45 protein-coding genes (2 of these 45 only partly in view) are annotated in these 57,671 nt (G+C 59.7%); 20 read left to right on the top strand and 25 right to left on the bottom strand.

Annotation, left to right across the window (positions count from 1 at the left end):
• From R6X40_RS14535 to R6X40_RS14525, 3 genes are all read right to left on the bottom strand, one after another.
• Positions 1-556: the 5' portion of a hypothetical protein gene (locus R6X40_RS14535; protein ID WP_318414505.1), read on the bottom strand. It extends 527 nt beyond the left edge of the window; the window shows 556 of its 1,083 coding nt (coding positions 1-556); the start codon lies at positions 554-556; its stop codon lies beyond the left edge, outside the window.
• Positions 557-1,162: 606 nt separating this feature from the next.
• Positions 1,163-3,097: a glycosyltransferase family 2 protein gene (locus R6X40_RS14530; RefSeq protein WP_318414504.1), complete on the bottom strand. Its 1,935-nt coding sequence runs from the start codon at positions 3,095-3,097 to the stop codon at positions 1,163-1,165.
• Positions 3,098-3,610: 513 nt separating this feature from the next.
• Positions 3,611-4,777, bottom strand: coding sequence for a polysaccharide biosynthesis/export family protein (locus R6X40_RS14525; RefSeq protein WP_318414503.1), 1,167 nt, complete (start codon positions 4,775-4,777; stop codon positions 3,611-3,613).
• 775 nt (positions 4,778-5,552) lie between these two features.
• On the opposite strand from R6X40_RS14525, the gene R6X40_RS14520 reads away from it, so the two are divergent.
• The 5 genes from R6X40_RS14520 (at position 5,553) to R6X40_RS14500 (ending at position 18,442) form a co-directional block, all read left to right on the top strand.
• Positions 5,553-13,139 carry a type I polyketide synthase gene (locus tag R6X40_RS14520; RefSeq protein ID WP_318414502.1) on the top strand — a complete coding sequence of 2,529 codons (7,587 nt, stop codon included), beginning with the start codon at positions 5,553-5,555 and terminating at the stop codon, positions 13,137-13,139.
• Complete coding sequence (locus R6X40_RS14515; protein WP_318414501.1) at positions 13,136-14,551, top strand: aminotransferase class I/II-fold pyridoxal phosphate-dependent enzyme; 1,416 nt, start codon at positions 13,136-13,138, stop codon at positions 14,549-14,551. Before R6X40_RS14520 ends, R6X40_RS14515 begins: the two co-directional genes overlap by 4 nt.
• Positions 14,552-14,606: 55 nt before the next feature.
• Positions 14,607-15,407, top strand: coding sequence for an SDR family oxidoreductase (locus R6X40_RS14510; protein ID WP_318414500.1), 801 nt, complete (start codon positions 14,607-14,609; stop codon positions 15,405-15,407).
• A 124-nt stretch (positions 15,408-15,531) separates the two neighbouring features.
• Positions 15,532-17,112 (top strand): LTA synthase family protein, encoded by a 1,581-nt coding sequence (locus tag R6X40_RS14505; protein ID WP_318414499.1) that lies wholly within the window; start codon positions 15,532-15,534, stop codon positions 17,110-17,112.
• A gap of 31 nt (positions 17,113-17,143) precedes the next feature.
• Entirely contained in the window at positions 17,144-18,442 is a 1,299-nt protein-coding gene (locus R6X40_RS14500; protein ID WP_412178388.1) for a capsule biosynthesis protein, read from the top strand.
• A gap of 75 nt (positions 18,443-18,517) precedes the next feature.
• On the opposite strand, the gene R6X40_RS14495 is transcribed toward R6X40_RS14500, so the two are convergent.
• The 9 genes from R6X40_RS14495 to R6X40_RS14455 all read right to left on the bottom strand — a co-directional run bounded on the left by R6X40_RS14495 (position 18,518) and on the right by R6X40_RS14455 (position 28,608).
• Positions 18,518-19,528: a KpsF/GutQ family sugar-phosphate isomerase gene (locus R6X40_RS14495; protein ID WP_318414498.1), complete on the bottom strand. Its 1,011-nt coding sequence runs from the start codon at positions 19,526-19,528 to the stop codon at positions 18,518-18,520.
• A gap of 144 nt (positions 19,529-19,672) precedes the next feature.
• The gene (locus R6X40_RS14490; protein ID WP_318414497.1) at positions 19,673-20,137 is read right to left on the bottom strand and encodes an Rrf2 family transcriptional regulator; all 465 of its coding nucleotides are present in this window, start codon (positions 20,135-20,137) and stop codon (positions 19,673-19,675) included.
• 152 nt (positions 20,138-20,289) lie between these two features.
• Positions 20,290-20,520, bottom strand: a complete 231-nt coding sequence (locus R6X40_RS14485; RefSeq protein WP_318414496.1) for a hypothetical protein — start codon at positions 20,518-20,520, stop codon at positions 20,290-20,292.
• A gap of 500 nt (positions 20,521-21,020) precedes the next feature.
• Entirely contained in the window at positions 21,021-23,552 is a 2,532-nt protein-coding gene (gene secD, locus R6X40_RS14480) for a protein translocase subunit SecD (RefSeq protein ID WP_318414495.1), read from the bottom strand.
• Positions 23,553-23,666: 114 nt separating this feature from the next.
• Positions 23,667-24,095, bottom strand: coding sequence for a hypothetical protein (locus tag R6X40_RS14475; protein WP_318414494.1), 429 nt, complete (start codon positions 24,093-24,095; stop codon positions 23,667-23,669).
• A gap of 149 nt (positions 24,096-24,244) precedes the next feature.
• Entirely contained in the window at positions 24,245-25,855 is a 1,611-nt protein-coding gene (locus R6X40_RS14470; RefSeq protein WP_318414493.1) for a 5-guanidino-2-oxopentanoate decarboxylase, read from the bottom strand.
• Positions 25,852-27,042, bottom strand: a complete 1,191-nt coding sequence (locus R6X40_RS14465) for a pyridoxal phosphate-dependent aminotransferase (protein WP_318414492.1) — start codon at positions 27,040-27,042, stop codon at positions 25,852-25,854. The genes R6X40_RS14470 and R6X40_RS14465 overlap by 4 nt, the downstream gene beginning before the upstream one ends.
• 55 nt (positions 27,043-27,097) lie before the next feature.
• The gene (locus R6X40_RS14460; RefSeq protein ID WP_318414491.1) at positions 27,098-27,733 is read right to left on the bottom strand and encodes a TetR family transcriptional regulator C-terminal domain-containing protein; all 636 of its coding nucleotides are present in this window, start codon (positions 27,731-27,733) and stop codon (positions 27,098-27,100) included.
• On the bottom strand, positions 27,730-28,608 hold the full coding sequence (locus tag R6X40_RS14455; protein ID WP_318414490.1) for a dimethylarginine dimethylaminohydrolase family protein: 879 nt from the start codon (positions 28,606-28,608) through the stop codon (positions 27,730-27,732). Before R6X40_RS14455 ends, R6X40_RS14460 begins: the two co-directional genes overlap by 4 nt.
• A gap of 210 nt (positions 28,609-28,818) precedes the next feature.
• Between R6X40_RS14455 and R6X40_RS14450 the strand changes: the two genes are divergently transcribed.
• From R6X40_RS14450 to R6X40_RS14400, 11 genes are all read left to right on the top strand, one after another.
• A complete protein-coding gene (locus R6X40_RS14450) occupies positions 28,819-29,592 on the top strand; it encodes an ABC transporter ATP-binding protein (protein WP_318414489.1) in 774 nt (257 codons plus the stop codon).
• A 35-nt stretch (positions 29,593-29,627) separates the two neighbouring features.
• Complete coding sequence (locus R6X40_RS14445; protein WP_318414488.1) at positions 29,628-30,410, top strand: transporter substrate-binding domain-containing protein; 783 nt, start codon at positions 29,628-29,630, stop codon at positions 30,408-30,410.
• Between the two features lie 204 nt (positions 30,411-30,614).
• On the top strand, positions 30,615-31,343 hold the full coding sequence (locus R6X40_RS14440; protein ID WP_318414487.1) for an ABC transporter permease subunit: 729 nt from the start codon (positions 30,615-30,617) through the stop codon (positions 31,341-31,343).
• A 35-nt stretch (positions 31,344-31,378) separates the two neighbouring features.
• A complete protein-coding gene (locus R6X40_RS14435; RefSeq protein ID WP_318414651.1) occupies positions 31,379-32,179 on the top strand; it encodes an ABC transporter permease in 801 nt (266 codons plus the stop codon).
• Position 32,180: 1 nt separating this feature from the next.
• The gene (locus R6X40_RS14430) at positions 32,181-33,350 is read left to right on the top strand and encodes a M20 aminoacylase family protein (protein ID WP_318414486.1); all 1,170 of its coding nucleotides are present in this window, start codon (positions 32,181-32,183) and stop codon (positions 33,348-33,350) included.
• A 539-nt stretch (positions 33,351-33,889) separates the two neighbouring features.
• Positions 33,890-35,308 (top strand): cytochrome ubiquinol oxidase subunit I, encoded by a 1,419-nt coding sequence (locus tag R6X40_RS14425; protein WP_318414485.1) that lies wholly within the window; start codon positions 33,890-33,892, stop codon positions 35,306-35,308.
• Entirely contained in the window at positions 35,298-36,302 is a 1,005-nt protein-coding gene (gene cydB / locus R6X40_RS14420) for a cytochrome d ubiquinol oxidase subunit II (protein WP_318414484.1), read from the top strand. Before R6X40_RS14425 ends, cydB begins: the two co-directional genes overlap by 11 nt.
• A gap of 327 nt (positions 36,303-36,629) precedes the next feature.
• Entirely contained in the window at positions 36,630-37,727 is a 1,098-nt protein-coding gene (locus tag R6X40_RS14415; protein ID WP_318414483.1) for a hypothetical protein, read from the top strand.
• Between the two features lie 57 nt (positions 37,728-37,784).
• Positions 37,785-38,630: an NAD(P)-dependent oxidoreductase gene (locus R6X40_RS14410; protein WP_318414482.1), complete on the top strand. Its 846-nt coding sequence runs from the start codon at positions 37,785-37,787 to the stop codon at positions 38,628-38,630.
• A complete protein-coding gene (locus R6X40_RS14405) occupies positions 38,627-39,694 on the top strand; it encodes a class I SAM-dependent methyltransferase (RefSeq protein WP_318414481.1) in 1,068 nt (355 codons plus the stop codon). The genes R6X40_RS14410 and R6X40_RS14405 overlap by 4 nt, the downstream gene beginning before the upstream one ends.
• Before the next feature lie 28 nt (positions 39,695-39,722).
• The gene (locus R6X40_RS14400) at positions 39,723-40,409 is read left to right on the top strand and encodes a cephalosporin hydroxylase family protein (RefSeq protein WP_318414480.1); all 687 of its coding nucleotides are present in this window, start codon (positions 39,723-39,725) and stop codon (positions 40,407-40,409) included.
• A gap of 82 nt (positions 40,410-40,491) precedes the next feature.
• On the opposite strand, the gene R6X40_RS14395 is transcribed toward R6X40_RS14400, so the two are convergent.
• A complete protein-coding gene (locus R6X40_RS14395) occupies positions 40,492-41,706 on the bottom strand; it encodes a glycosyltransferase (RefSeq protein ID WP_318414479.1) in 1,215 nt (404 codons plus the stop codon).
• A gap of 174 nt (positions 41,707-41,880) precedes the next feature.
• Between R6X40_RS14395 and R6X40_RS14390 the strand changes: the two genes are divergently transcribed.
• The gene (locus tag R6X40_RS14390) at positions 41,881-42,186 is read left to right on the top strand and encodes a chorismate mutase family protein (RefSeq protein ID WP_318414478.1); all 306 of its coding nucleotides are present in this window, start codon (positions 41,881-41,883) and stop codon (positions 42,184-42,186) included.
• 100 nt (positions 42,187-42,286) lie between these two features.
• Here R6X40_RS14390 and R6X40_RS14385 read toward each other — a convergent pair whose 3' ends face one another.
• The 7 genes from R6X40_RS14385 to mscL all read right to left on the bottom strand — a co-directional run bounded on the left by R6X40_RS14385 (position 42,287) and on the right by mscL (position 49,047).
• Entirely contained in the window at positions 42,287-43,516 is a 1,230-nt protein-coding gene (locus tag R6X40_RS14385; protein ID WP_318414477.1) for a class I SAM-dependent methyltransferase, read from the bottom strand.
• Positions 43,513-44,076, bottom strand: coding sequence for a dTDP-4-dehydrorhamnose 3,5-epimerase family protein (locus tag R6X40_RS14380; RefSeq protein ID WP_318414476.1), 564 nt, complete (start codon positions 44,074-44,076; stop codon positions 43,513-43,515). Before R6X40_RS14380 ends, R6X40_RS14385 begins: the two co-directional genes overlap by 4 nt.
• Positions 44,073-45,161, bottom strand: a complete 1,089-nt coding sequence (rfbG, locus tag R6X40_RS14375; RefSeq protein WP_318414475.1) for a CDP-glucose 4,6-dehydratase — start codon at positions 45,159-45,161, stop codon at positions 44,073-44,075. The genes R6X40_RS14380 and rfbG overlap by 4 nt, the downstream gene beginning before the upstream one ends.
• Positions 45,161-45,931 carry a glucose-1-phosphate cytidylyltransferase gene (gene rfbF / locus R6X40_RS14370; RefSeq protein ID WP_318414474.1) on the bottom strand — a complete coding sequence of 257 codons (771 nt, stop codon included), beginning with the start codon at positions 45,929-45,931 and terminating at the stop codon, positions 45,161-45,163. Before rfbF ends, rfbG begins: the two co-directional genes overlap by 1 nt.
• Before the next feature lie 308 nt (positions 45,932-46,239).
• Positions 46,240-47,232: a UDP-glucose 4-epimerase GalE gene (gene galE / locus R6X40_RS14365; protein WP_318414473.1), complete on the bottom strand. Its 993-nt coding sequence runs from the start codon at positions 47,230-47,232 to the stop codon at positions 46,240-46,242.
• Between the two features lie 95 nt (positions 47,233-47,327).
• Complete coding sequence (locus R6X40_RS14360) at positions 47,328-48,494, bottom strand: pyridoxal phosphate-dependent aminotransferase (protein WP_318414472.1); 1,167 nt, start codon at positions 48,492-48,494, stop codon at positions 47,328-47,330.
• Positions 48,495-48,618: 124 nt separating this feature from the next.
• A complete protein-coding gene (mscL, locus tag R6X40_RS14355; protein ID WP_318414471.1) occupies positions 48,619-49,047 on the bottom strand; it encodes a large conductance mechanosensitive channel protein MscL in 429 nt (142 codons plus the stop codon).
• Positions 49,048-49,287: 240 nt separating this feature from the next.
• Between mscL and R6X40_RS14350 the strand changes: the two genes are divergently transcribed.
• A complete protein-coding gene (locus R6X40_RS14350) occupies positions 49,288-52,788 on the top strand; it encodes a PAS-domain containing protein (RefSeq protein ID WP_318414470.1) in 3,501 nt (1,166 codons plus the stop codon).
• 213 nt (positions 52,789-53,001) lie between these two features.
• On the opposite strand, the gene R6X40_RS14345 is transcribed toward R6X40_RS14350, so the two are convergent.
• A complete protein-coding gene (locus tag R6X40_RS14345; protein ID WP_318414469.1) occupies positions 53,002-53,649 on the bottom strand; it encodes a response regulator transcription factor in 648 nt (215 codons plus the stop codon).
• 98 nt (positions 53,650-53,747) lie between these two features.
• Positions 53,748-54,185: a hypothetical protein gene (locus R6X40_RS14340; protein WP_412178382.1), complete on the bottom strand. Its 438-nt coding sequence runs from the start codon at positions 54,183-54,185 to the stop codon at positions 53,748-53,750.
• A gap of 133 nt (positions 54,186-54,318) precedes the next feature.
• Here R6X40_RS14340 and R6X40_RS14335 point away from each other — a divergent pair, with 133 nt between their 5' ends.
• Positions 54,319-54,666 carry a DUF952 domain-containing protein gene (locus R6X40_RS14335; RefSeq protein ID WP_318414468.1) on the top strand — a complete coding sequence of 116 codons (348 nt, stop codon included), beginning with the start codon at positions 54,319-54,321 and terminating at the stop codon, positions 54,664-54,666.
• The gene (locus tag R6X40_RS14330; RefSeq protein WP_318414467.1) at positions 54,663-55,751 is read left to right on the top strand and encodes a quinone-dependent dihydroorotate dehydrogenase; all 1,089 of its coding nucleotides are present in this window, start codon (positions 54,663-54,665) and stop codon (positions 55,749-55,751) included. Before R6X40_RS14335 ends, R6X40_RS14330 begins: the two co-directional genes overlap by 4 nt.
• Here R6X40_RS14330 and R6X40_RS14325 read toward each other — a convergent pair.
• The 3 genes in view from R6X40_RS14325 to R6X40_RS14315 are tightly spaced (at most 41 nt apart) and all read right to left on the bottom strand, a layout consistent with a single transcriptional unit that may run on beyond the window.
• Entirely contained in the window at positions 55,727-57,085 is a 1,359-nt protein-coding gene (locus tag R6X40_RS14325; protein ID WP_318414466.1) for an MATE family efflux transporter, read from the bottom strand. The two genes, R6X40_RS14330 and R6X40_RS14325, sit on opposite strands and share 25 nt — an antisense overlap.
• 41 nt (positions 57,086-57,126) lie before the next feature.
• The gene (locus tag R6X40_RS14320; RefSeq protein ID WP_318414465.1) at positions 57,127-57,630 is read right to left on the bottom strand and encodes a CAP domain-containing protein; all 504 of its coding nucleotides are present in this window, start codon (positions 57,628-57,630) and stop codon (positions 57,127-57,129) included.
• A 1-nt stretch (position 57,631) separates the two neighbouring features.
• A protein-coding gene (locus tag R6X40_RS14315; protein ID WP_318414464.1) for a DUF6460 domain-containing protein crosses the window boundary here: on the bottom strand, positions 57,632-57,671 show its final stretch. 227 nt of this gene lie beyond the right edge of the window; only the last 40 of its 267 coding nucleotides appear in the window; its start codon lies off the right edge, out of view — the gene reads right to left on this strand; the stop codon is at positions 57,632-57,634.

The raw sequence follows: 57,671 nt of genomic DNA, 5'->3' as shown, positions 1-57,671 counted from the left end.
CGGGCCTTTCGGGATGCGGGACGTCCCAAAGGCTTTCGGGTGGTGCTGGCGGCAACACGCGCGCATCTGCACTTTTCAGGTGCTCCGAAAGCCTGGGCGTCGAGGCCCAGACGATATCGAGATGCCGGTTGAGCCGCCTCAGCGGCATAAGTCCCCGGATAAAAAGGGACAATCGGTAGCCGAGAGGGGCTTCGCGACCGATAATGACGCCCGGGATATCGTCGTCGAGGAACAGTCCCACACCGGCAAGCTTTGAACTTTCCTGCTCGATCCATTGCAGGGCACCCGAGGACGCATACCGGCAGAAGATGACGAAGGCACCATCCGCATCAAGCCCGCTGAAATCGCCGTTATGAATATCTACAATCTGGAAAGGGGGCATTCCAGATGCAGCAAGACGCGCGGCAAAATAGTAGTCGGACGTTGGATTGGGGTGGCGGCCAAAAAGAATGATCCGGCGAACCGGTCCGCGTGCACCGCCCGCCGTGCCGGGTCGTAGCCGCGGTACCGGCAAGGCCTTTTTCAACAGGCGACCGAACCAGTCTTCATGCGTCATTGCGACCCCTTTTACCCTTCGTCGTCACGCGGTCCGAAGAGCCGACGTTCTCTATCCTGACATTTGCCATAGAATGCGCCTGCGTCTCTGTCAAAAGCTGGAAAACTCAAGCGGCTAAGCTAAAGAAAGGCCCGACCGCTTGATGATTGCACATGAGAACGGTACGGAGCCGCCGTAATATTAACGCAGCGACACTTCACCCAATTATTGTAGTTTTTATTTCAAAACATCGCCCTCACTGACGGACGCAAGCAAAGGATTGCCCATACCGCTTTATCGGTTTCTGAAGGCTGACATTTGCGATGGAGAGGTTATATCTGAGGCCTCGCGAGCTTCCGGCCGGACCGTTCATGCATCTCACCGCGGAAAGTCATATTGATCGCTCGATGGCCGGCGCTCGCGATTTCATTGAGGCCAATGCCCAGGAAAATTTCGATACGGGCATCGAAAAGACCGTGACATGGTATCTGGAAAACGAATGGTGGTGGCCCCCTGCGCAAAGGCTACGACGTCAGCCGCCTCGAACTTTTGAAGTCCAGCAAACAGGGATAAACAGTTCTCCCCTTCGCGCTCCAAGGCCGGCGAAATGTATCGCCGGTCCTGCGATCAGCCCACTGTCCTCTGTGAGATACGCGATGGCAGACCCGGCAGTCTGGGCAAAAGACTAGACGGCGCAGCGTCAAGCGTCCAATCCCCCGCCGTCAGCGACACATTGGGGTTGTAGAAGGGGTCGTTGCGCAGGGCATCCCCCCAGCACTCGTGCATGTATTTCTCTTCGGACGCGAAACGGGCGAGCTTTTCCGGCGTGTCATCTCCGCCGCGCGACACGGATTCATGATGGATCAGCCGGGCATGCGGGGTCCACACAATCGCCTTGCCGATGTCCCGCAGCTTCAGGCAGTAATCGACATCGTTGAAAGCGACGGCCAACTGCTCCTCGTTCATGCCCCCGACCTGCTGCCATAGGCTTCGGCGCGTCAGCAGGCAGGCGCCCGTGACCGCGCTCATTTCCTGCCGCTGGGCCATCAGGCCGTAATCTTCCCCGGCTCGGGGATGACGAAAATGAAAACTGTGACGTGCGACCGATCCGGAGCCGAGCGTCACGCCCGCGTGCTGGGCATAACCGTCCGGGAAAAGCAGAAAGGCACCGGAGGCACCGGCATTCGGATCGTCGAGTTCCGCCACCATCTGATCCAGCCATCCGGGATCGATTGGATTGACGTCATTGTTCAACAGCAGGGTCAGCTCGTAGCGTGCCTGAGCGACGCCCAGATTGCAGGCCCGGGAAAAATTGAACGGGCCGGGCATGGGAAGCCGCCGGAAGCGCCGATCGTTGGCATATCGCGCAAAGAGAGCTTCGGTTTCGGGTTCCCGGCTCTCATTGTCCATCACGATAACATCGAGATCGTCGGCCCGCGTTCCGTTGAAAAGGCCGTCGAGGCAGACCGAGAGCAGGTCGGCCCGGTCGCGGGTTGGAATGATGACGCTGACCTTGGTCTCTCCCAATGGCTTTTTGGGCCGGGACGGTTGGGCAGGCAGCCGGGCAGTCAAACGATGCAGCAACACGCGTGGCACATGCGCGATTTTCCCATGCCGGGAAGCCAACGTCAGAAGATCGCCGGATGCGGTGCCAGCGATATCTGTAACACCTTTCAAGGCGTCCAGACGGATGAGCGCGCCGTCGGGCGCAAGCCACCCGGTTTCTGCGAGCGGTGGGTTCCATGCCGGCTTGAAGAACGGCTGAAAACGCCGGCCCCGCGCATCAACCCGGTCTTCGTCGCAATAGGCAGCCACCACAGTTGGATCGGCAAGGAGCGGCGCCATCATATGGGCAACAGCGTGCTCATCAAGCAACATGCCGGCCGGAAGCCGCATCCAGTAGGCAACGTCCTTGGAGCTCGCCGTAAAGAAACTGGTATCTTCAGCGGAAATTTCCCGCACATTCGGATAGGATTGCAAAGCAAGAGACTGGCGCGTTGCGTCGGTTTGCATAGGCCTGTTTCCGACGATCGAGACGAAAACAGGCGGTTCCCGGCCGTCAGCGGAGGAGACCGTGAGTGGCGCCATTTCGGTCATCGCTTCGATCCACGCCGTATAGCGCGGCGCGTTGAGGGCATCATAAAGCCTGGCGACGCGATACTCGAAACCCTTGACGCTCCCGGCGGCACGCAGACGCAGTGCACGAAATGCGGCACGCGGCGTCCAAACCGCAATCAGCGCCGCCGCCCTTGCCTCAGATATCCGGCGAACGCGAATGGCGGGGCTTGCTCCGGCCGCAGCGTTGGTTTGGCATGACCGGATGGAAAGTCTGTGGAGGCTGGCCGGCATCCATCCATAAAAACGCCCGAGCCCCTGGTCATCGAGAAGTACCGGACGTGTCATCAGCGCCGGAAACCGGTCCCGCCTGTGGATACAGACAGTTGCGGTGCGCCCAAAAACTCTATCCGGGTCAGCTATATCCATGATGATCGGGTAGCCAGCAATATGGCCAGCGTCATCGCCATCAAGAACAACGAAATGGCTGCTCGCGTCGTGTGTCATGCTGCAGTATTCCGACCTTCTGTTGCCGGTTATTTCGATATCTACGCTTGCGAGTTCGACGCCGCCGGTTTCTCTGGAGCAATAATCCCGGCCAGTGCGCCCCCCGACACTATTGGTCGTGCGCCGCAATCGGACATCGGTGGGGTTAAAAATACTGCTTTAGCATAAGCACTTTAAACAGGGTTTGCATATGTCATCGAAAATTATGCTGATCAATCCCGCGCGCTTCATCAAGATCGGAGGTTACCCCTGAGACCAAGCCCTCATTCCCAAACGCTTCATCTTCAACCTCGACTGACCCGCGACGTGGCTGAGGAAACTGAAGCCGCCGTTTTTCGCCCGGCGGTCAACAGACAGTTAACCAGGAAAACGTGCCATAGCCTGCTTGAACGCGCGTTGTTATGCGATCCCTAAAACTGGGCTGAACAACGATCCACTGCAATATCGATCAATTCAGCCCATCTCCATTTTGAATGAAAATGGGCCAAAGAATTCCGACCGAAATATCCTATATCAATTGCCCAGATCGTTGATATTCGCCGCAAAAGATGCGCCTTGGGCGACAGGGGCTACGGTCGTGCTGACCAACGTCGAGAACTTCCGGATTTCGGCGAGCGATGAGTTGGCGATGTAGAGCAGGTCGCGGTTCTTGATCTTGAAGTTCTTCAGGACGAAGAAGCCACTCGGATCCTTCAAATCGACTTGATAGATAACATTGACCGTTCCGTCGGCATGCATCGACCGGGCATTCGGGGCAAAGGGGCGCACGAGTTCGACGGGCTCCTGGCGGTAAACGAAGACGCCCTTTGCGTTTGCTCTTTCGTCGTTCAAGCCACCGACCTTGGCCAAGCCCTGGTTCAGGTAGAGCTGCGATTCGTCGAACTGAACAGAGGCGTTGGCAGCCGTCGCCCCGAAAACCGTGAAACTCCGTGGCTGCCGGATAAGAGTGACGACATCGTTGGATTGGACGAAGATGTTCTCACGCGGATCCGAAATCAGTTGTTCCATCGGGATGGTTTCAGTTTTCATGCCGCGCGTGATCTGCACGGCCAGCTGATGCAATTCCATCCGCGGGCCGCCTGCCGTGGCAATGATATCCAGCAGGCGCTCGCCGCCCGGCGTCAGCGGGATACGGCCGCTCGCAGCAACTTCGCCTGTTACGGTCACTGTGTTCGAGTTGTTCTTGACGACATTGACGAGCACCTGGGGCTCGACGGCCATTCTGCTCAGAGCCTTCTCGATCGTCACCTTCACAGCCTCAGGACTCTGGCCTGCAACCTTGATGGTTCCGGCGTACGGCACTGAAATCGTTCCATTTTCTGAAACAAGTTGGACCGGTATCTGAGCATTGCCTTGTTGGCTGGAGCCTGCCGAGAACAGTCCGTTTTCCGAGGCTTCCCATATCGATACGGTGACGGCATCGCCGACGCCGATGCGGGACGAACTCTGCTTGCGTGCGCCACCGAAGGCAGCCGATAGCGGCCGCTCCTGCACGCGCGCCAGCGAATCGGCAACAGCCTGCGTTACCGGTATCAATATATATGGTGTTTCTGCGGCCTTGGAGCCCGATTCAATAGCTCCGGCACTCGGCCCTGAACTTGGCAGACCGGTGCAGGAGGACAGCACCAAAAGCGACGACGCGGCACCGGACAGGAGTAAAAATCGGATAAATGGTCGCATTCACTTCACTTTCAGCCTTGATCGCCAAGGTGTCTCACAGAGATTTCGCCAGCATGACTAGCTTAGCGAGGGCTCCCGATCAAGAGCGCAACGCTGTTCCCTTCTGGATCAGATTTATGTCAAAGAGTTTAAGGAAACCACTAATGCTAATCGGCAACAGTATGGCTTCGGATGCCGCGTCTGAAGGCCGCTTTACAACAGATCGCGATCAAATTTGCAGACTTTAAAGGCGCCGCGATCACCGCAGAGCACCTGAACGGCAGCGGACAACCGCTCCGAACTTCCCTATTCGCCAAACGAAAGCGATCGTATGCGGCCAGGACAGCCCATGCCCTAAAGGTTTCGGTCGCCGCGAAACGGCCTGATATTCCGCAAATCTAGATTACATTCAAATGGAGCCCGACATCAACACAGGCGATGGCCACCGCATTCAAACAACTGGAATTCCGACTATCCTTAATTCGATCGCCCCCTTAAAACGCATAATCACGGCCTCATCCGCTCCGCAATTGACAGTGCGCCTTTCTGGCAACAGGCTCTCCACAACGGTTACGTGCTGACTTGATAAGTGTCTTGGGCCGCACCACGCCGCGTGTATGCTCCACAGAGAGGGGTTGAAACCTCGTGAACATGATCTAAAAAGCTACTAATATAGTCGGCACCAAAGAAATGATGCGATCATCCGCGGACACATTGAAGAAGTTCCAATTGCTTTTTCGCGTATCAAGTGCAATCAGCAAGACAATTCACAGCAGCTTAGAGCGTTCGAGAAAATATGACAGTTGAAATCATAGGGCGTGCATGTCTCGCCCCTGGAGCGAATTCGCCGCAGGCCTTGTTTCGAATTTTGCGCCAGGGCAAATGCACGGTCACGCGTATTCCGTCTGACCGCTGGGACCTTGCGCGCTTCTGGCACCCTGTCATCGGCAATCCGGGCAAGACCTATTCTTTCGCGGCTGGTGTGCTCGACAGTATCTATGATTTCGATCCGGCAGCCTTCGGCATGTCGCAGCGCGAAGCCATGCACATGGACCCGCAACAGCGGGTCTTGTTGCAGTTGGCTTGGCGCGCACTTGAAGATGCCAATATTTCCATCCCGTCCCTGCATGGTGAAAATGTTGGCGTGTATGTTGGCGCCTCCAGCCTCGACCACGCCAACCTGACCGTCGAGGACCCGGCTGCCGCCGGTCCTTATTTCATGACCGGAAACACGCTCTCGATCGTTTCCAACCGTATTTCCCATATTTTCGGCCTGAGCGGCCCGAGCATGACGGTCGACACCGCTTGCTCTTCGTCGCTGGTCGCGCTCGATCAGGCAATGCGCGCGCTGAACGCAGGCGAAATCGACACGGCTATCGTTGGCGGCATCAATATCCTCGCCCATCCGCTGCCGTTCGTCGGCTTCGCGCAGGCCCGCATGCTGTCCCCTGAAGGCCTTTGCCGCGCCTATGATAATGACGGCGCCGGCTACGTTCGGGCTGAAGGCGGCGTCGTGTTCGTTCTGCGCCGTTCCGACAGGGCACGGCAGGAAAAAGACCGCAGCTACGCCAAGATCGTCGCGACGGGTGTCAACTCTGCCGGGCGGACCAACGGCATTTCATTGCCGTCGCGCGAAGCCCAGGCCAACCTGTTGCGCGCCATCTATGAAGGCAACAATATCGATTCCAACCAGGTTGCCTTCGTCGAGGGCCACGGCACTGGCACCAAGGTCGGCGACCCCTCCGAGGTCTGGTCGATCGGCACGGTGATCGGTGCCAACCGGCGTGCGCCGGTACCGATTGGCTCGATCAAGTCGAATATCGGCCATACGGAGCCAGCGTCCGGTCTGTTCGGTGTGCTCAAGGCCGTCATGGCTCTTGAAAACAACTATCTGCCAGCCTCGCTGCATTTTGAAACGCCGAATGAAAACATCGACTTCGATGGATTGAATGTCCGTGTTACCGCAAACCCTATCGAACTGCTGCGCGGCAAGCGCGCACGCCTTGCCGGCATCAACTCCTTCGGCTTTGGCGGCGCCAATGCCCACGTCGTCATCAGCGATCCTGACCCTGTTCAGGACGAACGCAGCCGTAACAACGCCACCGGCCATGTTTTTATGGCAAGCGCCCATACGGCCCACAGCCTTGAGGAATTGCTGAAGTCGTACAAATCGACGTTTGCAAAAACCTCCAAGGACGAAGCGCGGGCCGTCATCGCCGCGTCCGGTGCCAACCGTACGCAGATGCGCCACCGTTTTGCGGCGCGCAGCGACCATCCCGAAGACATTATTCGCGCCATTGCCAGCCACCTTGAAAAGCCAGCGTCCGACATCGGCGAAACCGGTGAAGCGGTAACGAAGGATGCAAAGGTTGCGTTCGTTTTCTCCGGCAACGGCTCCCAATGGGCCGGCATGGGGGTCGAGGCCTTCCGCGAAAACCTGCATTTCCGCCAGTGTTTCACATCTGTGAGCGCACTGTTCAAATTCCATTCGGACATCGTGCTGACAGATCTGCTGACAGATCCGGATCTGGACAAAAAGCTTTCCGACACGAAGTTCGCCCAGCCGCTGCTGTTTGCGGTTCAGGCGGCGCTGTCGGATTCGCTCGTTGCCATGGGCATTAAGCCGACTGCCGTATTCGGTCATTCGGTCGGTGAAATCGCTGCCGCCTACGCGGCCGGCGCCCTGTCACTCGTCGATGCCGTCGCGATCGTTGCCAAGCGCTCTCTGCATCAGGATCCGCTGGCCGGCCAGGGCACGATGGCCGCCGCCATGCTCGGCGAAGAAGCTGCAAACGCTTTCGCCAAATCGCGCGGACTTGAGCACATCTGTGTCGCTGCTATCAACGCGCACAACTCTGTAACGATTTCCGGTCCGGCACACGAGGTTTCCGCCTTCCGCGACGCCGCGCGCAAGGCGAAGATCCCCGTCCAGATCCTCGATATCAACTATCCATTCCATCACCCGATCATCGATCGCGCCAAAAAGGCCTTCCTCGCCGACATTCCGGACATCGCGCCGCGCAAGTCGGAGCTTGCCTATTTGTCTACCGTCACCGGTGAGCGGCTGGATGGCACGCAGCTTGATCCGGATTACTGGTGGAAGAATGTTCGTGAGCCGGTCCGCTTCCAGGCCGCGACGGAAGCAGCCATCGCACTCGGCTGCAGCCTGTTCATTGAAATCTCGCCTCGGCCGATCCTCTCGTCCTACCTCAAGGAAACCGTCAAGCAGGCGTCGATCCCCGGCACAGTCGTTCCGACTTTGCTGCGCGATGCCGGCGAAAAGGGCCAGGACCCGATCTCGCGTGCCATGGCGCGCGCGATCGCGCATGGTGCTGCTTTCGACGAGGTGCGCCTGTTCGGCAAGCGCAACGCTTTCGTCCGCCTTCCTAACCTGCCTTTCGAACAAGTCGAACTGCGCCCGGCATCGACAAGCGATGCCACTGACCTGTTCGGCCGCGGCTCCAAGACGCCCTATACGCTGGCTGGTTGGCGGAGCGATCTCAACAGCGGCAGCTGGAAAAACCATATTGACGCGCATCTGTTCCCCGACCTTGCGGAACATATTGTCGACGGCAAGGCTATCCTGCCGGGCAGCGGTTTCATCGAGATCGCCATCTCTGCCGCGCAGCAATATTATGGCACTACAGAGGTCGACATCACCAATCTGGAGATTGTCCGGCCGCTGGAGTTGGCTGACAACCGGATGATGGAGCTTTCGACCATCCTGTCTCCGGAAACCGGCGATATTGAAATCCGCTCCCGCGAGCGCCTGTCGGAAGACGACTGGGCCGTGCATGCGGTGGCAAGAAGCCGTAAACCGATCCCCACCGACGCAATCTCCTCGGGGAACGCCTTTGCCGGCATGGAAAAAACAGCAACAGTGACGCCGGCGAAAGCCTATGAGACGGCGCGTCAGTTCGGCTTGGACTACGGTCCGCGCTTCCAGTTGATGGCAAAGGCCGTCTCCTATGGTGACCGTTTCATCGACGTCGAGCTGAAGGAGCCCGAAAAAACGGGCAATCCCTTTGTTTCCTACAGCCTCAATCCGATTTCCATCGACGCGACCTTCCATGGGCTGGTCGCGCTGTTTGACCGCTTTACCGGTGAAGCCGGCGGAGCGCCTTATATTCCAGTGCGTTTCGGCTCCGTGCGCCTGACCAATTCCGGCTTGACCGTCAAGCGGGCCCAGGTCGAGATCGAACGCATCAGCGCCAATTCGATCAAGGCGAAGTTCCGTTTCTTCGGCAAAGGCGGCGAAGTCATCGCAGCATTCGATGATTGCCGTTTCCGCCGGACCTACCTGCGTCAGCACAAGACACTGGACATGCTGTCGTTCCATTACGAGGCTGTGCCGTCCGACCGTACTGCGCCGCTTGTTATGCTTGGACGTTCGCATCCGCTGCCGTCGCCGCTGCTCGCCACAACGGACGCAACCGGCATCGACAACACGACGCTTCTGTTCAATGCTGCGATCTACCGTGCCTGCCACGAAATAGCTCTGAAGCTCGGCAAGGGTACGGCCAAGGTTGATACGCGGTCGCTTCCCGGCGACTTTGCGTTCCGCTGCTTCCTCGCCAATTGTCTCTATGTTCTGGAAGATGCGGGCCTGTGCGAGCACAGGGCCGGCAACTGGAAAATCGCCACCGATTTCTCGCTTCCACCCGTCGGCGACATTCTCAAGGAACTCTACGGTGAGCGCTCCGAGCGTGCCGTAGAAGCCGTCTTGATCAACAATTCCTACGCCGAAGCGCTTGACCGCATCGACAGCCTCTTCGCGTCCGAAATCTCGGGCAACGAAGTTGAAGCAAGCACCAAGCCGCAGGGCTTCATCAGCGACGCCACGCTCGATCACCAGACCGTACACTCCGAATCCACCCGTCAACGTATGGATCTGGTTCTGGCAGCGGTCGAAAAGGCGCTAAGCGGCGAAAACGGCAAGACAAATCTGCGCATCGTTGAGGCCGGCACTGTTTCTGCCGGTTTCACCCGCAAGCTCGCGACGTTGGCGGCACAATACGGCGCCAGCCTCATCGTCGTCGAACCCCGCGAAAATGCCCAGCGCAATCTAGAGATTGCCTTCGAGGAAGACGCGCATGTTCGCGTGCTGAAAAAGGACGCGTTTGCATCGCTTCCAGCTTTCGATCTTGTTGTCAGCGCCTCAGATACAATTTTCACGCTGATCGACGAAGACGGCGCCATTCGCAATGCGCTGCGTGTCTGCCTGCGGGAAAATGGGGCCCTGGTCGCCGCGACCAATGCGCCGACAGTGTTCAGTGACTTTGCTTTTGGTTTGACCGAGAGCTGGTTTGCCCGCACCCAGGCTGTCGAGTTTCCGATCGGCAAGCTGGCAACGGTCACGCAATGGCAGAAGGATTTGACGGATCTGGGCTTGCGCAATATCTCGATTGAAGATCGCGAGTTGCCACACGGAAACATCATTACGGTTGAGGCGCAGGGCGGCCAGTTTTCCGACACTGCCCAAGCTAGCGACGCACAGCCCGCCGAGATTGCAACGCCGGTTCTTGTCCTGCATGACGGCGGCGTTTCAAACCTGTTGAACAAGCTCCCCTCGGGCAAGGATGCCATTCAGGCGCCTTTGGTCCATGTCCAGTTGACTGGTGATTTTGACGCAGACAAGGATAAGATCGCCCAGGCGATCGCAGGGCTGAACGAAAAGCCGGTCCGTGCCGTCTACCTGTCTTCAACCACAGCAGCCGATCGCAGCCAGGATTCGGCCGCTCTGCAAAATCGTGTCCTGTCGCTCAGTGCCTTTGCCGAGGCGCTTCGCCAGCATTATGCCCATTCGGAGCCCGCAGCCGATCAGCGCCCGCGTCTCGTGATCGCGGCCCCCGGCGGAGCGCCTGTCACATTGGCGTCACGCGACAAGGATGTGTCCGGCTCAAGCGTCAACAGTGGCCTGTGGGCATTCGCCCGCGTGCTTCAGAACGAATATGATTTCCTCGACATCCATTCGCTCGATTTCATCGGCCCCAAGGCCGGAGCCGGCAACCAGCTCGCTGCATCGATTTCGATGCTTGGCGATACAAGCGGAAACCGCGAATGGCTGCTTGACGGTCAGAGCGGTATCCTTTCGGAAATCCGGGCCGTGCCCGGGCCAACTGGTCAAAGCTTGCGCAAGACGACCAACTTCAAGGCGGCGACCATCCGCCAGCGTGTCAGCTCGCAGGTCGGCAGCATTGCCTGGGAAGAATCCGAGATCCCGCAGGCAGGTCCGGACGATGTCGTCGTCGCGGTTGCTGCAACCGGCCTGAACTTCCGCGACGTCATGTGGGCGATGGGACTTCTGCCGGAAGAAGCACTCGAAGACGGCTTTGCCGGAGCCACGATCGGTATGGAGCTATCTGGCCACGTCGTCGCCATCGGCAGTGGCGTCAGGGACCTTTCGGTCGGTGATGCCGTCATGGCGATCGCACCGGCGGCATTTTCCACGCATGTGGTCGTTTCGCGGTCTGGCGTCGCCAGACTGCCGGAAACCGTCAGCCCTGTCGCTGCGGCAACTGTTCCGGTTGCCTTCCTCACTGCTTATTATGCCATGATCGAACTCGGCCGCATCCGGGCCGGTGAAACGATCCTGATACACGGTGCTGCCGGTGGTGTCGGCCTCGCAGCTCTGCAGGTTGCCAAGCTTGCCGGCGCCAAGGTGATCGCGACCGCGGGAACGCGTGAAAAACGCCGTTTCCTGAAGATGCTCGGGGCTGATCACGTCTTTGATTCGCGCTCGTTGGCATTCGTCAACGATATACTCGGCGTCACCGGCGGCGAAGGTGTCGATCTGGTCTTGAACTCGCTGTTTGCCGAAGCCATGGAACAGAGCTTGTCGCTGGTGAAGCCATTCGGCCGCTTCCTCGAGCTTGGCAAGCGTGACTATTACGGCGACAGCAAAATCGGTCTGCGACCGTTCCGCCGCAACATCAGCTATTTCGGTATCGATGCCGACCAGTTGCTGGTCAATGCGCCGGATCTCACCAAGCGGATTTTCACCGAAATCGGCGCATTGTTCGAAGAAGGCAAGCTTGTACCACTGCCATACCGCGCCTTCGGTTTCGACGAAATCGGCAACGCTTTCCGGTTGATGCAGAACGCCGGTCACATCGGCAAGATCGTCGTGCTGCCGCCGGTAGCGGGACGCGACGACGTTTCCAGCCGGCCCGCCCGCCGCATGACTGTTGATAGCCTTGGCGTGCATCTGGTCGTTGGCGGTATTGGTGGATTCGGTCTCGCCGCTGCCAATTGGCTGGTCGAGAAGGGTGCGCGCAACATCGCACTCGCCACCCGTCGCGGCATTGCCGACATCGAGACGCTCGAAGCGATCAAGCGCTGGGAAAACATGGGCGTCTCGGCGACCATTCATGCCTGTGACGTGACAGACGAAACCGCTGCGGATGCTCTGTTGACCTCACTTCGTCAGATCGGCCCTGTGAAGACCGTTGTTCACGCAGCGATGGTCCTCGATGATGCGTTGATCAACAATCTCAGCCGCGAGCGCAACCGTCCGGTCATCGACGTGAAGGCACAGGGTGCTGCCGTTCTCGACCGGTTGACACGCACCGATATGCTTGAACATTTTATCATGTTCTCATCGGCAACGACTTTGGTCGGCAATCCAGGCCAGGCCAACTATGTGGCTGCCAACGGCTATCTCGAGGGCCTTGCGCGTACTCGCCGGCTCGAAGGCCTGCCGGGGCTTGCCATCGGCTTTGGCGCGATCGCCGACAAGGGCTATCTGGCGCAGAACACCGACGTCAACGACCTGCTCTCCAAGCGCATCGGCAAGACAGCACTGAAGGCGCAATCCGCCCTCAATCAGGTCGAGAGCTACATCCGCTCCGACCCCGGCACTGTCGATGCCGCTGTTGCAATGGTCTCGGAACTCGATTGGGCGGCTGCGCGCAATCTGCCGGTGGTTCGCAATGCCCTGTTCGAGGTCATCCTGCGAACGGCTGACCAGCACACCGCGGGCGGCGATGGCAAGACCATGGATCTCGTAGCGATGATCGAAGGAAAATCGCCGCAGGAAGCCGAAGATATTCTCTACGATCTGGTTGCCAGCGAAATCGCCGCGATCCTGCGCGTGTCGAAAGACACGATTTCGCGCAACAAGATCCTCAAGGAAATCGGCCTCGACAGCCTGATGGCGGTTGAACTGGGAATAAGCTTCCAGCAGAATACGGGCTTTGACATGCCGCTGAGCGGTGTTGCCGACAACACGACAGTCGGCGATGTCGCGCGCAAGCTCTACGACAAGGTGAGCAAGCGCGATCACGGCAGCGACGAAGACAGCGAGCCAGCCGACAACAAGATCGTCAACGAGCTCGCCCAGCGCCATACCGGCACTGGTACGGAGAAGGCAGCCAGCCAATGAGCGATCACGAGGAACGCAACACCGTTTCCAAGATGAACAGCAGCCTGAAGGAAAACCTTCTGGACAAGATGCGCAATGCGCATCAGTCGTCGGAACGGAGCCGCATGGCTCGTTCCGAACGCGATGTTCCTCCACCGGTCCGGCGCAAGCATACGCAGTTCGAGGACCTGCCCGAATACAAGCAGGTTCAGACCCAGAAGATTGCCAGCGAACAGCTGGGTATCGACAATCCGTTCTACCGCGCACACCAGACGGCAGCCGGCGCGACGACGGTGATCGACGGACGTAAGCTGATCAATTTTGCGTCCTATGATTATCTCGGCCTCAACCGGCATCCGCATGTTCTCGCCCAGGCCCGCGACACCATCAACACCTTCGGAATCTCGGCATCCGCCAGCCGGCTTGTTGCGGGCGAACGCCCAGCCCATGCCGAACTGGAAGAGCGCATTGCCGCTTTCTACGGCGTCGAAGCATCCGTCTGCTTCGTCAGCGGCTACCTGACCAATGTGGCAGCGATCAGCTGCCTGATGGGTCCGAAGGACCTCGTCGTTCATGACGAATTCATTCACAACAGCGCGCTTGCTGGCATCAAGCTCTCCGGCGCCACGCGACGTCTTTTCAAGCACAATGATGCAAACGATCTGGAGCACGTGCTGCGGACGGTTGCAGGTGACTATCGCCGCATTCTGGTAATCGTCGAAGGTGTGTATTCGATGGACGGCGATATCGCCAACCTGCCGGCTATCGTGAAGCTGAAAGCCGAATACGGCTTCTGGCTGATGGTCGACGAAGCCCATTCGCTCGGCATTCTCGGCAAGCGCGGTAAGGGCACGTTCGAACATTTCGGCATCGATCCGCGCCAGATCGATATCTGGATGGGAACCCTCTCCAAGACGACATCGAGCTGCGGCGGCTATATTGCCGGCAGCGGTGCTCTGGCTGCTGTGCTCAAGGCCACCGCTGGCGGCTTCGTCTACAGCGTCGGACTTGCGCCTGTCCTCACCGCATCGGCGATCGCCAGCCTCGACATTCTGGAGGGTGAGCCGGAGCGTGTTGCTGCTTTGAGACGCAACGGCGCGCTGTTCCTGAAGCTTGCCCAGGAGGCCGGGCTCGATACGGGGCTGAGTGCTGGCTTTTCAGTGGTTCCGGTACTGGTCGGCGATTCGCTGCGGGCGGTGCAGCTGTCGAATGATCTTCTTGCCGCCGGCATCAACGCATTGCCGATCATCCATCCGGCAGTCCCTGAGGGGATGGCGCGTTTGCGGTTCTTCATCACCAGCGAGCACACCGAAGAACAGATCCGCCAGACGGTGGCGATGACGGCTGAAAAGCTCAAGGATCTCACCGAGCGGAATTTCGGTCTCGGATCGATCGACGTCCAGCAGATGATGAAGATGCTCGCCTCCCGATAACGCGTTCTCTCGAAACGGCAAGGCCAACATCCATGCACCCAACCGGTCTTGCAGCATGACCCATGTGATCATTACCGGCGGCTCGAGCGGGATCGGCCTCGCGGTTGCGCGCATCTACGCCGCACGCGGCGCACGCATATCTCTGCTGGCACGCTCCCTGCCCGCGCTTGAAGCCGCCAAGGCCGAGCTTGCAAAAGATCGCGGCGAAACATCGATCCGTATCGAAAGTGCCGATGTTGCTGACGAAGCTCAGACATTGGCGGCCATACACAATTGCGAAGATGCCTTCGGCCCCTGTGACATCCTCATCACGTCTGCCGGAATTGTCGAACCCGGACGGTTCGACACCCTGTCGTCAGCCGCCTTTCATCGCCAGATTCAAACAAACCTGTTTGGCAGCGTCCATGCGGTGCGCGCCGTTTATACGGCCATGAAAGAACGGCGCTCCGGCAGGATCATGCTGGTATCGTCCGGCGCCGGCCTGATCGGCATCTACGGTTACACGGCCTATTGCGCCTCGAAGTTCGCCCTGCATGGTTTCGCCGACGCGCTTCGCTCGGAAGCAAAGCCGCATGGCGTCACCGTTTGCGTCTGTTTCCCGCCAGATACCGAAACGCCGCAGTTTTCCCGCGAATTGGAGCACCGGCCGCTTGAGGCAACGGTGATCATGGGACGCGTTGCTCCCTGGTCCTCCGCGGCTGTTGCGGCCCGGATCGCACGCGCTATCGACAAAGGTCAATTCGAGGTCTTTTTCGGCTGGACGCTGTGGGCGCTGGGTCGCTTTGGCTCGACAGTGAAACCCGTTCTCAACTGGTGGTTCGACAAAGGTATTCAACGGATAAGCCGCCGGCACTGAACAGGACAGCCTGCTTGTGTCCGCCATGAATAGGATTTAAGTGTCGCTTTGTCGCGGCGGTGCATGACGCATCGGCGATGTGTGAAAGATCGAAGGTATCCGTTTGGCGTTGACGTCTCTCCACATGCACTACCATCCGCTAACGCTGACCTTTCTCTGCTACGCGCTGGCTTGTGCTGTCATTCTGTACACGGACAAGTTTGCCCTGCCTGCGCGCGAACGCCGGAAACACCGGCCGCCGGCCAGTCGCAGGCGCGCCATCGTCGATATCCTTGCGCGGTTGCCAATCATTGCCCTCGTGTTCGCGGGCTTCTTCTCGATCTCCTGGCGCCCTCTCTATGCATGTGCCGGCACCATGAGCTTCTTCGTCATCTTCACCGGCATATCCCGAGCCAAGTACAAGTTCATTCGCGAGCCTCTGGTCTTTTCAGACATTGCCCTGGTCGCCGACGTCTTCAAGTACAAGACGATCTTCTATGCCAACTCGCTCAACATCGTCTTCTGGACCGTCGCCTTCCTGTATGTCTTCGGCGTCTCGGCTCTCTACATGTATTTCGAACCGAACATTTTGCCATCGCGCCATTGGCTGGGATGGATCATCGTCGCCATTCTGGTTGCTGACCTGCCCTGGATTCTCTTGTTCTACGGTCCCGTCAACCGGCCAGTGGCAGATCTTGTTCAGCGGCTTGTCGGGCAGCCGAACGTCAAGGTCAGCACCATACGCTTCGGAACGTTTGCATCTGTGATCTTCCACTTCATCCTCTGGCTGGGCCGCAGGCGTGAAAAGATCGTTGCTGAATTGCAGGAACGTTTTTTCGCCGCGGTACGGGATCTGATCGGCCATGATGCCGATAACAAGGCGCCGCTGGTGGTCGTCTGGCAATCGGAGTCCTTCATCGACATGCGCCATTGCGGCGTAGACAGCGTCAAGCTGCCGACCATTGACAGGTTGCAGAAACTGGCCGTGCAATGGGGACGCCTGGCAACAGTCTTCGAGGGCGGCTATACGCTGCGCACGGAGTTTGCAGTGTTGAGCGGACTTGTTCCGGACGACCTGCATATCGATGCAAGCTATCCCTATCTGCGGGCGAGCCATTACACCAATGTGGTCTGGCCAACGAAGCTGAAGAATGCGGGCTGGAGCACGCATTTCATGCACCCGTATGATCGGACGTTCTTCCTTCGCCATAAAGCCATGCCGCAGCTCGGCTTTGAACAGATGACCATGCTCGATGAATTCGACCATGATCCGGCTCGCGATGGCCCCTATGTCTCGGACGCCGCATTGACCCGCAAGGTCATCGCTGACGTCGAGAGCCAGACGGACGACAAGGGTAGTTTTCTCTTCGTCGCATCCATGGCCAATCACGGACCGTGGGAACCGGACCGTGTCGAAGGAATGGCCGATCCGGTTGAAATCTATCTCGAAATCCTGCAGCAGTCTGACAAAGCGCTGGGTGAGCTTGTCGATCATCTGAACAGGCTCGACCGCCCCGTCTGGCTGGTTTTCTATGGCGACCACGCGCCGTTGCTGAAATCCTTCGCCGATCCGTTCCCCGATCCCCGCACCGACTATTTCATCGTGCCGCTGGCCGCCGCCCGTACGCCGCAGAATGCTCCGACGTTTCCGCGGAACGAGGAACCCTGGAAACTGCTGGAAGCCATGCTGAAACATGCCAATCTTCACAAGGACGATCTGCGATAGTGCCGGCGTTGTCCTCAAGGGTCCGGTGATGATGGCATCGCAAAATGCACCGGAGCGGCGCGTCTTCCTTTTCCTGCAGGGTCCATCCTCGCCGATCTTTGCCAAGATCGCCGATCGGCTGGAGGCCAAGGGGCATCGCTGTCTGCGGATCAATCTCAATCCGGGCGATCAGGTCTTCTGGCGGCGCAAGGGCGGATACAATTACCGTGGCCGGGGCGGAAACGACTGGCGCGGCTATATCGCGTCTTTCATGGACCGGCACGAGGTCACCGATCTCGTCCTGTTGGGCGAGGAGCGCCCCTACCATCAGATAGCGATTGGCGCTGCCAGAGAGCACGCGCTCGAGATTTCCGTTGTCGAGATGGGGTATTTGCGGCCGGATTGGCTAACCCTCGAACGGGATGGAATGAGCTCCAATTCGCACTTTCCCGTGGACCCCGAAAAGATCGTCGAGGCCGCCCGGGCGCTTCCCGAGCCTGACTGGACCCGGCGGTATACCCAGAGCTTTACGGCTGAAGCCGGGTACGATCTTCTCTACAATCTGCCGAATGTCTTCCTGTGGTTTCTGTTCCCGCATTATCGCCGCCACGCACTGTCCCATCCGCTCGCTGAATATGCCGGATGGGTGATGCGTTTGGCTGGCGGCAAAAACAGAAAACTGGCGGCGGCGGCGCTCATTGACGACATTCTGGCCGGCGATATCCCGTTTTTTGTTTTCCCGTTGCAACTGCAAACGGATTTTCAGCTGCGCGCGCACTCTCCGTACAACGACCAGCGTGAGGCGATTACCGAGGTTCTTACCTCTTTCGCGAACCATGCACCACGCGAGGCAATTCTCGTCGTCAAGGTCCATCCTCTCGACAACGGGCTTATCGGTTGGCAGGCCTATATGGATGAACTGGCGTCTAAGCTCACGATCGATCGGCGCGTGCAATTCCTGGACGGTGGTGATCTGGGTGCTCTTTTAAGCCAGGCGGAAGGTACCGTCACGGTCAATTCCACCGTTGGACTTCATGCCCTGCAAATCGGCAAACCCGTCAAGGTTTTAGGTGCAGCCGTTTTCGATATCGCCACGCTCAGCGATCAGGCTGACCTGGATCAGTTCTGGAGCGCGCCCAGGCCGCCGGAAGACGCTATCCGCACGGCCTTCTTCCGCCTGCTCGCTGCAGCAATCCAGGTCCGGGGAAATTTCTACTCCACCGCCGGGACGAATGGCGGCGCTGAGATGATTGCGCAAAGACTACACGACCGTTCCGTGAATCAGCCCGGCGGATTTGTCGATCCGCCTCCGAGACAGCGACCCGCGAAACGAGCGCCGGGTCACGTCTAACCTGTCTGCGCACGCCGGTCTCCATCTGCAGAGCACATGCGAACCATTTCGCGCTTTATGCGAGCAAGCGCTTGCTTACGCGACACCAGCGCGCAACAGATCGTGGATATGGAGTATCCCGCTCGGAACACCGCTATCATCCACGAGGAATAGCACGGTCACCTTCTGCGCTTGCATGATCTCCATTGCGGCGCTTGCCAACACACTTCCCTTGATGACTCGCGGGTTGTGCGACATGACCGTATCAACGGTCTCGAGCAGCAGATCATGCGACATATGGCGGCGCAAGTCGCCGTCAGTGATCACGCCTGCGAGTTTGCCCGCCTCGCCGGTAATGCCGACAACGCCAAACCCTTTTGATGACATCTGGATAACCGCGTCGCCCATCGGACTGCCGAGGGGCAGAAGCGGGATGGCATCGCCGTCATGCGCCAGTTCCTGAACGAGAAGCAGTTGTGAGCCGAGCTTGCCACCGGGATGGAATGTCTTGAAATCTAGCGCAGAGAACCCGCGCCGCTCGAGAAGCGCGATTGCCAGAGCGTCGCCGACAGCCAGCTGCAGCATCGCGGACGTGGTGGGTGCCAAGCCGTGCGGACAGGCTTCCTGGACTTTCGGCAAGGTAATGGCGACGCTGGAATTGCGCGCCAGCAGGCTTTCGGCATTGGACGTGACCGAGACGACGGGAACATTGAAACGCTTGGCATAGGCCAGCATGTTTCCAAGTTCGACGGTCTCTCCCGACCAGGAGAGGAGAATCAGCAGATCCTCTGATGTGATCATGCCGAGATCGCCATGGCTGGCTTCCGTCGGATGCACGAAATAGGCTGAGGTTCCGGTCGACGCCATGGTCGCGGCGATCTTGCGTCCGATATGGCCACTTTTGCCAACCCCGGAAACCACCACGCGGCCACGGCCGCCTGCAATCAGCTCAACCGCATCAACCAGACTGCGCGAAAGCGTCTGATCGGCAGAAAACTGGGCTGCCAATGCGGTGATGCCGTCAACTGCAGTTGCAATCGATCGCCTCAGCGATTCAATGACAATTCCCTCTTGCGGAGGGTTCATGTCGACTTGCCTGAGACCCATGATTGCTACTCCAAAACCCTAAAGAGGCCTCCGATTATAACCAGAGCCTTCTCAGATCAAACCAAAACGGCCGAATTGCGCACTTTATTGGCAAAATCGGCAAAGCGGTCAAGCCGGCAGTCGAGGAGGCGCGATCCTCGGGGTTCAGCTCGCGCGTTGCGCGATAATCTCGTCTTCCTCGACGATCATCTGGCCGGGATTGCTGACGAAGGCTTCCAACGTCATCGTATCAAGGATATCGGCGATAGCATCGCGAACGGTGGTCATCGAGCGGCGCACCTCGCAAGTATCCGGATCGTTGCAGTCGTCGCAGATTTCGTAAGCCGTACGGCTGGCACAGCGGATGGGTGCCAGCGGACCGTCCAATGTGCGCACAACCTGACCGATGCGGATCTCGGACGCGGGTCGCGACAGCGAATAGCCGCCGCCAGGCCCTTTTTTCGAGCGCAGGATACCAGCATTGCGGAGTTCAAGCAGAATAGTGTCGAGAAATTTCTTCGGGATATTGTTCCGGGTTGCAATCTCGGTAATGAATGCCGTCTCACCCGGATCAAGCCGCGCCAGATCGACCAGCGCCTTCAACCCGTATTTTCCCTTTTTGGTCAGCATCGCAGTTCGCTCTTTTCACAAACAGGCGCCCAAAACGGCGCCGGTCTGCTGATTGCCATCACATAACCCGGCATACCACACGGGAAGCCGTGCCAATATACCGATTTAGTGAAAAGATGGCCGAACTGCGGTTTTCGCGCAATATTTATGCTTTACGCCGTAGCATAGCTCGCGGGTGTCGCCGAAGTGCCCAGCAGCGGCCGTGGAGCGCCCTGCGAAACCATCAACTGACGCACTGCCGCCCTCGCCTCGTCGGCCGAGCGAAAGTGCCGCGAGTCGAGATCCCAGACATGATACTTCACGGCGACGAACTTCAGCCGGCCCGCATCCGGGACCACGACACCGACGGATTCACCGCCAAATTCTATAACCTGCTTGCTCATGGGATAATGCTCCTGCCGCGCCTCGGCGCGGATCATTCAAATCGTGCAACATTCAAGGAAAAGACTGCGTAGAATTCACATTCGCCAGAAGGTGCGAATGCAAAGGTCTTTCGTTGTGCGACAATGGGAATGCATGCCTCGGAAAGCGGCGATGCGGGCAGTGTCAGACATGGCTCTCTCCTTTGGCAAGGCCCAGCGGTATGCTCTCCGGGCGCGTTACAGGTCTCCGCTCTGGCTTGTGCCATCAGCGAACAACCACAAGATAGGATAGGCCACAAATTTAGTCAATTAAATTTGCCTACCCACGAAAAATAATACTACTTCATTCGTACTTTCAGCCGAATGCAGCAAGGCTTGTTCACAAAACAAGATTCAGTAGAATGAAAAGCTACATTTTCGGGAACAATCCGAATCGCGTTCACGGCCATTATGTAGGCCCTTCATGAGACAAAAAAAGGGCAGCCGAAGCTGCCCTTTCGAATTTTTTACCGTGGGACCGATCAGCTCTTGGCGAGTTCGGTGCCCGGCGCGCGGGTCGCCTCGCGGTCCTTCCACCAACGGCTGAGGAACAGCAGGATCGGACCGCCGATATAGATCGACGAGGTGGTTGCGACGATGACACCGAAGATCATCGGCCAGGCGAAGCTCTTCACCGCATCGCCCCCCCAGATCGCCATCGGTACCAGCGAAAACGCCGTTGCCATCGAGGTGAAGATGCATCGTGCCAACACCTGGTTGATCGACAAGTCGATCAGGTCGGAGAATGGCATCGACTTGTACTTGCGCAGGTTTTCTCGCATGCGGTCGTAGACCACCACCTTGTCGTTCACCGAATAGCCGATCATCGTCAGCAGTGCGGCGATGGCCGTCAGGTTGAAGTCGATGCCGGTCAGCGCGAAGAAGCCGATCGTTTTGGTGATGTCGAGCAGCAGCACCGCGATGGCGCCGACGGCAAAGTGCCATTCGAACCGCCACCAGATGTAGAACAGGATCGCCAGCATCGCGAGAACGACGGCCAGGAAGCCGGAACGGGCGAGTTCCGCCGAGATCGTCGGACCGACGACTTCAGTCCGCTCGAAGCTCGCATCCGGAATGACCTGAGCCACACTGTCCTTGATCTTGTTCAAGGCAACCGTCTGCTCCTGTTCGCCACCTGCCTGGCGCTGGACACGAATCAGCACCGATTGGTTCTGACCGAACTCCTGCAACGCCACTTCGCCAAGGTTCAACCCTTCGAGTTCACTGCGCAGCTTGGGCAGGTCGAGCACCGATTTCGACGTTGCCTCCACCTGGATACCGCCGACGAAGTCGATGCCGTAGTTCAGGCCCGGATGGAAGAACAGAACAACGGAACTGACAGACAGGAAGGCTGACATGCCGATGGCAACGAAACGCCCCTTCATGAAGGAGATTTTCGGGATATGCGGCACGCCGCCAAACAGCGACGGGATTTCCAGCTTCTTCATCTTGCGGCGAACAACCACTTCACGCATCGCCAGACGGACGACGGTGATCGAAGTGAACATCGAGATGACGATGCCGAGCATCATGGTGATGGCAAAGCCGCGGACTGGGCCGGTGCCGAACATGAACAGCAGGATCGTACCGGAAAGCGTGGTGACGTTACTGTCGATAATGGTCGCATAGGCCTTGCTGAAGCCGATATCGAGCGCCTTCATCGCCCCTGCCCCGCCTTCCGTTTCCTCTCGGATACGGGCGTTGATCAGGATGTTGGCGTCCACCGCCATGCCGATACCAAGAATGATACCGGCGATACCGGGCAGCGTCAGCGTCGAGCCAAGCATGCCGAGCACGCCGATGGTCAGGATGGTGTGCAGCAGAAGGCCGAGGTTGGCGATCATGCCCCAGCTGCCGTAGAGCACGACCATGAGCACGACGACGAGGGCAAAGCCGGCAAGACCGGTATAGATGCCCATGCGGATGGAGTCGGAGCCGAGGTTCGGACCGACGGAACGTTCCTCGATGATAGTCAGTGGTGCCGGCAGAGCGCCGGAGCGCAGCAGTGCCGAAAGAACGGTTGCTTCCTGGGCGGTGAAGTTACCGCTGATCTGGCCCTGGCCGCCCGGGATCGGTTCGTTGATGCGCGGCGCCGTCAGGACCTTGCCGTCGAGCACGATGGCGAAGGGCAGGCCAACATTGTCACGGGTGATTTCAGCGAACTGACGGGCACCCTGGCTATCGAAGGTGAAGGAAACAATCGGTTCGTTGGTCTGCTGGTTGAAGCCAGCCTTGGCATCGGCGAGACGCTCGCCGGAAATCGCCACACGGCTTTCAACCGCATATTTGGCGCCGTCATTGGTACCCGGCAGGATGTCGACGCCGCGTGGCGGCGTGGCCGTGTTCGGATCAACCGAGGTATCGACCATGTGGAAGCTCATCTGCGCGGTCGAGCCGAGCAGCTGGCGCAGGCGTGTCGGGTCCTGCAGGCCCGGCAACTGGACGAGAATGCGGTCGGAACCAACACGCTGGATCAGCGGCTCGGCAACGCCGACCTGGTCGACGCGGCGGCGGATGATCTCAAGGCTCTGGTCGACGGCCGCTGTCATGCGTTCGCTGAGGCCGGCCTCGGTCAACTTGACGGTGATCGTGTCATCAGCCGTGGTGACTTCGATATCGGAGCTTGCCGTTCCGAAACCGAGCGTGCCGGCAGGCACGGCCAGTTCCTGGATTTTCGGCATCACCTTGTCGCGATCGGCCTGGTCGGCGATCTTGACGGCGATGGAATCACCCGCGATGCGGGCCGAAGACGTCGGAATCCGCTCTGTGCGCAGTGCACCGCGGATATCGTCCAGAAGCGTGTTGAGACGCGCCTGACGTAGGCCGGCCGCATCGACTTCGAGAACCAGGTGTGAACCACCCTTCAGGTCGAGGCCGAGCGTAACCGGCTTGACCGGCAGGAAGGAAGCATATTGCTGCTGGACAGACGCCGGCAGGATGTTGGGCAGCGCCGCGAGTATCCCAAAGAGGGTAATCGCGACATAGGCCAGAACGGCCCATTTCGAAGTGCGCATGTTGAGGTTCCATTATAGCCCGCGTTCCTCAGGCAATGCCGAGGACAGCGGATGTGGTGATGCGTAAAGGAAAAAACTGCGCTGACGCGCAAAGCCTGCCCGCAAGGGCAGTTATCAGGCGTTAAACGCCGGAGGTCCGCGCGCACGGACGATATCGCCGGGCGCGCCTGTGACGATGGCTTCCGAAAAAGCCGCAAGCGGCATACTGCCGTAAAACACTGTGGCAACGAAGACCGGTGCCGGGAGAAGGAATGGTCCCGGCCCGCCGGGCGAACCCTTGCCGTCATTGCGATCGGAGGTAAAGCGCAAGTCCGCGACCGGGAAAGCCCGCACGACATGGCGCGAAACGGCCGTATCAGAAGTATCGCCTTCCTGAGAAGAGAAGTTTCCGGCGCTTTCCTGCGTGGAAAACCGCGACGAAAAACCTTGTGCCGAAGCGACGAACTGCATGGCAATTGCGGCCGCCAGAATCCACAGCACGGCAAAAAACTTGCCGGCCTGGCTGCGATCGATCCTGTTGCCGTTCATGCCCATCGAGGACATTGTCCTTCCCGTTGGCGCGCTGTTTTCACAGTAAATCGCCGAACTGCACGCCGATTCAGCGTGCAAGCGGGCCTAAAAACCATCGCCCGCCGCCAAAGTCAAATCTTACCATCAGACACGCCCGTTGAACATCCTCAACGCCGCAACACTCAGGCCGTGACGCCTGCAGTCCGCGTCTGATGGATTTCGATCAGCGAGGGACCACCGCGTTGGCGCGCATCCGTCAGGGCCGCCGCCAGATCACCCGCCTTCGAAAGCCGTACTGCTGGTACACGATAGGCGCTGGCGGCCAGCAGGAAATCCGGCGCCGAGGGCTTTACACCCTCCGGCGTGATCCCGGACTCGACCATGAAATTCTCGATCTCCTGGTAACCGTCATTGTTCCAGACGACGAAGATGACGTTGGCGTTGATATCGGCCGCCGACCCCAGTTCGGCCAGCGAAAACTGGATGCCGCCATCGCCGACAAGGCAGATGACCGGCTTTTCCGGATCTGCCACCGCCGCGCCGACAGCCGCCGGCGGCGCATAACCGAGCGCGCCGAACCCTGTTGCCGAGTTGAACCAGCTCTTCGCCCGTGGTGCATCACAATAAAGATTGCCGGCATAAACCGCCTGGGTGCTGTCCCCGACGATCACGCAATCCGGCAGCGCCTTGTAGATCGCGTCGATGACGCCGATTTCGGTACGCATCTTTGCCGTCAGCTCGGCCATGGCCGATTTGCGTGCCGCCGCGGCCCGCTCTGCAGCCCGGCTTGCCGGTTGCATGGTGAGAAAGACGAGTATGCCCGATATCGCCGCCTTGGCGCCGGACAGGATCGACAGAGCCGCATGCGGTCCACGCGCCAGTTGCGCTGCGTCGATATCGGTGCGGATCAGGTTGCCGAGGATCGGAAAGCCGCCATCGGCATACATATCATAGTCGGTCTGGCCCATTTCCGTGCCGAGCGCGATAACCAGGTCGGCATCGGAGATCAGCGAGCGAACAGCCTTGAGACTGGGGCTGGCGGGAACCCGGAGCGGATGGCCGGCAAGCATGCCACGTGCATTGACGGTCATGACGACCGGGGCGCCGATGCGCTCTGCCAGTTCCTGGATTTCGGCCTCCGCCGTGATCGCGCCGCCGCCGCAGATGATCACCGGGCGCTGCGCATCACCGCAGAAGATGGCGGCCTTTTGCAACGTCTCCGCATCTGCCCTTGGCCGTGTCGCCGTCGCTTTTCTGAGCGGCGGCGCCGCGATGCGCGCCGTCATCACGTCAGTCGGGATCTCGATATGAACCGGCCCCGGCCTGCCGGAGGTGAGGATGGCGAAGGCGCGCTCGACAACAGGTCCAAGGTCAGCGGGATTGAGAAGGGTCTGCGAATAGAGCGCCAGCGTCTTGATCATGCCGTGCTGGTCGGGCAGCTCATGCAGAAGTCCGCGGCCATGCCCCAGAGAATCGCGCCGGTTGACACCGGAAATCACCAGCATCGGGATCGAATCCTGCCGCGCCTGCGCCATCGCCGTGATTGTATTGGTGAGCCCGGGTCCGGTGATGACCAAAGCCACACCCGGCTTGCCGCTGACGCGGGCATAACCGTCGGCCATGAAGCCAGCGCCCTGTTCGTGGCGCGGCGTCACATGACGGATTTTCGAAGCAGCGAGACCGCGATAAAGCTCGACCGTATGCACGCCCGGAATGCCGAACACGACCTCGACACCGTTGGCCTCGAGCAGATCGACCAGTACCTCGCCGACGGTTTTCAGGTGCTCGCTCATGCGCTGCGCTCCTTTGGGGTCTGCAGCCGGATCGCCAGCTTGGTGATCCGGGCGCAGGCTTCCTGAATAACCGTGTCCGGCACCGTTAGGCTGACGCGCACGAAGGAAGTGGCTTCGTTGCCGAACGATGCACCCGGCATGACCGCAACATGCTCCTGCTCCAGCAGCATCCAGGCAAAGGCTTCGCCGGTCAGGCCGGTGCCGCGCACGTCGATCAGCGTGAACATGCCGGCTTCTGGCGGTAGCGGCACAATACCCGGCACATTTGAGAGCCCCTCGACAATCAGGTCGGCGCGGGTCTTGTAGGATGTGCGCATCGCGGCGGACGTGCCGATGTCATGGGTCAGTGCATAGGCCGTCATGTCGGCGATGAAGGGCTGCACGCCGAACAGCATGGTCTCGGAGACCGGCAACAGACGGCTGGCAAATTCGGCGGGACCAACGGCCCACCCGCTGCGAAAGCCGGGGGCGGCGTGCGACTTGGAGATCGACGACACCACGACCGTGCGCTCGGCCAGTTCCGGATCGTCGAAGGGCGAGGCGAACGGGCCGTTGAAAATCAGCTCCTCATAGACCTCGTCGCAGACGATCCAGAGATCGTGCTTGCGGCAGATGTCTCCAATGGCCTTAATCTCGGCGGCCGTCAGCACGGCACCGGTCGGATTGTGCGGCGTGTTGAGCAGCAGCACCCGGCATTTCGGCGTGATCGCCTTTTCAAGATCGGCCGCCTGCATATGAAAACCGTGTTCGGGCTTCAAGGGCACGGTGACACGATGGGCGCCGGTCGACTGGATGACGCCGTCATAGGTGGCATAGAGCGGATCGCCGACCAGCACGCCGTCACCGGTTTCGACGAGGCCGAGCATGACGGCAAACAGCGCCGTCTGCGTGCCGGGAAAGCAGAGTACGTTCTCGGCCGTCACATCCGGGCGGCGTTTGGCGTAGCGGGCGGTCAGCGCGTTGACCACCGAAGGCTCGCCACGGCCGTTGGAATAACGGTAGCGCCCGGCATTCATCGCCCGCTGCGCCTCGGCGATCAGCGAAGGATCCGCCGGCATGTCCGGTTCACCGATCGTCAGCTGGATGACCTCTGTTCCGCTCGCCTGCATCTGCCGCGCACGAATGTGCAACGCCCATTTTTCCGATCCAAGATCGGCCAGACGGTCGGTGATCGATGAATAGCGCATAGGGGTCTCCTACCCTCAGTCAAAATGTTTCGGCATCACTGCCGCGCTCTGGCGGCTACGAGGCCGCCGCGTCTTCGTCCTTGCCGAACGGCAATCCCAACAAGGCTTCGCTCGACGACAATGCGATTGCCACAAGCTCGGCCTCTTCGAAAAGCTCGCCAGCAAGGCAGGCCTCCAGCCACAGTCCGTCTATCATGCCATTGATGGCAATCGCATGGCGGCGGCAATCCACTTCTCCTGAAGGCCTGCCGTGCGCCTTCAAGAAATCGCCGATCAAGCCCTGCAAATCATTGCGAAAACCGAGATAGCCTTCGCGGTGGATGGCGGCAAGCTCCGGATCCAGCCGGACCTGGCTGATGAACGACGCCCAAAGCGACAGACTGCGATCATTGGCGACCGGTGCCGTCAGATTGAGGGTGATGAAACGCTTCAGCCTCGTGCCCGGATCGCCGGTCACATCGGACGCCTTGGCGGCGAAGGTGGCGAGAACCGAGCGATAGGCCTCCTCCACCATCTGATCCTTGGACGCAAAATAATGCCGCACGAGGCCGGCGGTGACGCCGGCCCGGATAGCGATCTGGCGGACGGTCGCACCGCGCAGGCCAAGCTCGGCAATCGTGTCGAGGGTCGCCTCGATCAGTTCCTGCCGCCGCTCCCCCTCCGGCGCGCGATGGAACGTCCGGCGGTTCATGCGGCGCGCCGCAGGACCGGACGGGTCAGGCAGGTCGGGCCACCCTCGCAGGCGATGCACAGCGCGTCGGCCTCGAAAGTCTCGACCTTGCAGCCCGCAGCCTCCATCGCCGCCTTGGTCTTGGGGAAGCCCGCAACCATGATCACCTCGTTCGGGCGAACCGGCAGGACGTTCAGGCTAAGGCCGTTGCTGGCGTGGAACTCGTCGGCCGGCGCCTCGATCAGGGTGATGCCCCATTCCTTCAGCAGCTGGTAGAAGGACGCAGGCAAGAGCGGCGCAAACACCAGCGCCAGATCGCGCGACAGCGGGCTCATCACCGACATCAGGTGCAGGCAGGCTTCCTCGCCATGCCAGAGCGGCAAATCATAACCAAGCACGGTGATACCGTGCGGATCGAGCATCTCGGTCAGTTGCGAAATGCCCTCCTCGTTGGTGCGCACACCGCGGCCGACAACCAGGGTCTGGGCATCGAGCCAGATGCAGTCGCCGCCCTCAACGGTGCCCGGCGCGACGATGCGGCCAAGGATCGGGATACCGGCCGCCTTGTAGGCGGCTTCATGCAGCGCCGTTTCCTTTTCGCGCAGCGGCTTGCCCATGCGCAGGAGAATGGCGCCGTGGTCGGACATCAGCGATGGATCGTGGGTAAACATGGCGTCGGCAAGACCGTCGCCCTTGTCTTCCAGCCAGAGAATTTCCGCGCCGGACTTTTCCACCAGGCGCGCGAATTCCGTGTATTGACGCACGGCCTTTTCACCGTCGAACGTCGGCCCATAGTGCCATTTCGCGGGATCGGCAGCGGTAAGGCTGGCGCCCGGCCGGCGCATCAACACGCGTGTCAGATTGGCCGACATCTCCTGCGAACCATAAGCCGTCATCGTCTACTCCTGTTGGAAAATTGTTCATCTGGCGGGGCTGCCAAAAAAAGCAGCGTCGAAATTATTATACGGTTGAATAATTTCTACACAAGTGCCACGATGCGTTTCATGGAACAGCGTGACAGGCAAAAATGCCGCACGACAGACAAGCAGGGGAACTGTTTTCATGCGTTCAGATTTGGCGACCTGTCTCGACAGGACAGACTTTTCATGACGAAACCAGCCCAGGCGATTGCGGTTACAAACCTCCACAAACGTTTCGGGCCGCTCGAAGTGCTCAAGGGCGTTTCACTGGCCGCGAATGAAGGCGACGTGATTGCCATCATCGGCGGCAGCGGTTCGGGCAAATCAACCTTCCTGCGCTGTATCAACATGCTGGAATTGCCGACCTCCGGTACGGTCACGGTGCATGGCGAAACGATCGCCATGAAGAAAGACGGTCACGGCGGCCTGATGCCCTCGGATCGCAAACAGGTGCAGCGCCTGCGCACCCAGCTCGGCATGGTGTTTCAGAGCTTCAATCTCTGGCAGCACATGACCATTCTCCAGAACGTCATCGAAGTTCCGATCCATGTTCTCGGCAAATCCAAGGATGAGGCCACGGCCATCGGCGAAGCGCTTCTGCACCGCGTCGGTCTGTTCGAGAAACGGGATGCCTATCCCGCCTTCCTGTCCGGCGGCCAGCAGCAACGCGCGGCGATTGCCCGGGCCTTGGCGATCCAGCCGCTGGTCATGCTGTTCGACGAGCCGACATCGGCGCTCGACCCCCAACTGGTCGGTGAAGTGCTGACGGTCATCGGCGACCTTGCCAAGGAAAAGCGGACGATGATCCTCGTCACCCACGAGATGAAGTTTGCGCGCAACGTCGCCAACCACATCGTCTTTCTGGCCGATGGCGTGATTGACGAGCAGGGCACGCCGGACGAGATTTTTGGCAACCCAAAGTCCGAACGCCTGAAGAAATTCATCAGCTCCATTCACTAAAACTAAAAACCACGAAAAGCAAAAAAGGGAACAGCATGAAAAAGACGCTCAAAACCATCGCTTTGTCACTCGCTCTCGGCATTGCCGCCGCCGGTGCCGTTGCGGCCGAGCCCCTGAAGGTCGGCTTCGCGGCCGAGCCCTATCCGCCATTCACGTCGCCGGACGCCTCGGGCAACTGGGAAGGCTGGGAAGTGGAGTTCCAGAAGGCCATCTGCGCCGAAGCCAAGCTTGAGTGCGTGATCACGCCGGTCGCCTGGGATGGCATCATTCCAGCGCTGACCTCGAAGAAGATCGACATGATCATCGGCTCGATGTCGATCACCGAGGAGCGCCTGAAAACCATCGATTTCTCCGACAAGTATTACAACACCCCGACCGGCGTCATCGGCCCGAAGAGCGAAACCTTCGAAGCCACGCCGGAAGGCCTGAAGGGCAAGACCATCGGCGTGCAGGTATCGACCATCCATCAGGTCTATGCCAACAAGTATTTCGGTGAAAACGGCGCGACCGTCAAGGAATACCAGACTCAGGATGAAGCCAATAACGACCTCGCAGCCGGCCGTCTGGACGCTGTACAGGCCGATTCGATTGCGCTGGGTGCTTTCCTGAAGAGCGACCAGGGCAAAGAATGCTGCGACCTGAAGGGCATGGTCAAGGATGATCCGGCCATTCTGGGCGCCGGCGTCGGCATCGGCATCCGCAAGGGTGAGGACGAACTGAAGGGCAAGCTGAACGCCGCCATCAAGGCGATCCGCGCCAACGGCACCTACGACACGTTCTCGAAGAAGTATTTCGACTTCGACGTTTACGGCCAGTGATGGTCCTGCGCCGGCGGAGGGTTCCCCCCTCTGTCGGCGACGCCGACATCTCCCCCTCAAGGGGGGAAATTGATCGAATCTCTTGCGCCTCCCTGAAACAGGAGCCGATGCGGGAAAAGAATGATCTCCCCCTTGAGGGGGAGATGTCACGCAGTGACAGAGGGGGTGATGCGGCAGATGCAGAACCCCTGATAAAGAGGACCCATGGCCGATCCTGTATCCTTCATAAACTGGAGCCTTCTGGCACTTGAACCGCCCGGCTGGGGTGGGGTGCTGTTGCGCGGCCTGATGAATTCAATCGAGATCGCCATCGGCGGTTATGCCTTCGGTCTGATGCTTGGCGTCGGCGGCGCATGCGGCAAGCTCTATGGCGGCCCGATCACCCGTGACCTGATGGAATGCTACACGACGATCGTGCGCGCCGTACCGGAACTGGTTCTGATCCTGCTTCTTTATTATGCGGGCACCGATGCGCTCAATTACGTCCTTGGCCTCGTCGGCATCGGTCAGGTTGATATCAGCGGATTGGTCGCCGGTATCTTTGTCATCGGCGTCGTGCAGGGCGCCTATACGACCGAGGTGCTGCGCGGCGCGATCAAGGCGGTGCCAGCCGGGCAGATCGAGGCAGCGCGCGCCTACGGCATGTCGCCCTATAAGGTGATGACACGGGTGACCCTGCCTGCCATGCTGCCCTATGCTATTCCCGGACTTTCCAATCTCTGGCTGATTGCCACCAAGGATACGGCCCTGCTTGCCGTCGTCGGCTTCTCCGAACTGACGCTGGTCACCCGCCAGGCGGCGGGATCCACCAAGGCCTATCTGCTGTTCTTCTGTGCCGCCGGCGTGCTCTACCTGATGCTGACGCTTGTCTCGGATATCATCATCAGGATCATCGAGCGCCGAGCCCGGCGCGGTTTCGTGGAGCAGTCATGAGCGAGACGCCCACCACCGACATTGTCACCCATGCCATGGCGATCACCCCCGAAGATCTGCCGACGGCCGAAAACTTCTTCAAGCCGCATCGTATCGTTCTGTTGGCGATTGCTGCAGGGCTTGTCTTCAGTATCGTCTGGTTCATGCGCTGGGACTGGCTGCCGCAATATCTGCCGCGCCTCGGTTACGGTATTCTGGTCACGCTTGCGATGCTGTTCAGCACCGCGATCATCGGCTTTCTGCTGGCGGTGCCACTCGGCCTCGTGCAGGTCACCGGCCCCTGGCCGCTCAAGGCACTGGCGAAAGGCTTCTGCACCGTCATTCGCGGCACGCCGCTGCTGCTGCAGCTCTGGCTTCTCTATTACGGCCTCGGCTCGCTGTTTCCGCAGTTTCCGGCCATCCGCCAGTCCTTTCTCTGGCCGTACCTGCGCGAATCCTGGCCCTATGGCGTCGCAGCACTGACCATCTCGTTTGCTGCCTATGAAGGCGAAGTAATGCGCGGCGGCTTTGCCGGCGTTCCGGCTGGCGAAATCGAGGCGGCGCGCGCCTATGGCATGAGCCGCTGGACGCTGTTTCGCCGCATCTGGCTGCCACGCGCCATTCACCGGGCCCTGCCGACGCTCAACGGCGAAACCGTGCTGCAATTGAAGGCGACACCGCTGGTTGCCACCATCACCGTTATCGACGTCTATGCCGTCATCTCCAAAGTGCGGCAGGATACCTACATCACCTACGAACCACTTCTACTGCTGGCGCTTATCTATATGTGCCTGACAGGAATTCTTGTCTTCGCTTTCCGCTATCTTGAAAATCGCATACCAACCCGTGGTGCCTGATATGACTTTGAACGTGAACCTGACCAATTCGATGCCAGAACTGGTGGCCATCCGCCGTGACCTGCATGCCCATCCCGAACTGGGGCTCGAGGAGGTCCGCACCTCCAATTTCGTCGCCACTTGCCTCGAAGGCCTCGGATACACCGTCACCCGCGGGCTGGCGAAGACCGGTCTTGTTGCCACACTGAAAAACGGCACCAGCAACCGCTCGATCGGCATCCGCGCCGATATGGACGCGCTGCCGATCTTCGAGGAAACCGGTCTCGACTACGCCTCCAAGACCCCCGGCCTGATGCACGCCTGCGGCCATGACGGCCACACGACCATGCTTCTCGGTGCGGCTCGTGCGCTTGCCGAACGGAAGAACTTCGACGGCACCGTGCACTTGATCTTCCAGCCTGCTGAAGAGAATTTCGGCGGCGCCAAGATCATGATGGACGAAGGCCTGTTCGAGAAATTTCCTTGCGATGCCGTATTTGCGCTCCACAACGAGCCCGGCCTGCCCTTCGGCCAGTTCGCGCTGCGCGAAGGCCCGATCATGGCCGCCGTCGATGAGGCGAAGATCACCGTTCACGGTCTTGGTGGCCATGGCGCGGAACCGCAGGAAACCGCCGACCCGATCGTCTGCGGTGCCTCGATCGTCATGGCGCTGCAATCGATCGTCTCCCGCAACATCCACCCGATGGACCCGACCGTCATCACCGTCGGCTCGTTCCACAGCGGCTCCGCCAGCAACATCATTCCGGAGCGCGCCGAGATCGTCGTCGGCATCCGCTCGTTCGATCCGAAGGTGCGCGACGAACTGGAGCGCCGCATCCGGCTGATCGCCGAGAACCAGGCAACAAGCTACGGCATGCGGGCAACCGTCGATTATCACCGCAGCTACGACGCCACGATTAACCACAAGGCAGAGACTGATTTCGTCCGCGATCTCGCGGTGCGCTTTGCCGGTGCCGACAAGGTCGTCGATCTCGAGCGAGCCTTCATGGGCAGCGAGGACTTTGCCTATATGTTGAAAGACCGGCCGGGCACCTATTTCTTCCTCGGCTCGAGCGTCACAGGCGAAGAAAAGTCGCTTCACCATCCCGGCTACAATTTCAACGACGACCTGCTGCCGATCGGCGCAGCCTTCTGGACCGAGCTCGCGGAAGCCTATCTCGCCCGGGCGTAATTCTTCCAAAAGAAAAAGCCGCAGGAAGGGACATTCCTGCGGCAAGTCGAGACAGTGTAGGCACGTCCATCGCGAAATGCGATCAGTCGAATGTTCGGGCCTGCACGCGCGGCAAAGCTTTGACCGGCGGTGCAGCCCATCAAGATTGAAACCTGGCAGAGGTACGGTTGGCATCATGCAACACGACCGCCCGGCAGGTTTCGTTCTTCGATAAACCGACCATAGACGGCAGGGTTTGCAGGCCGCTTAAGCCGTTCGCTAAAATTTTATAGATGTCGCGTTTCAGGACGATCCGGCCCAATTCGTTCAATACCCGATGCCGCCAGAGAGCGTCGACGGGCCGGATGCAACTATGCCGCAGGTGAGCGATTGTCGCAGTGTGACATCATGGTTGCAACGATGTCATTGATTTTTCCCACCATTGGCTCAGAATATGATCCCAAGGGTTTGGCGCCAAGCTCATCCACCACGGCCGGGGACAGACGGTGGCGGACAGAGAGGCCAACAGACGGCTGCCAGACCCTCGAAAGGATTGTACCGTGTTCGAGAGTTTTGACGCGACGTTGCTCGCCCGTATCCAGTTTGCCTTCACCGTATCGTTTCACATCATCTTCCCAGCCTTCTCCATCGGCCTCGCGAGTTTTCTCTGCGTGCTGGAGGCGCTCTGGCTGTGGAAGAAGGATCAGGTCTACATGGACCTCTTCAACTTCTGGAAAACGATCTTTGCCGTTGCCTTCGGCATGGGCGTGGTCTCGGGCATTGTCATGTCCTACCAGTTCGGCACCAACTGGAGCGTTTTCTCCGACAAGGCCGGGCCGATCATCGGGCCGCTGATGGGCTATGAGGTCCTGACCGCCTTCTTCCTCGAAGCCGGCTTCCTTGGCGTCATGCTGTTCGGCCTGCACCGCGTCGGCCCGAAGCTGCATTTCCTCGCCACGTTCATGGTCGCCTTCGGCACCCTGATCTCGGCGACCTGGATCCTTGCCGTCAATTCCTGGATGCAGACACCGGCCGGCTTCGCTATCAACGACGTTGGGCAGTTCGTTCCGCTCGACTGGTGGAAAATCGTCTTCAACCCATCCTTCCCCTACCGCCTCGTGCACATGGTTCTGGCCGCCTATCTCACCACAGCCTTTGTCGTCGGTGGCGTCGGCGCCTGGCATCTTCTCAAAAAGACCGCTCCCCGGCGCGCGCGCACCATGTTTTCGATGGCGATGTGGATGGCGACGATCGTCGCGCCGATCCAGATCATGGCCGGCGACTTCCATGGCCTCAACACGCTGGAACACCAGCCGGTCAAGGTGATGGCGATGGAGGGCCATTTCGACAGCCATCCGAACGGGGCGCCACTCATTCTGTTCGGCATTCCGAACACGGCGGAAAAACGCATCGACTATTCGATCGAAATCCCAAAACTCTCCAGCCTGATCCTCAAGCATGATCTCAACGCGCCGCTGGCAGGTCTCGACACCATCCCGGACAATCTGGAACCACCCGTCGCCGTTGTCTTCTGGTCCTTCCGCGTCATGGTCGGCATCGGTTTCGCCATGCTCGGCATCGGCCTGTGGAGCCTTTGGTGTCGGTTCAGGGGCACACTCGATAGCAACGACTGGCTGCATCGGGCAGCGGTCCTGATGGGTCCTGCCGGTTTCGTTGCTGTGCTCGCAGGCTGGATCACCACCGAGGTCGGCCGCCAGCCCTACACGATCTATGGGCAGCTGCTGACCGCCGATTCGATCTCGCCGATCGCAGCCCCCGCTGTCGCTGCCTCGCTGATCGCCTTCATCGTTGTCTATTTCTTCGTCTTCGGCTCCGGCACCTTCTATATCCTGCGGCTGATGAAGCGCCTGCCGCGCGATCCGACACCCGATCTCGACGATGGACCAATCAGAACCTCGGGCATCATGCCTGGACCAGCGACCGGACACATCCATGGGAGCGCACATCATGGTCATTGACCTTCCCTTCATCTGGGCTGCCATTATCGCCTTTGCGGTGCTCGCCTATGTCATCCTCGACGGTTTCGATCTCGGCATCGGCATCCTCTTCCCGTTCTTTCCGGAAAAGCGTGACCGCGATGTGATGATGAACTCCGTCGCCCCGGTTTGGGATGGCAACGAGACCTGGCTGGTGCTCGGCGGCGGTGGCCTGATGGCGGTCTTTCCGCTGGCCTATTCGGTCATCCTGTCCGCCCTCTACGCACCGATCATCGCCATGGTGCTCGGCCTGGTGTTCCGCGGCGTCGCCTTCGAATATCGCTGGCGCACGCGGCGTGGCGAGTTCCTGTGGAACTGGGCTTTTGCCGGCGGCTCGATGGTTGCCGCGTTTGCACAAGGCGTTGCGCTCGGCGCCCTCGTCCAGGGCATCCCGGTGGCCAACCGCGCCTATGCCGGTGCCTGGTGGGATTGGTTGACACCGTTTTCCATCGCCACCGGTTTTGCCATCCTGATCGGCTACGCACTTCTTGGCTCGACCTGGCTGATCATGAAGACGACCGGAGAGCTGGCTGAAAAGGCCCGAAAGATCGCCCTGCGCACCTGCTTTGCCACCATCGCCGCGATGGGTATCGTCAGTCTGTGGACGCCCTTTCTCGAGCCCATCTATCTGGAACGCTGGTTCAAATGGCCGACTGCAATCTTCAGCATCATCGTGCCGATATTGGTGCTCGGCTGTTTTGCGCTGCTGCTCACGGGTATTCGCGCCAAGCGGGATGTCCAGCCGTTTCTGGCTGCACTCGGCCTGTTCGTCCTCGGCTTTGCCGGCATCGGCATCAGCTTCTATCCCTATATGGTGCCGCCATCGGTGACCATCTGGGATGCGGCAGCGCCGGATTCCAGCCTTGCCTTCCTGTTGTGGGGGGCGGCTTTCCTTGTGCCGATCATCCTGATTTACACTGGCTATGCCTACTGGGTGTTCCGCGGAAAGATGGATCCAGAGGAGGGCTATCACTGATGCCAACCGAAAACAGCGTTTCCAAAAAACTCCTGTGGTTCGTCGGTCTCTGGTTTCTGGGCGTACTGACCGTCACCATTATCGGTTTCGCCATCAAACTCTCGCTCGGCGCTTAAGCGCCGGGCAAATCCCCTTCCGCCAGCAAAGCCTCGCTCAAGTTTCCCGCGCTACCTCTAAAGCACACGTCAGCAGGCAATGGCTTCCGCTGAGAGACAGGACCGCACCCTCCTCTACGCAGAAGGTATTTGCCTGCTGATGTGACCAGCTTCCGAAATCGCCGCTCGCGGTGGCGGCCCGGCAGCGACCGCGACACGCACGAGGCAAGCCATGACCAAACTCTCGATCTGCATTCCCGTGGAAACCGCCGCGCAGGACGCCCTGCCGCTGGTGACAACGCTTCTGGAAAACCAAAGCGCGGACTTCGATATCGTCATCGCAAAACCGGCAGATGTCGCGCTCTCAGGCGCCCTTATTGATCTTGCGGCCGGCGCTGAAAACATCACGACGACCGACGCACCCGCAGGCATCGCCCGTCAGCTCCTGTGGCGCCACGCCGTTTCGACCGCCAAGGGCGATTGGGTGACATTGGTCAATCCCGGCGATGTCATCGAAAGCGAACTCGCAACGATGGTTGCCTTTATAGAGCGAACGTCACCAAAGGCGGATGCTTTGGCATGGACTGTGCTGCAGATTGATCCATTGGCGGAGCCTGGCAATTGTAATTCCGTAGCGATCCCGAGCGCTTATCAAATTCAAGACCTGGACAAGACGGCGATGCTGAAAGCCTTCTTCTATTGGGAGGCCAGCCTCAACGTCCCGAAAATGCCATTTGGCGTTCATCATGCGGCGATCCACCGTTCGCTCATCGATACGCTGCTGCAACTTCCGGAACCACAGGACTGGTCAACCCCGACACCGCAATACGAGTGGGCCGCCAAAGTATTGCTGTTTGCAAACGAACTGATCTTTTCTCCGCGCCCAATGTCAGCAATCAGCGTCACCCCTTTTGAGGCTCAAGCCCCTCGGCATCCGTGGAATTTTCCATTCCATTCCGGTCAAGGTCTTGCAGGTGCCGTGGCGGAGACGCAGTTCCATGTGCTGCGCGAACTCGGTAGCCCATGGGAGGGCGGCGGCGAAGCGTTTGTGCGTGCCTTGATGATCGACTGCATGATGGAAACGACGCGCGAAGCCTATGTCAGCAAGGGCAACGTCTACTTCGCAGCTCTGCAGGAATTTGAGGGTGGCAGTCTCAAACCGTTTTTCCGGCCGGAGTTTCAACAGCACCGCCCTAAGGACACGCGCCAGGGCCTGCACGATAACGCTCTTCTGATCGATCGCTTCATTGGCGGAGCGCGGACGCCGCAGGAATTTTATGACATCGCCAAGTCCATATTCACGCCCATCCCGGCTCTTTGCGCCGAATAGAATGGCCACGGAGATGCAGGCGCAATACAGCAGCAACAGGGATGGGGACATTTCGCCATGGTGACGAAAGTCGCCGTGACGGGCGCGACGGGCTACATCGGACAGCATGTTCTCAAGGCATTGAGCAAACGTTCCGCCGACATCGTGGCGCTATCGCGGCACGCAGACCAGCAAGACGGCATTAACCGGATCAGCTGGCGGCAGCTCGACCTGGCAACGCCGCCTGCCAACCCTTACGAAGCCATGGGACACCCCGATGTCCTCATCCACCTTGCATGGGACGGGCTGCCGCAGTACCACTCGCTGCATCACTTCGAGACCGAATTGCCGCGCCAATATACTTTCCTCAAGCGCTCTATCGAGTGTGGTCTACCGGCGCTCTTCTGCGCTGGCACCTGTTTCGAATACGGCATGCAGACCGGTCCTCTCGCTGAAAACGAACCCTGCATGCCATCCAACGCCTATGGCTATGCCAAGCATGCGCTGCAGCAACAACTCGCGTTCCTGCAATGCAAGAGCCCGTTCGCGTTGACCTGGGCTCGGCTATTCTACAGCTATGGGAACGGCCAGGGTACACGCTCGCTGTGGACACAGTTTCATGAGGCGCACCGGCAGGGGAAAACCAGCTTCGACATGTCCGGTGGACAGCAGATACGCGATTTCCTGACTGTCGAAACGATGGCCGAGCGCATCGTCGACCTCGCACTGGGTCCGGGTGGGCACGGCGTTGTCAACCTGTGCTCCGGCGCCCCACAAACCGTTGCCGACCTGGTTCAGGGATGGGCCACGAAACTCGGCTGGGATGTCCGGCTCAACCTCGGCCATTACCCTTACCCCGACTATGAACCAATGGAATTCTGGGGTGACGACACCCTCTTGAGAAAGGCACTCATCGCATCATGACACGCTATCGCGATCTCTATGCCGCCGAAGATTTGCCAATCTTCCAAAACCGCATGTATGCGTCTGAGCACGAAGCCATCCACTGCCCGAAAGGCAACATGCGGCTCGTCGAGGACCTTGAAACCGGATTGCTGTACAATCTGGCCTTCGAACCTGAACAAATGGTCTACGACGAACACTACCAGAACGATCAGACCAGCAGTTCGACATTTCAATCCCATCTCGATGATGTCGCCGGCATTATCGACCGCACGATGAAGTCCGACCTGATGCTGGAAATCGGCTGCGGGAAAGGCCGGTTCATGGATATTCTGGTGGAACGCGGCTTCAACGTCCTCGGTGTCGATCCGACCTACGAAGGCGAAAGCACCCGGGTGATCAAGGCCTATTTCACGAAGGATCTCAATTTACGCGGCGACGGGATTATCTTGCGTCACGTCCTCGAGCACATCCAGAACCCTTATGATTTTCTCTGCATGGTTCGGGATGCCAATGGCGGAAGCGGGAAAATCTACATCGAAGTGCCCTGCTTTGAATGGATCTGCAGGCAAAATGCGTGGTTCGACATCTTCTACGAACATGTGAATTATTTCCGGGAGGCCGATTTCCACCGGATGTTCGGGACGGTCTACGAATCGGGGAAAGTCTTCTCCGGGCAATACATTTACGTCGTGGCAGAACTCTCCAGCCTGCAAGCGCCCGTCTATGACGAAAAGCATGCAGCGGCGTCCACCGCCGGCTTCTTTAACAGCCAGCCGGAATTGCCAGTCCAGGCAGATCCGCAGCAACGCCGGATCGTTTGGGGCGCAGCTTCGAAGGGCGTAATCTTCTCGCTGATGTCAAAACGGCGGGGCCAGGCCGTCGACACGATCATCGACATCAGCCCCGGCAAACAGGGCCGCTATATTCCAGCAACAGGGCTTCGGGTTCATGCCCCGGAGGACGCCCTGCCAACGATTCCGGACGGAAGTATCGTTCACGTCATGAATTCCAACTACATGGCCGAGATCAAGGCGATGTCACAAAACCGCTTTATCTACGCAAGCATCGACAATGTCCGCTGATAGAGCCTCCGCACAAGAAAGCCACCCCATGGACCTGACAACCAGCGCGCAGACATTCCTGGCCGCCTCGATCGAGCCAAGATACTCCTACAATTTCTCATGGCTCGGAAGGCCGATCATCCAGTACCCGCAGGATATCGTTGCCATGCAGCAGATCATCTGGGATACGCAGCCTGATCTCATCATCGAGACAGGTATTGCTCACGGCGGCTCTCTCATCTTTTCCGCAGCGATGCTTGAACTCAATGCGGCCTGCGGCGGAAACCCTGATGCAAGCGTGATCGGCATCGACATCGACATCCGGGAGCACAACAGAACCGCCATCGAAGCTCATCCCATGTTCCGCCGGATCTCGATGATCGAAGGATCGTCCATCGATCCGGCCGTTGTGGAGCAGGTTCGCGCCGCTGCCAAGGACAAGAAGTCCGTGCTGGTGTGCCTCGATTCCAATCACACGCACGATCATGTCCTGGCGGAACTGGAAGCTTACGCCGATCTCGTAACGGTGTCGAACTACTGTGTCGTCTTCGACACCGTCATCGAGGACCTACCGGCAGGCAGTTATCCCGACCGGCCTTGGGACAAGGGCGCCAACCCGAAAACAGCGGTGCATCACTGGCTGAAGTCCCATCCAGAATTCACCATCGACAAGAGCATCGATGAAAAGATCCTGATCTCGGTCGCCCCGGATGGTTATTTGAAACGTATCGCTTGATACGAAAAAAGGCGGCAGATTTTGGATCGGCCGCCTTTTTTAATAACCAAGGCCGGAGTTTACCCGCCCCGCACCAGCGGGCTCAGGCGCTTTTGGCGATAACGGCCTGCTGCGTCAGATGCTCCATCTGCGCCAACGGGGCAATCATGTGCTTGACGATCTGGAAGAGTTCCCCAGGCGTGGTGACACCGGCGATATCCTCATCGATGTAAAGATTTTTATCAATCAGACCGAAGAACATGATGGCTTTGCCTTCAGCCTTGAATTCCGGCTTGAAAGCGTCGAGATGCGCTCCGCCTTCCCACGCTTCGAACGCCGCCTGATAGCCGGCCGCAAAGTAGTCGAAATTCTCCTTGTCACCGCCGCAACTCAAAGCACATGCCCGGGCAAAGTTTTTCTGCCAGCCAGCCGGCGCCTTATAACCGTAGGTAAATTTGAACCATTGCTGGCACATTCCGATGGCTGCAGTGTTCCCAAGGAAGAGCGGGAACGGAAAATTCTTCATATAGGCATCGCCATCGATATTGCGGCCGGTCTCGGACATGAACTGCGCGTGCACTTCCCTGATTTGAGCCGCTGTATGGATGCGGCCGGAATTGCTTTCCGCACAGGATCCCATGATCGAAAACGGTCTCTCGACGTGAACGAAGTTTTGCGCCGTCACCAGAACCTTGCAGGTGTTTTCGAAGTCTACAACCGGATGTTCAAAGAACCGTCCATTGAACTTGGCGCGTATTCTCTTCATCGTCGCCAAGGAAACGGCGCCATGATAGACCGAAAAAAGGCAATTTGGCTGCGAACCTTCGTGAGACCAGTGGAAGAAATCCCGATAGATGACGTCGCGGGGTATGCTGACATAGTAGCTACCCATCGGAACGGAAACGACACATTTGCGGGGCCGGAAATCGGGCCAGTTGTACGTGAGGCGTGACCAGGCGATGGCCTCAACCTTCGGCAAATCGCCCTGAATTTTTTTGATGAGATCAACGACATCCGGGTCGACGTAGTCGTCGTCACCAATCACGCAGACAAATTCGCCGGTGGCGACCTCCAGGCAACGTTCCCAATTATCGACCATCGACAGGACCCGGCCCGCTGGTGGAATGAATTTAACGCGCGGATCGGCAACTACGTCCGCGATGAAATCACTCATGATAGAAGCATCATCGGAGTTGTCGGCAAACACGAACTCGATATCCGTGCGCAGGTTCATCACCAGGCTTGTGATCGTTTCCTGGAAATACCGCTGGCGGTTACGCGATGGCACACAAATCGTCAGTTTCGGCTGGGCGAACATGAAATTTCTCCGTTTGCAACAGACTAGCGGCAAAGGCTTTTGCGAAGCTTGTCCGCGACCCTTTGGCCATCTGCCCGGTTTTCGGCTTTTCAGGAGACGGATGGCTTGATAAGCAGCGTCGCAGGCGGTCTTGCGATGCAAGCAGAGCCGTGATGAAGACACCCGGAGACCCGCATGCACAAACGTCCGGCAGACTGCGCCTCGATGCCAGAGATCCGCGTCGAGATCGACCGGATCGACCGGGCTCTGATGGCACTTTTCCAGGAGCGCTGGGGCTATATCGGCCGGGCTGCGGAAATCAAGAAACCCGCCGGCCTAAAGGCCGATATCCCGGCGCGGGTCGATGAAGTCCGGCTGAATGCCCGCAGGAGTGCCGAGATGGCAGGGCTCGATCCGGATTTCTACGAGGACCTTTGGGCACGCCTGATCCAGCATTCGATCGAGCATGAGTTGAACATCCTCGGTGAAAGCGGACAATAGCCGGAAACCGGCACTCAACCGATCTTGGCGCTTACCGTGCCGGCTTTCTTGGCCGGCGCATCGACTGCGGCTTCCGGCAGAATGGCGATGGCAGCGTCTGCTACGGATGCACCGTCAGCGTCGGCACTGCGGTCACGAACTTGCCACCCCAATCGCTGATATACGAAAGCTGTTGTCTGATTTCGGTCTGGAGATTCCATGGCAATATCACCACTCTGTCGGGTTTTTCGGATTTCAGAAACTCTTCCGTGACAATCGGGATACGGCTGCCAGGAAGCAGGAGGCCCTGCTTGGCCGGGTTCTTGTCGACAACGAACGGCAACAGGTCTGGCTTGACGCCGGAGAAGTTGATCAGCGTGTTGCCCTTGGCCGCAGCGCCATAGGCTGCGACTTTCAGGCCCTGCTGCCGGCTTTCGATCAGGAATGTCAGGAAACCGTCGCGCACAGTCTGCGCCGCCTCCTGGAAGTTTGTGTAAAACGTATCGCCCTGCATGCCGGCGGCGTGCTCTTCGGCCAGCGTGGCTGCCACGGCCGCAGTGACAGGGTGTTTTCCGGTATCGCTGCGCTGCGCGAACACACGCAGGCTGCCGCCATGCCAAGGCGTTGTCTCGACATCGAAGACGGACAGGCCGTTGGCTTCAAAGACGCGGGCGACCGCCGTCAGCGACAGATAGGAATAGTGTTCGTGATAGGCAGTATCGAACTGTGCCTCGCGGACCATGTTGAGCAGATGCGGAAACTCGAAGGTCGCAACGCCGTTCACCTTGAGCAAGCGCGCGAAACCGGCGACGAAATCATTAATGTCGGGAACGTGGGCCAGCACATTGTTGGCGGCCGTCAGATCGGCCGAGCGCCCCTCAGCCGCAAGCTTTTTGCCAAGCTCCGCGCCGAAGAATTCCTCGACGATCTCGATACCCTTCGCCCGCGCAGCAGCAGCCGTACTTGCCGTCGGCTCGATGCCAAGGCAACCGATGCCGCGCTCGCGGGCATATTGCAGAAGATAGCCGTCATTGGCCGCAACCTCGACAATATGGGAGGCTTCGGTCAGGCCGAAGCGGACCTGCATGTCGGCGACATAGCGATTGGCGTGAGCGAGCCAAGAGGTTGAAAACGAGCTGAAATAGGCGTAGCTCGCCGAAAAGAACGTCTCGCGATCGGCAAAATCCTCGGTCTGCACCAGCCGGCATACCTTGCAGCAGCGGATCACCAGCGGATACCAGAGTTCCGGCATATGCCGTTCACCGGCATTGACGTAGGAATTGGAGGGTGGCGCCGTGCCCAGATCGAGGAAAGGCACCATATGCGTCGATCCGCAGTGACGGCATTTCATGCGGCTACTCCAGAATAGTCCGGCGACAAAAACGGATGCGCTGCATCACGCGGCGACAGGTTGGCGACCGGCAGAGGCCAGTCGATACCGAGCGCCGGGTCTTGCGGATTGAGGCCACCTTCAGAAGAGGCGGCATAGGGTTGCGAATGGGCGTAGATCATCCGCACCTCGTCAGTCAGGGCCTGAAAGCCATGCGCGAAACCCATGGGAATCAGCAGCGAACAAGCGTTCTCTTCCGACAGTTCAACGGCGAAATGCTGGAGAAAGGTGGGCGATCCGACGCGAATATCGACGGCGATGTCGAGCACCCGGCCACGGGTACAGGTCACGAGCTTGATCTCGGCATGGGGTGGCAGCTGGAAGTGCATGCCGCGAACCGTACCCTTGTGAAGCGTACCGGTCTCGTTGAGCTGCGCGATGCGCCCCTGCCAGCCAAAGGCCGCAAGATCCTCTTCGCAGAACAGCCGCGACAGAAAGCCCCGATCGTCCGACAGGGTTTTGCGGCTGATGACGGACAGTCCCTGAAGCGGCGTTTCGCTGGCCGTGAACCGCGCGCTCATCCGGCCGCCCGCAAAGGTTCGTCCGTGGTGGCAAGCGCCGCGAAATCACGGATATCGCCAAGGCACAGGTCAAGTGCCGCCTGTCCCTGTCCTTGCGCCCGATACCATTCCATCGTCCGCTTGACTGTTTCCGCCAGGCGCCAACGCGGCTGATAGCCGAGATCGGCGCGTGCCCTGGCACTGTCGAGCACCAGATAACCCGCTTCGTGCGGCCCGTCCGTACCATCGCCGAGAACCGTTGCGCCACCGCCGCCAAAATGCCGCTCAGCCATTTTCAGGACAGCGCCAACGGAGGCCGCCTCGCCGTGATCCGGTCCAAAATTGTAGCTCTCGATCCCATCCGGCATCTGCCACAAACGCTGCGCCAATCCCATATATCCACCGAGAGGCTCAAGCACGTGCTGCCAAGGGCGCACGGCACGCGGTCGGCGCACCTGCAAAGTCTCGCCGCCCTGCCAAGCCCGCACGGCATCCGGGATCAGCCGGTCTTCAGCCCAGTCGCCGCCGCCGATGACATTACCGGCGCGCGCCGTGGCAAGGCCGATCTTGCGGGCGGCAAAGAACGAGGCGCGGTAGCTCGCCGCGACGATCTCCGCTGCTGCCTTGCTGGCACTATAGGGATCGTGGCCGCCGAGTGGATCGCTCTCCATGAAGGCAAGGCCCGTCTCGGCATTGTGGTAGACCTTGTCGGTCGTGACAACGACGATCGAGCGCACATCCTCCGACACCCGCAGGGCGTCGAGCAGATTGGCGGTACCGATGACGTTGACGTCGTAGGTCTCGGCCGGGTTGCGATAGCCCGCCCGCACCAGCGCCTGGGCCGCCAGATGAAACACGATCTGCGGTTTGGTTTTCAGCACATGATGGGTCACCGCATCGCGATCACGGATATCGATGATGCCGGGCCCGCCCATGCCGCCGCCGAGCAACAGATGCAGCGAAGGTTCGGTCTCAGGCGCCAGCGACAGGCCCGAGACGTCGGCGCCCAGTTCGCGCAGCCACAGGGTCAACCAGCTGCCCTTGAAGCCTGTATGTCCTGTGACCAGAACTCGTTTTCCGCGCCAGAATTCATTTGTCATTGTCATCACCAGCTCTTCCACGGCGGGGCGCCGCTCTGCCACAGGCTTTCCAGGTGGTTCTTGTCGCGCAGCGTATCCATCGGCTGCCAGAAGCCTTCATGGAAATACGCCTGCAACTCGCCTTCTCTGGCCAGTCCCATAAGAGGCTCCCCTTCCCAACTTGAATGATCCGCGTCGATCCGGTCGATAACGCGGGGTGAAAGCACGAAGAAGCCGCCGTTGATGAAGCCGCCCTCGCCCTCCGGTTTTTCAATAAAGCCCTGAACCTCGGTGCCATCCAGCTGCAGGGCGCCATAGCGCGCCGGCGGCCGGACGGCCGTCACCGTTGCCTGCTTGCGGTGGTTTTTATGGAAGGCAATGGTCTTAGTGATATCCACATTGCTGACGCCGTCGCCATAGGTGAAGCAGAAGGCTTCCTCGTCCTTGAGGTAGGATGCGACCCGCTTCAGACGGCCGCCGGTCATCGAATTTTCACCGGTATCGACCAGCGTGACCCGCCAGTTTTCAGCGCTCTGGCGATGGAATTCGATCGAGTTCTGCGACAGATCGAACGTGATGTCCGACATGTGCAGACCGTAATTGGCGAAATATTCCTTGATCATGTAGCCTTTGAAGCCACAGCAGATGATGAAGTCGCGCACGCCATGAGCGTAGTAGAGCTTCATGATATGCCAGAGGATCGGCCGGCCGCCGATCTCGATCATCGGCTTAGGCCGCAAATGCGTTTCTTCGGCGATGCGCGACCCGAGGCCGCCGGCAAGAATGACAGCTTTCATCCGCCCCTCCCGTTAGACGCAAAGACGATCGCAGGTGGTACCGGCGATGACTTGGCGAGAGGAGAAGGAATTGCGGGTAGCCTGCGGTCGAGCAGAACTGGAACCGCGCAGCGCGTTTGACTGCAGAGCCTTAGGCCTTGCGGTCATACGGTTTTTAAGGCGCGAAAACTCCATCATGCTTCAGATCCAGTCAGTCTATTCTGACCGTTACCCTAGAGGGTGAAACTGTCGTCAAACTGGAGAGGCAGCAGGAGCAAAGCAAAGCGCCTGCCCGGCGTCAAACCGGACAGGCGCTAATCACTTGAATATTAGAAAGAATTCTTGCGCATCAGATGCAGTTCCCAATCCAGCGCACTCCGGATGATGCCGTCCAGATCGTCATATTGCGGCACCCATCCAAGCTCCTGCCTGGCCAGTGCCGGGTTGGCGACGATCATCGCGGGGTCGCCCGCGCGCCGCTCCGAAAACGTCACGGGGAAATCCTGCCCATGCACCTTGCGCACGGCATCCAGCACTTCGAGCACCGAGAACCCGTGGCCATAGCCGCAATTGGCGGCCAGCGAGCCGCCACCGGCGCGCATGCGCTGCAGCGCTTTCAGATGCGCCTGAACCAGATCCCAGACATGGATATAGTCACGCACGCAGGTTCCATCCCGCGTCGGATAATCCGTGCCGAACACGCTCATCGAGTCGCGTTTTCCCAATGCCGTTGCGCAGGCAACCTTGATCAGATGAGTGGCAACTGCCGATGATTGGCCGCTGCGGCCCTTCGGATCGGCACCGGCGACATTGAAATAGCGCAGCGCCGTGTAGGTGAAGGCATGGGCGGCCGCCGTATCGCGCAGCATGATTTCGGTCATCAGCTTCGACGAACCATAGGGCGATTCCGGCTTGAGATTGACGCTCTCCGTCACCGGCTCCAGCACATCCGGTGTTCCATAGACCGCAGCCGTCGAGGAAAACACGAAATAGGGAATACCGGCCTCGACGGCGCTGGCAATCAGGCTGCGCGATTTGACGGTGTTGTTTTCGTAGTAGCCGAGCGGATCGGCAACCGATTCCGGCACGACAATCGAACCGGCGAAATGGATGATGGAGTCGATGTCATTATCGGCAAAGATCTGCTGCATCAGCGCGGTGTCGGCGATATCGCCTTCATAGAAACGCGCTTCGGGAGCAATCGCCCAGCGGAAGCCGGTCGACAGGCGATCGATAACAACGACCTGTTCACCGGCGTCCAGCAATGCCCAGACCATGTGGCTGCCGATATATCCGCCGCCGCCCGTTACCAATACCGCCATTGCCTGCTCCTGCGCTGTTCAAAGTGACCGGGATAAAACCCGTTCAGCGCGCGTTTCACAAGGCCTTTGTGCAGTGCGGTGCGTCCAAAGCAGGATCAGAGCGCGGCGATATAGCCTGCCAACCGTTCGGCCGCGATGGCAATCTGCTTGGGATCGCGCAGGAAACAGGCGCGCATGAACAGCGACCCGCCCTCGCCAAACGCGGTGCCCGGCGCCAGGCCAACACCGGTTTTATCGACGATATCGAGGGCGGCGCGCCGTGCATCGGTGACGCCATCGATCTTTAGGAAGGCGTAGATCGCACCGTCCGGCTTGAGCGTCTGCACCCGGTTGGTGGCGATCAGCGCATCGCACAGCAGGTCACGCGAGCGGGTCGCCTTGGCGACATTTTCGGCAACGAACGCATCACCATGGTCAAGCGCCGCGACGCCGCCCGCCTGGATGAACTGCGCCACGCCGGATGTCGAATACTGGATGAGATTTTCCAGCACCTGGCCGATCGCCGGCGGCGCCACGATCCAGCCGGCGCGCCAGCCGGTCATCGACCAGTTCTTCGAGAAGGAATTGACGAACAGGATGCGCTCGTCCTCTTCCATCACGTCGAGGAAGGACGGTGCGCGATCACCGTTGTAGGAATAGAGCGCATATATCTCATCGGCCATGATCCACAGGCCGTGTTTGCGGGCAAGCGCGAGGATCGCTCGCAGGTCTTCATGCGTGGCCGTCCAGCCGGTCGGGTTTGACGGCGTATTGACAAACAGCGCCTTCGTCTTTTCGGTGATCGCCGCTTCCAGCTTACCGATATCGAGCTGCCATTTTCCGTCTTCGAAGCTGAGCGGCACCGCCACCGCACGCACACCGGACAGCTCGGCGCTGGCGGCAAAGTTCGGCCAGGCCGGCGTCAGAAACACCATCTCGTCGCCCGGAGATGTCACCGCCTCAATGGCGAGCTTGATCGACTGCATGCCGGAACCGGTCACATAGAAATTGTCCGGCGAAAGGGTTTTTGCGAAATGGCGCTGGTAATAGCGCGACAGCGCTTCGCGCAAAGCTGGGATGCCGCGCTGCCAAGTGTAGAAGGTCTCACCGGCTTTCAGCGAATCCTGGGCTGCCTGCGAGATGAAATCCGGTGTTGGCAGATCGCCCTCGCCAACCCAGAGCGGGATGAGCCCCTCGCGCCCACGCGCATAATTGACCAGTTCAACAATGCCGCTTTCCGGCGCGGAAAGCGATCTGGGGCTGAGGCTGGCAAGTATTGTCATCGGCGGGCTCCTGTTTGCCCGCCGCTTCTAGCTGTTTTTCAGATCACTATCACGCGATATTCAGTGACGGATTTATCGATTCTGGTGATGTATCGACGCCCGTGTAGAGACCGCGAAATATGTCCTATGCTCTCTGCGTCTTGAGGAGATCGCGGATTTCGGTGAGAAGCTGGACGTCCACCGGTGGCGGTGCCGCAGGCTCTTCGTTCTTCTGCTTCTCCATCGAAACGCGCATCTTGTTGACGGCTTTGACCATCAGGAAAATGATCCAGGCGAGAATGAGGAAATTGATCACCACGGTGAGGAAATTGCCGTAAGCAAAAACAGCGCCCTGCTCGCGTGCTGCAGCAAGCGATGTCGCGGTCACTGTGCTGGAGAGCGGCAAGAAAAAGTTGGAGAAATCGAGGCCGCCGGTGATCGCGCCGATGACCGGCATGATGATGTCGCCAACCAGCGAATTGACGATCAGCGTGAAAGCACCACCGATGATGATACCGACCGCGAGGTCCATGACATTACCCCGGGCAATAAATGCCTTGAATTCATTCAGCATTACTCTCTCCTTGTCTGTGACCTCAAACCAGCTGTGTCTGCCTGTTCTACGCAGCCGGGTGCACAGTGGATGCTAGCCGAAATCGAAATCTTGTAAATTGCGCGATCAAAAATAGCGTGGCTTCGCGCTATCACGATTCGACGGAGAAAGAGTCGTCGTTTCTTTGACTTAAGGCTTAGGCCGGACCGATTTTCTTCCCAACCGTCTTGTCCTATGCTCCAAGCGGGAGAAGGAGGAGATATGCTCTCGGGCTCGATCATTTTCGCCGCTGCGTTCGGCTACCTGTTGCTGTTGTTTGCAGTGGCAAGTTATGGCGATCGCAAGGCGTGGAAGACCGCCCCTGCCGGAAAGGGCAGGCCGCTGGTCTATGCCTTGAGCCTGGCGATCTACTGCACGTCCTGGACCTATTTCGGCGGTGTCGGTCTTGCGGCCGAGCGCGGGCTGGAGTTCACCGGCATCTATATCGGCCCGATCCTGATGTTCACCATCGGTCTGCCGGTCATCCGCCGGATTATCGCGCTCGCCAAGGCCGAGAAACTGACCTCGGTTGCCGATTTCATTGCCGCGCGCTACGGCAAGAACCCGATGGTGGCCGCCATCGTCGCACTGATTTCGCTGATCGGCGCCATCCCTTATATCGCCTTGCAGCTCAAGGCCGTATCGAGTTCGGTCTCGGCGATGGTCGATACCAGCGGCTACGGCATCGGTTCCGGCCAGGATTTCATCGACCTGCCGCTGCTGGTGACGCTTTTCCTCGCCTGCTTCGCCATCATTTTCGGCACCCGCCATACCGATGCGACCGAGCATCAGGACGGGCTGATCCTGGCGATTGCGATGGAATCGGTGGTCAAGCTGCTGGCTCTGGTCACCGCCGGGATCTATGTCATCTTCTTCCTGTTCGACGGCCCGAGCGACCTTTGGGCCAAGGCACTTGCCAACCAGCAAGTGATGACAGCGCTCAACTACCAGACGCCGTTGCCGCGCTGGATATTGCTCGTCGTCCTTTCCGCCTTTGCTATCATCATGCTGCCCCGCCAGTTCCATGTCACGGTGGTCGAAAATCGTACCGAGAAGGACCTGCGCACCGCCGGTATCCTTTTCCCGATCTATCTCGTCGCCATCAACCTGTTCGTGCTGCCGGTCGCCATCGCCGGCGTGCTGACCTTTGCCGGCAGCGGCGATGCCGACCTCTATCTGCTGACGCTGCCGCTTGCCGCCGACATGCCGGTGCTGACCATGATCACCTTCATCGGTGGCTTCTCCGCAGCAACCGCCATGGTCATCGTCGCGTCGGTCGCGCTATCAATCATGATTTCCAACGATATCATCATGCCGGTTTTCCTCAGGCGCAACCTGATGGGCCGCGGCGGCTCGCAGGACGTGGCCGGCACCCTGCTCAACGTCCGGCGTACTGCGATCTTCGTCGTCCTGCTGCTCGGCTATGCCTATTACCGCTCCGCCGACATGAGTGCCGGCCTTGCCTCGCTCGGCCTTCTCGCCTTTGCCGCCATTTCGCAGATGGCTCCAGCGCTGTTCGGCGGCCTTGTCTGGCGCCAGGCGAATGCCCGCGGCGCCATCGCCGGCATGACGCTTGGCTTCCTCGTCTGGGCCTATCTGCTGTTCCTGCCGAGCCTTGGCGGACCGGATAATTCGCATGTCGCAGCGACCGTGCTCGGCTTTCTTTTCCCCTTTACCACGCTGTTTTCCGGCCCCGAAGCCGACCCACTGGTCAATGCGTCGGCGCTCAGCCTGCTGGTGAACGTCGTCGCCTATGTCGTCGGCTCGCTGACCCGGGCGCCGAAACCGCTGGAGCGAGTGCAGGCAGGCGTGTTCATCCGCCGCAAATCGCGCACCGAAAAGGCCTTTCGTGGCCGCAAGACCAAGATCACTGTGCTCGATCTGAAAACCACCATCGCCCGCTATCTGGGCCAGGAACGGATGCAGCGCTCTTTCCAGACCTATGAGCGCCAGTCGGGCCGCTGGCTGGAAGATCACCTGCCGGCCGATATGGGTCTGATCCATTTCTCCGAACAGCTGCTCGGCAGCGCCATCGGCTCGTCCTCGGCCCGGCTGGTGTTGTCGCTGGTGCTGCAACGGCTCGACGACACCTCGTCGGACACGGCCTGGCTTCTCGACCAGGCGTCTGAAGCCCTGCAATACAATCAGGACATGCTGCAGACGGCGCTTTCCCAGATGGATCAGGGGATCGCCGTTTTCGACAGTTCCAACAACCTGATCATCTGGAACCGCCGGTTCCGGCAATTGCTAGACCTGCCGGAAAGCGCCGGACAGGTCGGCTTTCCGCTGGCCGAAATCGTCTCGATGCTCACCCAGCGCGGCGATATCCGCAAGGAGGACGGCAAGCGGCTGGTGGCGAATTTCCTGACGCTCGACAAACCGTTCCTGCTCGAACTTTCCGGCGGCGCGCGCATCATCGAAGTGCGCACCAACGCCATGCCCGACAAGGGTATCGTTACCACCTATACCGACATCACCCAGCGCGTCGCCGCCGACATGGCGCTGAAACAGGCGAACGAAACGCTGGAACTTCGCGTTGCCGAACGCACCGGCGAGCTGACCCGCGTCAACAAGGAGGTGGCCGAGGCTCGTGCTGCTGCCGAAGAAGCCAATATCGGCAAGACGCGGTTCTTCGCTGCTGCCGGCCACGACATCCTCCAGCCGCTCAACGCCGCCCGCCTCTATTCCTCGTCGCTTGTCGAGCGGCTCGGGGAATCGGAAAACAGCCTGCTGGTGCAGAATATCGATTCGTCGCTGGAATCGGTCGAGAGCATTCTCGGCGCCGTGCTCGATATCTCCCGCCTCGATACCGGCGCGATGAAGCCGCGCCTGCAATCGGTACCGCTCAACGATCTGCTGCGGCGGATCGAGACCGATTTCGCGCCGGTCGCCCGCGCTGCCAACCTTGAGCTCACCGTGATGCCGACGTCGCTGACGGTGCGCACCGATCCAAACCTGTTGCGCCGGCTGGTGCAGAACCTCGTGTCCAATGCCATCAAATACACGCTGACCGGCAAGGTACTGGTCGGCGTGCGGCGCGAGGGCGGCGATGCGGTGATCCAGGTGCTTGATTCCGGCATCGGCATTCCGGCATCCAAGTTCCGTACCGTCTTCAAGGAGTTTGCCCGTCTCGACGAAGGTGCCAAGACCGCAGCCGGTCTCGGGCTCGGGCTGTCGATCGTCGACCGCATCTCGCGCGTTCTCAACCACAGCGTCGATCTGCAATCGAAACCCGGCAAGGGCACGCGCTTCCGCGTGCGGATGCCGATCGACCGCACGGCTGCCAACAGCGCCAAGGTCATTCCGTCGGAGCCCATTCGCACCGCCGAACCGCTGCACGGGCTGCGCGTGCTGTGCATCGACAACGAACCGTTGATCCTTGAGGGCATGAAACTGCTGCTGGAAGGCTGGGGCTGCAGGGTATCGACCACCCCGTCACTCGACGTCTGGCAGCAAGGCCTGGCTGCCGTTGATCTGCGCCCCGACGCCATCATTGCCGACTACCACCTGGACGATGGCACCGGCATCGACATGATCCGCGCCATCCGGCTTTATTTCGGCTCCGACATTCCGTCGCTGCTGGTCACGGCCGATCGCTCCCCCGAAGTGCGCGCTGCCGCCGAGCGTGACGGGATCACCCTGCAAAACAAACCCGTCCGTCCCGCTTCGATGCGAGCCTGGCTGACGCAGCTGTCGGTATCGATGAAGGCGGCGGCTGAGTGATATCATTTGAGGGTAGACAACTCCCCTCCCGTCATCCTCGCCCTTGTGGCGGGGATCCAGTGCGCCATGTCCATGGCGCAAAGACCAGGCTGGCCATGAATAAACAGCCCTCACCGCGCCGACGCGCGGTGGCTGGACCCCGGTGACGAGCACAGGCATGACGGAGGAAAGTTTCCGTCTATCAAATAATGAAACCGAGCAACCGACGCTGCCTCAGGCAGCCACAGCAGAAATCTTGCCGAGTTGAATGACAGCCTGTGTCCGGCTGTCAACATTGAGCTTGAGCAATATGGCCGAGACATGGGCCTTGATCGTCGCCTCGGAAACGCCAAGTTCGTAAGCGATCTGCTTGTTGAGCAGGCCTTCGGCGAGCATGCCGAGCACGCGCGATTGCTGCGGGGTCAGCGTCTGCAACCGGTGCAGCAGAGCTGCCACTTCCGGTTCATGTTCCATGCCGCGCTGGAAGCCCGGCGGCGTGAAGATATCGCCGGCCATTACCGTATCGATCCCCAGGCGTATTTCGTCGATGCCGGCGGACTTGGACAGGAAGCCGGACGCGCCGAGTTCGAGCGCCCGCTGGATCGTCGCCGGATCGTCATGGGCCGAAACGATCATCACCGGCAGGCTGTGGAATTCGGCCCGAAGCGCAATCAGCCCGGAAAGCCCGCTGACACCCGGCATGGTCAAGTCGAGCAGCATCAGATCGACCGACGCATTGTCGATCGCCGCCTGCCGCGCCGACGTGAAATCGCCTGCCTCGATGATCGCCGGGTTGCCCGGCATGCTTGCCAAAGCCTGGCGCATGGCTCCACGAAACAGCGGATGATCGTCCGCAATGATGATGGTCAATCCTGACGTCATGACGCTCCCTCCCAAGAGCAATGGCCCAAGAGCCCGGCCCGAAGGCCTGCCACAGCGGAAAAATCCTCCAATTCGTCCGCTGTGCCGTCCAGATCCGGTCAGGTCTTTTGAGGCACATCCTCCGTCTTGTCAGACGTCGGCTTTTCCCCGCTTTCCAGATCTTTCACAATTCCCATGAAACTGCGCATCACTCTTTCCATGACGCCCATCGTCTGGTCAATCTCTTCCTTCGTCGGAAGCCTTGGTTTGATGCCCATGGGGCCTTCCGAGGCTGTCTTTTCCAAGGTTTCGACGCGCTTGCTCAGGAGATCCAGTTCCAGCTCGAAAGCCGTGCGCTCGTCAGCGGCCATTCGGCAGACGATGTCGCCGTTCTTTTCCTGGCAGAGCGAAACCTCGCCGGTCTGCGTATCCAGCCGCGCGATGCCGCTATCGGTTTTCTGCATGGCGTAACGCCCGGGGGCTGGCTCCTGCGCCAAGGCAGCAAACGCCACAAATACGCCGCCAAGGGTGACCACCGGCATCAACATCCTGTTCATTGCATTCTCCTTGCTCAACAAATATCCGGTGACCCTTAAAAATCAGGGCCCGATCCCGCTTGCCGGTGGACATTCGCAGAAGATTGCGGCAATCCCGCAAAGGAGATCGTCCAAGCTTTCAGGAAACGGCGGCATGCGCAGCATCATCTATAAAATCGTTCCGGCAACTCTATGGCAGGATGCGCGCGACAGCGGAGAATTCAAGGGCGCGGCGATCGATCTGACCGATGGTTTCATTCATTTTTCGACCGGCGATCAGGCCAAGACGACCGCTGCGCTGTATTTCGCCGGTCAGGAGGGCTTGCTGCTCGTTGCCGTCGACGGCGAAAAGCTCGGTGAAGCGCTGGTATACGAGGCCTCGCGCGGTGGCGCCTTGTTTCCGCACCTTTACGCAACTCTGCCGCTCGATGCCGTCATCTGGGAAAAGCCGCTGCTCCTCGATGCGAATGGCAACCATATCTTCCCGGAGCTTGACCGATGATCGATGTTTTCCAGTCGCTGGCCCGTCGCGGCCTTTTCCTGCTTGACCCGGAGGCCGCCCACGGCCTGTCGATCAAGGGCCTGAAAACCGGCCTCGTCCCCGCCTGCGCCGCCCCCGCCGATCCGCGCCTCACACAGACCGTCGCCGGCCTCTCCTTTGTAAACCCGATCGGCCTTGCTGCCGGTTACGACAAAAATGCCGACGTGCCGGAAGCGCTGCTCCGCCTTGGTTTCGGCTTTACCGAGATCGGCACGGTTACGCCGAAGCCTCAGGCGGGCAACGACAAGCCACGCATCTTCCGGCTAGTCGAAGACGAGGCAGTGATCAATCGCCTCGGCTTCAACAATGAAGGCCATCAGGCAGCGTTGCTACGCCTCAAATCCTGCGCGCGCTCCGCAATGATCGGCGTCAATATTGGTGCCAACAAGGACAGCACCGATCGCATTGCCGATTATGTCACCGGCATCCGCACCTTCTATGGTGTCGCCCGCTATTTCACCGCCAACATTTCCTCGCCGAACACACCGGGCCTGCGCGATCTGCAGGCGCGCGAAAGCCTTTCGGCCCTGCTCTCCGCCGTGCTTGCCGCCCGCGATGACGAAGCCGCAAAGGCCGGCATTCGCGTGCCGGTGTTCCTGAAGATCGCGCCTGATCTGACCGAAGAGGGCATGGACGATATCGCCGCCGTGGCATTGGAGCATCACCTCGACGGCCTGATCATCTCCAACACGACGCTGTCGCGCGACGGCCTCAGGGATCAGCGGCAGGCCAAGGAGAGCGGCGGCCTGTCCGGCAAGCCTTTGTTTGAAAAATCCACCATCGTGCTGGCCAAGATGCGCAAGCGCGTTGGTGCTGACCTGCCGATCATCGGCGTCGGCGGCGTCTCATCGGCCGAGACGGCAGCGGAAAAGATCCGCGCCGGCGCCAATCTCGTCCAGCTTTATTCCTGCATGGTCTACGAGGGCCCCTTGCTGCCAGGCAAGATCGTGCGCGGTCTCTCGGCGCTCTGCGACCGCGAGGCACTGACGTCGATCAGCGATATCCGTGGCAGCCGGATGGATTACTGGGCTGGCAAGAACGCCTGAGCTGAGCGGCGCGGCACCAGCGCCAGCAGGAGCAGGCCGCGAAACAGCAGGAACAGGTTGAGCGCGGCCCAGAGGCCGTGATTGCCGAAGAGCGGTACGAGAAGACAGAGTGCCGCGATATAGCCGGCAAACGCCAGCAGCATCATGTTGCGCATGTCGCGCGACCAGGTGGCGCCGATGAAGACGCCATCCATCAAAAAGGCCAGCACGCCGGTCAGAGCCGTGATCGCAGCCCAGGGCATGTGGGCATAGGCCTCCTGGCGAACGTCAGGCGCGGTGGTCAGGAGATCGACCAGCCTGTCGCCGAAAATCAGCAGGGCGATGGTGGTGAATCCCGCCAGCGTAAACGACCAGATGACCGTCATTTTCAAGACCCGGTCGAAAGCCGGGCGAAACCGGGCACCGATCGCCCGGCCGGTCAGCTGCTCGGCGGCGTTGGCCAACCCATCGAGATAATAGCCGGCGACGAGGAAGATCGTCATCAGCACCGAATTGGCCGCCAGCGTCACCGGGCCGAACGATGTGCCGATCCGCGTCATCAGCATGAAGGCCGCGAGCAGCACGAAGGATCGGATCATGATGTCGCGGTTGAGCCCGAACAGGGGCTTCAGGCGTTCCGGGGAGAAGATCGTTTTCCAGCTGGGCGCAAACCTGCGATCGAAGCGCGAAACGACGATCGCGAACCCGACAAGCGCGCCGACCACCTCGCCGATTGCGGTTGCCAGCGCCACGCCCATGACGCCCCAGCCAAGATGCAGACCCAGAAAGATCGACAGGACGATGTTGATGCCGTTGATCAATGTCTGCAGCAGCAGCCCCGTCGTGCCCTGACCGCGGCCGAGGACGAAGCCAAGGATGGCATAATTGGCAAGCGCCGCCGGCGCGGCAAGTATCCGATATTCGAAGTAAGTCCGCGTCACGCCTGCGACATCCGGACCTGGCGCCAGCAGCCAAAGCCCCGCGGCGAGCAGCAGCGGCGACAACAGGAGCGAGGCGGCTCCGCTGACGAGCGCAATGCTGAGCGAGCGCCAGAAGACCGCCTGCTCCTCCGTTTTGTCGCCACGCCCGAAAGCCTGCGCCACCAGCCCGGTCGTTGCCGAGCGCAGGAAATTGAATGTCGTGAAGATCAGGTCAAACACGATTGCGCCAATGGCAAGCCCGGCCAGCATCGTCGCTTGACCGAGTTGGCCGACAACGGCGGTATCGACGAGACCGAGCAGAGGCGTCGTCAGGAAGCCCAGCGTCATCGGTACGGCGATCGACAGGATCAGCCGGTTGGTGACGAGAAAAGGTCCTGCCCCATGGGCGTTTTCGCCGATGTCCGTTGTTTGCATGCCTCTGTCCTCGAGACCACCCGCAAACCGTCGGAATCAACTCAGCTGGTCGACAGCACCATGGCCCAATAGGGCCGGTTTCCGGAAGCCGGATTCCGCATCACGGCGACGCCGAGCCCGCTATAATTCGGCCCGAGCATGTTTTCGAGGTGCTTGGGCGAGTTAAACCAGGCGGTATAGGCCTTTTCGGCACTGTCCTGTCCGGCAGCGATGTTTTCGGCCGCCGGCAACGAAACGCCGCCGCCCTTCATGCGGGCGAGGAAGCTGTCGCCCATGCCGATCAGATGCGACATCTTGCCAGCCTTGGCCATGCGGGAGGCCTGTGACAGGGCGGCCTGCGCCGCCGCTTGGTCGCGCACCAGAGGCTTCAGGCCCTTTTGTTTCCTCAGGTCATTGATATACCCCAGCGTCGCGTTTGTCTGATCGCTGCCATTGCCGCTCGGGGTTATCTTCGGCGTGCCGCAGCTGGCGAGAGCACCCAGCGAGAGCACAGCCCCTGCCCGCAGAAAGTTGCGCCGGGAGGCCATGAAATTCTGATTGTACATGTTACCGCCGGAAGCTCAGGACGCGCAGGATGATGAAGACC

Source organism: Rhizobium sp. PL01 (genome assembly GCF_033447125.1).
In the GTDB taxonomy this organism is placed as follows: Bacteria; Pseudomonadota; Alphaproteobacteria; order Rhizobiales; family Rhizobiaceae; genus Pararhizobium.
The sequence above is the reverse complement of the archived record's forward strand: the minus strand, read 5'-3'. Positions and strand labels throughout refer to the sequence as shown.

Excerpts from the sequence above, each read along its gene's own strand:
- R6X40_RS14530 (WP_318414504.1), bottom strand. The coding sequence starts at position 3,097 with ATGACACACGACGCGAGCAGCCATTTCGTTGTTCTTGATGGCGATGAC.
- R6X40_RS14525 (WP_318414503.1), bottom strand. The coding sequence starts at position 4,777 with ATGCGACCATTTATCCGATTTTTACTCCTGTCCGGTGCCGCGTCGTCG.
- R6X40_RS14520 (WP_318414502.1), top strand. The coding sequence starts at position 5,553 with ATGACAGTTGAAATCATAGGGCGTGCATGTCTCGCCCCTGGAGCGAAT.
- R6X40_RS14515 (WP_318414501.1), top strand. The coding sequence starts at position 13,136 with ATGAGCGATCACGAGGAACGCAACACCGTTTCCAAGATGAACAGCAGC.
- R6X40_RS14510 (WP_318414500.1), top strand. The coding sequence starts at position 14,607 with ATGACCCATGTGATCATTACCGGCGGCTCGAGCGGGATCGGCCTCGCG.
- R6X40_RS14505 (WP_318414499.1), top strand. The coding sequence starts at position 15,532 with ATGCACTACCATCCGCTAACGCTGACCTTTCTCTGCTACGCGCTGGCT.
- R6X40_RS14500 (WP_412178388.1), top strand. The coding sequence starts at position 17,144 with ATGGCATCGCAAAATGCACCGGAGCGGCGCGTCTTCCTTTTCCTGCAG.
- R6X40_RS14495 (WP_318414498.1), bottom strand. The coding sequence starts at position 19,528 with ATGGGTCTCAGGCAAGTCGACATGAACCCTCCGCAAGAGGGAATTGTC.
- R6X40_RS14490 (WP_318414497.1), bottom strand. The coding sequence starts at position 20,137 with ATGCTGACCAAAAAGGGAAAATACGGGTTGAAGGCGCTGGTCGATCTG.
- R6X40_RS14485 (WP_318414496.1), bottom strand. The coding sequence starts at position 20,520 with ATGAGCAAGCAGGTTATAGAATTTGGCGGTGAATCCGTCGGTGTCGTG.
- secD (WP_318414495.1), bottom strand. The coding sequence starts at position 23,552 with ATGCGCACTTCGAAATGGGCCGTTCTGGCCTATGTCGCGATTACCCTC.
- R6X40_RS14475 (WP_318414494.1), bottom strand. The coding sequence starts at position 24,095 with ATGTCCTCGATGGGCATGAACGGCAACAGGATCGATCGCAGCCAGGCC.
- R6X40_RS14470 (WP_318414493.1), bottom strand. The coding sequence starts at position 25,855 with ATGAGCGAGCACCTGAAAACCGTCGGCGAGGTACTGGTCGATCTGCTC.
- R6X40_RS14465 (WP_318414492.1), bottom strand. The coding sequence starts at position 27,042 with ATGCGCTATTCATCGATCACCGACCGTCTGGCCGATCTTGGATCGGAA.
- R6X40_RS14460 (WP_318414491.1), bottom strand. The coding sequence starts at position 27,733 with ATGAACCGCCGGACGTTCCATCGCGCGCCGGAGGGGGAGCGGCGGCAG.
- R6X40_RS14455 (WP_318414490.1), bottom strand. The coding sequence starts at position 28,608 with ATGACGGCTTATGGTTCGCAGGAGATGTCGGCCAATCTGACACGCGTG.
- R6X40_RS14450 (WP_318414489.1), top strand. The coding sequence starts at position 28,819 with ATGACGAAACCAGCCCAGGCGATTGCGGTTACAAACCTCCACAAACGT.
- R6X40_RS14445 (WP_318414488.1), top strand. The coding sequence starts at position 29,628 with ATGAAAAAGACGCTCAAAACCATCGCTTTGTCACTCGCTCTCGGCATT.
- R6X40_RS14440 (WP_318414487.1), top strand. The coding sequence starts at position 30,615 with ATGGCCGATCCTGTATCCTTCATAAACTGGAGCCTTCTGGCACTTGAA.
- R6X40_RS14435 (WP_318414651.1), top strand. The coding sequence starts at position 31,379 with ATGGCGATCACCCCCGAAGATCTGCCGACGGCCGAAAACTTCTTCAAG.
- R6X40_RS14430 (WP_318414486.1), top strand. The coding sequence starts at position 32,181 with ATGACTTTGAACGTGAACCTGACCAATTCGATGCCAGAACTGGTGGCC.
- cydB (WP_318414484.1), top strand. The coding sequence starts at position 35,298 with ATGGTCATTGACCTTCCCTTCATCTGGGCTGCCATTATCGCCTTTGCG.
- R6X40_RS14415 (WP_318414483.1), top strand. The coding sequence starts at position 36,630 with ATGACCAAACTCTCGATCTGCATTCCCGTGGAAACCGCCGCGCAGGAC.
- R6X40_RS14410 (WP_318414482.1), top strand. The coding sequence starts at position 37,785 with ATGGTGACGAAAGTCGCCGTGACGGGCGCGACGGGCTACATCGGACAG.
- R6X40_RS14405 (WP_318414481.1), top strand. The coding sequence starts at position 38,627 with ATGACACGCTATCGCGATCTCTATGCCGCCGAAGATTTGCCAATCTTC.
- R6X40_RS14400 (WP_318414480.1), top strand. The coding sequence starts at position 39,723 with ATGGACCTGACAACCAGCGCGCAGACATTCCTGGCCGCCTCGATCGAG.
- R6X40_RS14395 (WP_318414479.1), bottom strand. The coding sequence starts at position 41,706 with ATGTTCGCCCAGCCGAAACTGACGATTTGTGTGCCATCGCGTAACCGC.
- R6X40_RS14390 (WP_318414478.1), top strand. The coding sequence starts at position 41,881 with ATGCACAAACGTCCGGCAGACTGCGCCTCGATGCCAGAGATCCGCGTC.
- R6X40_RS14385 (WP_318414477.1), bottom strand. The coding sequence starts at position 43,516 with ATGAAATGCCGTCACTGCGGATCGACGCATATGGTGCCTTTCCTCGAT.
- R6X40_RS14380 (WP_318414476.1), bottom strand. The coding sequence starts at position 44,076 with ATGAGCGCGCGGTTCACGGCCAGCGAAACGCCGCTTCAGGGACTGTCC.
- rfbG (WP_318414475.1), bottom strand. The coding sequence starts at position 45,161 with ATGACAATGACAAATGAATTCTGGCGCGGAAAACGAGTTCTGGTCACA.
- rfbF (WP_318414474.1), bottom strand. The coding sequence starts at position 45,931 with ATGAAAGCTGTCATTCTTGCCGGCGGCCTCGGGTCGCGCATCGCCGAA.
- galE (WP_318414473.1), bottom strand. The coding sequence starts at position 47,232 with ATGGCGGTATTGGTAACGGGCGGCGGCGGATATATCGGCAGCCACATG.
- R6X40_RS14360 (WP_318414472.1), bottom strand. The coding sequence starts at position 48,494 with ATGACAATACTTGCCAGCCTCAGCCCCAGATCGCTTTCCGCGCCGGAA.
- mscL (WP_318414471.1), bottom strand. The coding sequence starts at position 49,047 with ATGCTGAATGAATTCAAGGCATTTATTGCCCGGGGTAATGTCATGGAC.
- R6X40_RS14350 (WP_318414470.1), top strand. The coding sequence starts at position 49,288 with ATGCTCTCGGGCTCGATCATTTTCGCCGCTGCGTTCGGCTACCTGTTG.
- R6X40_RS14345 (WP_318414469.1), bottom strand. The coding sequence starts at position 53,649 with ATGACGTCAGGATTGACCATCATCATTGCGGACGATCATCCGCTGTTT.
- R6X40_RS14340 (WP_412178382.1), bottom strand. The coding sequence starts at position 54,185 with ATGAACAGGATGTTGATGCCGGTGGTCACCCTTGGCGGCGTATTTGTG.
- R6X40_RS14335 (WP_318414468.1), top strand. The coding sequence starts at position 54,319 with ATGCGCAGCATCATCTATAAAATCGTTCCGGCAACTCTATGGCAGGAT.
- R6X40_RS14330 (WP_318414467.1), top strand. The coding sequence starts at position 54,663 with ATGATCGATGTTTTCCAGTCGCTGGCCCGTCGCGGCCTTTTCCTGCTT.
- R6X40_RS14325 (WP_318414466.1), bottom strand. The coding sequence starts at position 57,085 with ATGCAAACAACGGACATCGGCGAAAACGCCCATGGGGCAGGACCTTTT.
- R6X40_RS14320 (WP_318414465.1), bottom strand. The coding sequence starts at position 57,630 with ATGTACAATCAGAATTTCATGGCCTCCCGGCGCAACTTTCTGCGGGCA.